Raw genomic sequence first — 57,671 nt, 5'->3', positions numbered from 1 at the left:
AGCGCCTCCCACACCTGTGTACTGGTCAGCTGATCGGGCAGGGTGCGCCACGGGGCCCGTACGAGCAGGGCGACGAGCGGCAGCAGCAGGAACGCCAGTCCGGCCAGCGCGGGCACCAGCAAGGGCAGCGGAACCCCCGGGCGTCGACGGACACGTCCGCGCCGCGGCCCGCCCGTGCGGGTGCCGGCCGCGGCCTCGGAGGTGTCGGTCCGTGTCACGGCTGGAGGAACCCGGCCCCGGTCAGGACCTGGCGGCCCTCGTCGGACTGCACCAGCGCGATGAACGCCTTGGCCGCCTCGGCGTTGGGAGCGTTCTTGAGCTGGACGATCGGGTAGTCGTTGACGGCCTTGGCCGACTCGGGGAACTCCACGCCCTCCACCTTGTCACCCGCCGCCTTCACATCGGTCTTGTAGACGACGGCGGCGTCCGCCTCCTTCAGCTCCACCTTGGTCAGGGCGCTCTTGACGTCCTGCTCGTACGAGACCGGCGTGAGCTTGAGACCGCTCGCGTCCAGAGCCTTCTGCGCGGCGGCACCGCACGGCACGGTCTTGGCGCACAGCACGACCTTCAGGCCGGACTTGGTGAGGTCCTTCAGCGAGGAGACCTTGTCCGGGTTGCCGGGCAGGGTGGCGATCTCCAGCTGGTTGCGCACGAACGTGGCGGGGGTGCCGACCGCGTCCTTCTTGCCCGTGACGATGGCCATCGTCTTGGGGCTCGCCGCGGCGAACACGTCGGCGGGGGCGCCGCCCGTGATGCTCGCGGCGAGGGTGTCGCTGCCGCCGAAGCTGAACGTGACCGTCGTGCCCGGGTGCTCCTTCTCGAACTGCTTGCCCAGGGCCGTGAAGCTCTCCTTGAGGGAGGCCGCGGCGAAGACGGTGACCGTGCCGGACAGCTTCGGCGACGAGCCGGACGGCGCGGCCGTCACCGAGCGGTCGGCGTCGGGCGAGGAACCCTTGTCGGACGACGAGGACGAGCAGGCGCTCAGGGCCAGCAGCAGGGCGGCCCCCGCACCGGTCACCTGGATCATCCGGCGGGTCCGGCGCGCGGAACGGGTCATCACGGGGTCCACTCCCTCGGTCGGGTCGGCAGGGATCCCGCGGACCCCTCCACTGCGACGATCATACTGACGCAGATGCAACCCGGAAGTCTCCTGTGCCATCGCATGAGCTGGGCGATCTCCCGATGGGGGCGGCATGTGCGTTTGTACGGTGCCGCCGTGCGGGTACCGGTCATCCGGGAGGTGGTGACCTGTGGGCCGATCCGTCACGGAACCGCTCGCCGACGCCGCGCCGCGGGCGGAACTCACGCTGAGCGGGGATCTCGCTCACCCCGCCCGGCTGTCCGTGTCCGACCTGGCGGCCTGGCCGCAGCACCGGGTGCGGGTCAGCTTCGAGTGCGCCACGAGCGGAGTGCGGCACCACCGGTTCGCGGGCCCCCTGCTGCACGATGTGCTCCGGACCGCGGGTCCCGTGTTCGATCCGGCACGGCGCAAGGACCGCCTGCGCTTCCTCATCGCCGTCACCGGCGCGGACGGACACCACGTCCTGCTGTCCTGGGCCGAGATCGACCCGGACTTCGGCCGTGCGCCCGTGCTGCTGGCCACCAGCATCGACGACACCCCGCTCGACGGCTGCGGACCCCAGCTCGTACTCCCGCAGGACCGCTGCGGGGCGAGATACGTCAGCGGCATCGGCACCATACGGGTGGACGGGCGGTACGGCCCATGGACGTGAGACGGACACGACCGGGGGCCGCACGCGAACGCCCGCACGCCGGGCCCGCGTTCACGTCCGGTCGATGTGCACGTTGGTCGACTTCACACGGGCGGTGGCCTCCATCCCGACCTCGAGGCCCAGCTCCTCAACGGCCTCCCGGGTCAGCAGGGACACCAGGCGGTGCGGACCGGCCTGGATCTCCACCTGGGCGGCCACGTCGCCGAGTTTCACGGCCGTGACGATGCCCGGGAACGCGTTGCGCACCGAGGTGTGCGAGGGGGCCTCCTCCTCGCCGTCGCCGCGCGCCAGCTCCACGGAGAACGCCGCCAGGTCCTTGCCGTCGATGACACGCCGGCCGTTCTCGTCCCGGCTGGTCGCCACCCGGCCCGCGTCCGCCCACCGCCGCGCGGTGTCCGGGCTCACTCCCAGAAGCCGGGCGGCCTGGCCGATTGTGTAGGACTGCATGGTCGTCACGATAGGCGTCCGTGCCACGCCGCTCGCACCGGCACCGGGGCGAATCCCGGGGCGATCGGCACACGCCGTACCGACGGAAACGGAAGTGACCGCACCGGTCGGCATGGCAGGATCGCTGGCCATGGGTGTGTCCTGGACGGTGCGAAGCGTGCGCGCGGCGGTGTTCGCCGTCGTGTGCGTGCTGCTCGCCGCCGGAGGGCACACCCTGGCCACCGGCTCGGCCCCCCCGTTGTGGGTGGACGCGGCCGCGTTCCTGCCCGTGTTCGCCGCAGGCGCGGCGCTCGCCGGGCGCGAGTGCGCGCTGCCCGGGATCGCCTTCACGATGCTCGTCGTGCAGGGCGGACTGCATCTCGCCTTCGACGCGGCCGGATCGGCATACGCGACGGGCACGGCGGGCATGGCGGGCATGGCGGGTATGGCCATGCGCATGCCGGGCATGCCTCCGGGCACGTATATGGCCGGCGACACACGTGCGATGACCTCGCATGCCCTCGGCGCTCACCTGATCGCCGCCCTCGCGGCCTCCTGGTGCCTGCGCCGAGGCGAGGCGGCCCTGTGGTCGCTGCTGCGCAAGGCCGCCGCCGTCGTCCCGGCTCTCACCGCCGGGTGGCGCGGATGGCGCACGGCGCCGCTGCCCTCGTACGCCAGACCGCCCCGGCCCCGCGCACACTGCCGCCGCTTCCTGCGGCAGACGCTGCTCCGCCACGCCCTGTACCGGCGCGGCCCGCCCCCGGGATCCCCGTACCCGACCTGACCCCCGACCCCTGACACGAGTACGGAGCATCCCCACCCATGACCTCGACGCGTACCACTCTGCGCCGCGCCGCAGCCGTGACCGCTCTCGCCGCCGCCGGCGTCCTCACCGCCGCGGGCGCGGCCTTCGCGCACGTCACCGTCCACCCCGGGAGCTACCCCAAGGGAGCCACGGACGGTGTGCTGACCTTCCGGGTCCCCAATGAGGAGGACACCGCGGCGACCACCAAGGTGCAGGTCTTCCTGCCCACCGACCACCCGGTCCTGGGAGTGCTGGTCACCCCGCAGGACGGCTGGACCGCGCAGGTGACCACCACCAAGCTCAAGACGCCCGTGAAGACGGACGACGGCACCATCACCGACGCGGTCTCCGAGATCACCTGGACCGGCGGGCGCATCCGGCACGGCCAGTACCAGGACTTCGACGTGGCCTTCGGGCAGCTGCCGGACGACACCGGCCAGTTGAGCTTCAAGACGCTGCAGACCTACTCCGACGGAAACGTCGTCCGCTGGATCGAGCAGCCCCAGAAGGCAGGGGACGAGCCCGAGAACCCCGCTCCCGTCCTCCAGCTGACCGCCAAGGGCACGGCGGAAGGCGGCGAGCCCGCGGCAGTGGCCCCCTCCTCCGCCCCCGCGGGCGACAAGGCGGGCACCACGACCGTGGAGTCCGCCTCCTCCGCCGACTCCACCGCCCGGGGCCTCGGCATCGCGGGCCTGGTCGTCGGCGTCCTGGGCCTGGCCGCGGCGGGCTTCGCCATCGCCCGGGGCCGCGCCCGCACGTCCGGCTCGGAGTGATCCGGCCCCGCCCCGCCGGTTGCGGCACCGGCGGGGCGGGAAGGCGGCAAACCGATGACGTGACGAGCGGTCACTTGGCGGGCGCCGGCCCGGGCTCCAGATGGATGTCCTGGCTGGACAGAGTCATCGGCGTGGCCGTGAAGGCCCGCAGCCGCATGCGGATGCCCTTCCTGGGCAGGACGAACCGGCCTCCCGGTGCCTCGATCCGGTACGTGGCCGTCGTATGACCGGCGACGGACGGGGGACCGCCGACCACGGTCCAGTAGCGGCTCATGCCCTGCCCGGTGGTCACCGTGAAGTGCGGTTCGAGCGGTGCGTCCCCGGTGTTGCTCACCTCGATCCTGAGCGTCCTGACCGTCAGGGACGTACGGGAGTCGGCGACCGCCCGCATGTGCAGCGGGGGCCTGCCGGTCACCGCGAGCGTCACGGCGATCAGCGAAGGCGCCACCAGTCCCGCGGCCAACGCCATACGGGCCACTCGTCTGCCGTGCAGCAGCCGGGGCTGCCAGGCGGTGGCGAACGCGGAGGGCGGCACGGTGACCGCGGCGGCCAGCCACAGCGGAGTCATCAGCAGGTAGTAGCCGTCCTGCGAGCGGGTCGCGAGAAAGAACGCGCACCACGGCAGAACGGTCGCGGCGGGCCCCAGCCGGCGTACGAACAGCACGAACACGGCGAGCAGGCCCGCCGCCAGAAGCATGCTCGCGTGCGAGTACCAGTCCAGGCGGTCGCTGCCGTCGGTGAAGTACAGGGAGATGCCCACGAGGCCCTGCCCGTGGATCACGGCGCCCTGAATGATCGGCAGCGCGATGCCCGACAGCCAGGTGGCCGGTTCGGTCACGATGTAGTAGGCGTTGATCAGCAGCCAGGTCCCGGCGGCCACGCCTACGATCCGCCCCACCGCGACCACGGCCCCGCGGGCCCCGAGGTCACCGCGCCGCACCGCATAGATCCCCGCGAGCAGGAACGGCATCAGGAACCAGGGCAACTGCTGGCTCGCGCAGGCCGCGCCCAGACACGCCGCCCGCACCCAGTCGGCCCTGCCACCCGTCCCCATGCGCGTCCAGCGCACCACCACCGGGACGAGGAAGGCCAGCGCGACGATCGCCGGATAGCCGAGCCGGGCGTAGTTCGGGATCATGCCGAAGCCCAGGCACACCATGGTGGCGGCCGAACGCCACTGCACCGGCAGCATCTTCCACATGACGACCGTGCCGACCGCCAGCGCGGTGGTGGTGACCAGGGTCTCCGGGAGCGCGCCGTGCCCGATCCACAGCAGCGGCGCGGTCAGCAGCATGGTCAGCGGCGGGTAGCCGTACGTGTAGTCGTAACCGCCGGTGACCGTGGGCGTGAAGGCGATACCGCCATGGAACAGCCAGGGCCACTCCTGCCCGTACACGGCGTGGCCGTGCAGCAGTTCACGGGCGGCCTGTGTGGTGAGGATCGACTCGTCACTGAAGCTGTGCGCCACGAAGACCGCGCAGAAGGCGAGCGTGACGGCCGTCACCAGGACGACCAGGTCGAGGCGCGCGAGCGAGCGGGCGCGCCGCACCACGAGGGTGAGGATGCCGGTGACCAGGATCGACGCGTAGCAGACGGAGATGAGCGCGGCGATCACCAGCCTGTGGCTGGCCGCCGTGGCCCACACCGAGCGCGTGCCGATGAACAGGCTGATGTCGGCGAGCAGCGTCAGGACGCGATGCCACTGCGCGGGGGGCTGCTCCGGCTCGTCACGTGTCGCCGGAGGGCGTGCCCACCGGATGCTTGTCGACGGCCTCAGTTCTGCCAAGTGCACGGCTCGGAACGTAAGTGCGCCCGATGAACGGCCGCCCTCCGGAGCTGAAGAGTCCGGTGTGAGACAAGTAAGAGGCAGTTGTGCGGACGTGCCCCGTGTGGTCGTACATGTTCTGTTCTAGTACACGTCACGCACATACCTCTTCTCCGTCGCCAGCTGTTTCACATACGAGGCTGCCTCCGGCTCGCTCAAACCCCCGTGGAGCGCGACGACGTCCCGCAGCGCCCGGTCCACGTCCTTGGCCATACGGGAGGCGTCCCCGCACACATAGAAGCAGGCGCCGTCCTGGAGCCAGTGCCACAGTTCGGGGCCGTGCTCGCGCATCCGGTCCTGGACGTAGACCTTGGCCCGCTGGTCGCGGGAGAAGGCGGTGTCGAGCCGGGTGAGGACGTCCTCCTGGCAAAGCTGTGCCAGCTCGTCCTCGTAGTAGAAGTCCGTGGCGCGGTGCTGCTCGCCGAAGAACAGCCAGTTCGGTGCCGTATGGCCGAGTGCGCGGCGCTCGTGCAGAAAGCCGAGGAACGGCGCGACGCCGGTGCCGGGTCCGACCATCACCATCGGGGTGGAGCCGTCCGCGGGCGGACGGAAGTGCGGAGAGCGCCGTACGGCGACGGGCACCGGGGTGTCCGGATCGGCGTAGGCGAGGAAGCCGCCGCAGACCCCCGACCTCGGCCGCCCCCGCAGGCCCTCGTACCGCACCACGGACACCGTCAGCGACACCCGGTCCGGGTCGGTGAGCGGACTCGACGAGATCGAGTACAGGCGCGGCCGCAGCCGTCTGAGCACCGCCGCCCATTCCCCGGCCGACGCCCGGACCTCGTACTCTGCCGCCACGTCCACGGCCTGCCGTCCGAAGCACCAGCGCGCCAGACCGTCCTTGTTGTCGGGCCGCAGCAACTGCCGCAGCTCCCGGTCGTCGCGAGTGCGCTCGGCGACGAAGCGCAGGAGATCCGGGGTGATCGCCGTGATGTCCAGATGCCGCAGCAGGGCCTCGGCGAAGGGGACCTCGCGGACCTTCGCCGTCTCCCCGCCGTCCCCGCCTGCCCCGGCTTCCGTGATCTCGACGGTGGCGGCGCGGTCGGTGCCCGTGGCCTCCAGCCACTCCTCCACCAGGGCGGGGGAGTTGACCGGCTGGACGGCGAGCGCGTCTCCGGTCTCATAGGTGAGTCCGGTGCCGCTGGTGTCGAAGGTGAAGCGGCGCACTTCCTTCCCCGCGCCGGGGCCGCTCAGCAGGTCGTTGCCGACGAGGCGGGCGGTGGCGGGGGCCGCCGGTTCACGCGTGTCCGGCGTGGGCGGAGTTCCGGATGCCGGTGCGGGCGAGCCGCCGAGCGCCGTCAGGACGCCCTCGAGCCAGGCACCCGCCGACGGCTCGTAGTCGGGTTCGCAGTCCGTGCGCGGCGCCAGGCGCACCCCGCCCAGTTCGTGCAGACGCGCGTCCAGACGGCGCCCGTGACCGCAGAAGTCGTCGTACGACGAGTCACCGAAGGCCAGTACGGCGTAGCGCACACCGTCGAGCCGTGGCGCCGACCCGCCGGAGAGCTCGCTCCAGAATCCGGAGCCGTTGTCCGGCGCGTCTCCGTCCCCGAACGTACTGGTGACGAACAGCAGGTCGGCGCCGTCCGGCAGCTTGCCCAAGTCCGCCTCGTCCATGCCGGTCAGCGTGGCGCGGTGCCCCGTCGCGCCGAGCCGCCGGGCGACGGTGCCCGCGTACTCCTCGGCGTTGCCCGTCTGCGAGGCCCACAGCACGAGGATCTCGCGGCCCGGCTGCTCCCGGGGCGCCCCGGCGACCCTGGAGTACATGCCGGCGAGGACGCCGTTGACCCACAGCGCGTGCTCGGGGCTGAACGGCGCGTCGGGCGGCAGTACGGGCACGCCGGGGGCGCCGGAGGCGAGGCCCGCGAGGAAGCCGGTCAGGTACTGCCGCTCCCGGGCGGACAGGACCGGCGGAGGGGCGGGGGCCAGGCCGAAGGGAGACGCGTCCGTGACGACCGGGACCGTGACAGCAGCCGTGGAGTCCGGGGTGACGTCCGCCGGCGCCGCCACCCTCGTCAGCGCCACCGCGCACACCTTGAACTCCGGCTGGAACGACACCGGGTCCACCGCGTCGCTGGTCACCGCGTTGACACTGAGGTATTCGCCGAACAGGTCGTTCCAGTGGAACGGCGCGAAACAGCTCCCCGGCCGCACCCGGTCCGTCACCACCGCGGGCAGCACGGCCCGCCCGCGCCGCGAGGCGACCTCCACCCGGTCGCCGTCCCCGACACCGAGTGCGGCGGCGTCCTCGGGATGCACCTCCACGAACGGCCCGGGAGCGAGCTTGTTCAGCTTGGCGACCTTCCCCGTCTTGGTCAGGGTGTGCCAGTGGTGCTGCACCCGCCCGGTGTTGAGCAGGAACGGGAAGTCGTCGTCGGGCAGTTCCGCGGGCGGGAGATGGGGCCGCGCATGGAACACGGCCCGGCCGCTCGGTGTGGGAAAGGACAGTCCGCCGTCCCTTTCTCCGTCTCCCTTCCCGTCCCCGTCGACGTACCGGACCGGGTTGCGTGCCGGGCCGTCCTCCCGTGCGGCAGGCCACTGCACGGGCCCGGACCGCAGCCGCTCGTAGGTGACACCCCGCAGGTCCCAGCCGGTCTTCGGGTTCCAAGCCCGCCTGAGCTCGTCGAAGACCTCCTCGGCGCTGTCGTACGAGAATCCCTCCGTGTACCCCATCTCCCGGGCGACGGCCGCGATCAGGCGCCAGTCCGCCGTCGCCCCGCCCGGCGGCTCCACCGCGGGCGCGGCCAGGGTGAGCCCCCGCTCGCTGTTGACAAGGACGCCCTCAGCCTCGGTCCACAGGGCGCCGGGCAGCACGACATCGGCGTAGGCGTTGGTCTCGGTCTCCGCGAAGACGTCCTGTGTGACGACGAACTCGGCGGCCTCCAGCCCTTCGATGACCGTCTTGCGGTTGGCCACCGACGCCACGGGGTTGGTGCACATGATCCAGCAGGCCTTGATCTCCCCGTCCGCCATCTTCCGGAACATCTCGACGGTTCCGCGCCCCACCCCGTCCGCACGGATCGTTCCGGGTGCCAGCCCCCACAGCTCCTCCGTGAACGAGCGCTCCTCGTCCACGAGCACGGAACGCTGCCCCGGAAGGCCGGGCCCCATGTAGCCCATTTCGCGCCCGCCCATGGCGTTGGGCTGGCCGGTGAGGGAGAGCGGCCCGCTGCCGCGGCGGCAGATGGCGCCGGTCGCCAGGTGCAGATTGACGAGCGCGTTGGTGTTCCAGGTGCCGTGCGTGGACTGGTTGAGCCCCATGGTCCAGCAGCTCGTCCACTCCTTCGCCTCGCCGATGAGCCGGGCCGCCTCCCGGATGTCCTCCTCGGCGAGTCCCGTGATCGCGGCGACGTCCGCCGGAGGGTAGTCGGCCAGGAAGGCGGGCATCGCCTCCCAGCCCTCGGTGTGCCGGGCGATGAAACCGGGGTCCGTGTGCCCGTTCTCATGGAGCAGGTGCAGCAGCCCGTTGAGCAGGGCGATATCGGTACCGGGGCGGATCTGCAGGAACAGGTCCGCCTTCGCCGCGGTCGCTGTGCGCCGTGGGTCCACGACGATCAGCCTGGCGCCCGCCTTGACCCGGTCCATCAGCCGCAGGAAGAGGATGGGATGGCAGTCGGCCATGTTGGAGCCGATGACCAGGAAGACGTCCGCCGCGTCCAGATCGTCGTACGACCCCGGAGGCCCGTCGGCCCCGAGCGACAGTTTGTAGCCCGCGCCCGCACTGGCCATGCACAGCCGTGAGTTCGACTCGATCTGATTCGTGCGCACGAATCCCTTGGCCAGCTTGTTCGCCAAGTACTGCGCTTCCAGCCCGAGTTGTCCCGAGACATAGAAGGCGACGGCGTCCGGGCCGTGCTGGTCGATGATCTGCCGCAGCCTGCGCGCGGTCTCGCGCACCGCCGCGTCGACGGGCGCCTGCCGCGGCTGTGCGCCGCGTTCGTCCCGGACGAGGGCCGTCGTCAGGCGCCCGGGTGCGGCCAGCATGTCGGCGGTCGTCGCGCCCTTGGTGCACAGCCTGCCACGGTTGGCGGGGTGCTCCTTGTCACCGGACGCCTTGAGCACCCGCCGACGCCCGTCCGGTCCGGCCGCGACGTCGAGCACCATCCCGCAGCCGACGCCGCAGTACGAGCAGACGGTCCGGATCCGCTGCGTTCCGTGGCTCGTGGTCATGCGGAAGACCGTACGAACGGGCCGTTTCACGGATGTCACGTGACGCGATCTTGAGGCGTTACACGCACTGCACACCGGGCACGCGGCGGGTGTGAGGCGGATGCGTGCCCCGAGCGAGGCGGGCACACGGCCGGAGTCGGACGATCGGTTCATCCCGTCGTCCGTGTCGCTGTTGGGCCGATCGGGTGACCATGCGTAAGAATTGGGCGGTGCAGAATTTGAGTGCGAGCCAGTGTGGGGAGGGCCGGTGAACAGCCACGATGTCACCGACGAACAGTGGGAAGGGCTCGCTCAGGTCGTTCCGTTGCGTGGCCGGGACGCCTGGCCGTCATCCGTCGGACACCGTTCGATCCCCGAGGCGCAGACCGAGGCGCGACGCCGCTTCGTGGTGCTGCGGGTCAATGTGTTCGCGGACGCCCGCGAGGTCGCCGAGACGCTGATGGCGGGGGTGCCCGTACTGCTCGACCTCACGGGCGCGGAGACCGAGGTCGCCAAGCGGGTGCTGGACTTCAGCACGGGTGTCGTCTTCGGCCTGTCCAGCGGTATGCACCGGGTCGACCGCAATGTGTTCCTGCTGACCCCGGCCGGCACCGAGGTACGGGGGCTGATGGAGGGCGCGGGAGTCACGGGTGTGTAGGGCCTCTCGTTCGGATCGGGCCGGGCTCGCGGGCTGATCCGGACGAAAGACGACCCCGTTGCCTGCGGTGGCACCAGCCATCCCGCCGTGCCCGCCCTCCCGGGGGCGGGCACGGTCTTTCGACCGCTTGTCGCCGCCGGGTGCGTCCCGTCGCCCGATCGTGGGAAGGCCGCGAGGGCAAAACGGTTCACCCCGGCACCGCGGGCCTACGGTCCCGGACATGACCGCCTTAACTACGTTGTCCCTACCGGGCCCGGCAGGCGTCACGGACTCGTGTCCGGCCCGGCCGCACATCACCGAACTGCGGCTCGCCGCGTTCGCCGGGCACCGGCGGGCCCTGTTCACACTGGGGCCGCTGACCCTCTTCACCGGGCCGAGCGGCTCGGGCAAGTCACAGGCGCTACGGGCGTACGAGGCGCTGTCGCGGCTCGGAGCCGGGGCGGAACTTCAGGAGGCCTTCCCGGACCCGGCGGCCTGCGCCCCCGAGCGGACACCCGCCGACCTTCAGGGGCGAAGAGGATTCCGGATCGGCTGCACGGCCGACGGTCCGCAGGGGCCCGTACGGCTCGACATCGCGATCCAGGCCGAACCCGAGCCGCGCATCGTGGGCGAGCGGTTGACGTCCGGCGGTGTCGTGCTGCTGGAGACGGCCCTTCGTGATCCGAGCCGCCGTTCGGTGCAGGCGGCCTGGCACACGGCGGGCTCCTCCCCGGTGACGAGGGGCCCCTTTCCGGACGACCGGCTGGGCACGCCCCTGCTGCCGCTGCGCGTCGCCGGCCGCACGGACGGGCAGCGCAGGGTGCTCGCCGCCGCCGAGCAGATGGCGCTCGCACTGCGCTCCGTCTTCCCCTGCGACCCGAGCCCGCGCTCGATGCGGACCCCCGTCCCTCCGGGCACGGGCCGTTTGCTGCCGGGCTGCGGAAACCTGGCCGAGGTGCTGCTGCGTACGCGTACGGAATGCGCCCGCAGGCACGCGCTGCTCACCGCGGCGGTCGGGGCCGGGTGCGCGGGGCGGGTCACCGATCTGCTGGTGGAGTCGGCCGGTGACGGAATGGTCCGCGCGCTGCTCGACCGGGGCGACGGAGTACGTACTCCGCTGGGGCTGCTCGGCGACGGTGAACTGCGGTATCTGGCGCTGGCTCTCGTGCTGCTGACAGGTCCCGGCGTCCTGGAGGTGGACGTGGTGGCGGAGGTGCCCGCGGCGCTGCAGACGCTCACGGTGGTGGCGGACGGCTTCGACCGCGGTATGGACCGGCGGCAGGCGCGGGAACTGCTGACGCTGGCGGCCGCGATGTGCGAGCGCGGCCACATCAGGCTCGTCGGTGCGGTGAGTGAGGAGTCCGGGGTGGCGGAGGTGGACGGGGTGACGGTGGTAGACCTGGGTCCGTGACAGAGGAACCCGGTAAACGTGAGGACCTGGCCCTGGCGCGGTTGCAGCGGCGGCTCGCGGAGTTCGCCGCGGCGCGCGCGTGGCAGCCGTTTCACACGCCGAAGAACCTGGTGGCCGCCCTGAGCGTGGAGGCGTCCGAACTGGTCGAGATCTTCCAGTGGCTGACACCGGAGGAGTCGGCGCGGGTGATGGACGACCCCGGTACGGCGCACCGGGTGACCGACGAGATCGCGGACGTGCTCGCGTATCTGCTGCAGCTGTGCGAGGTGCTCGGCGTCGACGCGCTCGCGGCGCTGGACGCGAAGATCGACCGCAACGAGGAGAGGTTCCCGGCGCCGGAAGGGGGGTCCCCGCCTCCTGGGGTGCCCTGATGCCCTGATGCCCTGATGCCCTGACACCCCTAGACGACGCCGATTATCACTCTCCGGAGTTGGAGAGTTGTCCCACCCCCGCATGTTGTCCACAGATTTCGGGCTACCTCTGGCTTTTCGTCCCTCATGCCTTCACTCTGGGTAGTGAACAACCGAGTTCGGGCAGACGTGCGGCAGCGCGTCGGGACAGAGCGGGGGCAGCCCATGGAAGCGGTGCGGCTCATCGTGACAAGCAGACGTGCCCTTGAGGAGAGCGAGGACGGACCGAGGGTCATGACGGAGGCGTGGCAGGCGTACGCCCTGGCGCAGGCGATCGGCAGCCGGCTGGCGGTGTCGGGCCCGCCCGAACTGCGCGGCGAGGCACTGGGGTTGACGGAGCTCGCGGGCCGGGGCTGCGGCGTCCTGGACACACCTTCCATAGACGTGGCGGACCTGCGCGCGGCCCAGCTCACGGACCTGGGCGATGCGCACAGGGCCCTCATCGATCTCGGCACGCTCCTCGTGGAACTGGGCATGGTGCTGGTCGCGGTCGCGAGCGCGGCGGACGACGAGGGCACGTACTGGCAGTGCATGGAAGCCATTGACGCGGCGGACGAGTCCGGGGACCGGGTCAGGGAGATGCTGCGAAGGCTGGCGGCGAGAGAAGGCGAGGTGCGGGAGCGCTACAAGGCGGCGGGCTGAGGCGCCCCGCTGTGCGGTGGGCGGGCGCCCACGCCGGAGGCCCGAATGCGGGGCGAGGGGTGCCGAGCGTGCAGGATGGGAGGTATGGATCTTCGCATCTTCACCGATGTCAGAGCTTGTTCATACACTCTTCCTCATGAGCCATTCGAGGAACGGCAAGCAGGCGAAGCCCGATGACGGAGACGCGGCGATCTACTGCCGGATCTCCCAAGCAGGCGACGAGGACCAGACAGGGGTGGACCGCCAGGAGCGGATCTGCCGGGAGACGGCGGAACGCCTCGGCGTGCACGTTGCTGACGTATTCGTGGACAACAACCGTTCGGCATGGCGCCGGAATCGCAAGCGTCCGGGGTGGGATGAGTTGCTGGAGACGATGGCGACGGGGAAATGCCGGCACGTTATCGTGTATCACCCGGACCGCTTAATGCGGCAGCCGAAGGACCTGGAACAGTTGCTCGCGGTTGCCGACGACCAGCACATTATGCTGCACGGGCAAGCCAACCGTAGGGATCTTTCCGACCCGGACGATCGATTCATTCTGCGCATCGAGGTCGCGCACGCTTGCCGTTCTTCGGACGATACGTCCCGCCGGATAGCCTCCGCATTGGAGGAAAAGGCTCGTGCGGGTGACCCGCATATGAGCAGGCGCCCTTATGGCTACACGTCGGACCGGCGCACAATCGTGGAAGAAGAAGCGGAGATCATCCGCGAGATTTTTCGCCGCTATCTGGACGGTGAATCGCCGGAAGCCCTGGCAAGGGATCTGCATGAGCGAGGGGTCACAACAGCCCAAGGGAAAACCTGGCAGGCCACCAACATCCGCAACCTTCTTTCGCAGCCTTTCCTGGCGGGCGTACAGGTCCACCGAGGTGAGCACGTCGGAACGGGGAACTGGCCGGCGATCATTGACCTTGGGCAATGGCAGGAAGTACAAGAAGTGCGTTCCTATCGAGCCGCTCAGCACACGGAGGGGAAGCGTCCTCAGCGTTACTACCTGCTCCGTGGGGTGGTCACCTGCACATGTGGGCAGCGCATGGCCGGGAGCAAGACCAAGTACAAGGCGAACTATCGTTGTACGCGAATGGCTTTCAACGGTGAGGGGAAGTGTCAGCGAGTGATCGCCGCTGACCCCCTTGAGGCGGCGGTTAAGGACGTCGCACTTGAAGTCCTGGAAAAGCTGGATGTCAACGGGCACCAGGCTGCCACCACTTCCCGGCCGCAAGCTGATGTCAAGGCTGACGAGGACGACGCCCGGCAGCTTCAGGAACTGAACGAGATGTGGCTTGCCAAGGAGATCCCGACCCCTGAATACCGGAAGATGCGCCGGGCAATCGAAGACCGGATGAAAGAGCGTCAGCGCCGGACCGTGCAACGACCCGTGGCCTTGCTGGAGGGAATCGCGGGACCTGACGCCCGTAAAGCGTGGGCAGAGCTTGAGATGAAAGAGAACTACGCACGCATGAACGCCATTTACCGCTTTCTGTTCTCGGCGGTAATAATACATCCGGCAAGGAAAATGGGGAGAGGGCTCGACCTAGACCGAATCGAGATCGAGCCCGCCCCCTTGTGGGACTAGCGTTCCGTTCTGGGACCGCGGAGCCGGGCAAGGCGCTCTGCGCTCTTCGGCCCCAAGCGGGTTGGGAATTTGACCGCCTGTCTCTTTACCCACCGGGCCCGCTCTTCCTCACGAGGATTCATAGGAGTTCGCCCCCGCACCGGTCCATTTCTTCTCGAACGATCTCGCGAAGAATGGCTATGTCACAGGCGATTCCAGCGGCGATGAGTGCTGCGCCGGGGGTGTGGCCGGAGCCGATGTAGCGCCATTGCCGTTCGGTGACCGCGTCGGGGATGTCGTCGTGGCCCATGTGGTGGGCGCGTTCGGCGCGGAGTGCTGCGTACGTCGTCGAGTAGGCACGGGACTTGGTCAGGATGTGGCCCCGGTAGCCGAGCGTATGAGCCCATGTGCGCAGGTGCAGCGGCTCGAACTCAAGGAGGCCGCCGAGGCGCCAGCAGGTACGCAGGAGTGTGCGGACATGTTCGCTGGCGGACGCTCTGTCGATGTCATCCCAGGCCGTGAGTCTGTAGTCGAGGCCGGCGCCCGTCTCGCTCGCACCTTTCGTGACGTACTTGGCCACGTACGCAGCGACGGCGTCATCGTCGGGTCCGTCGCCATTGGCGTGCAGGGGCCGGGCATCGACCTGGGCACCCCAGCGTAGGCTGAGTTCACCCACGGCCAGGCTGTACGGCGTGCGGACCAGGACCCGCCCGGCGGATGCGTGCACTGCGTCGATGAGCCGGTCTGTGGTGCCCCAAGCGGGAGGTTCGTCGTCGGGTCCGTTCGGGCCATCGAGGCGGACTACGGCGTGCACATGGACGGCCGCCCGCTTTTGATACTCGGCGATGCGGGCGAAAGATAGCCGAGCGTGCGCCGCGAACCGGGATTGCACGAGGCCCACCGAGAAGGCCAGGCGCCGCCGAATGTCGATAACGAACCGGTCCCACAGCTTGGACGCGTGCGCGTGCCACAGCACGTGGCCGGTGTAGTCGTAGCAGTCGGCGCACAGCGGTTGGCCGACGATCGGGGCATCCGGCGCGTGCACGGAGCCGCAGCCAAGCGGCCGACCATGCTCACACCGGCCGCCGTTGCGACGCGGTCGGCACAGCTCTCCGGCACGGTGGACTGGCCCGAAGGACGGAGCGGTCAGGGTGACGAAGAGCCGGGGGCGATGGCGGACCGTCGGCGGGACGTCCTTGCCACCCAGGAGGCCCGCGCGGATGAGCTGGTAGGTGTCTCCGGCGTGGAGGCGGGAGCAGGCCGGGCAGACGGTTGCGCGGCGGTTGCGGCAGCGGACGAGGAGGCGTTCGCCGGGTTCGGTGCGGGTGTCGTACCGGTGAAGGATCTCGCCGGTTGCGCCATCCAGGGTGGTGGTGGAGCCGGTGAGGTGGACGGGGTGGGCGCAGCCGCCGGTGGCGGTGATCTGCTCCAGCAGGCGGGGAAAGGCGGGGTCTTGGGCGAGGCGGATGGCGTCGCGGTCTGCTTCGGGGAGCTGGCGCAGGCGCGCCGCGCGGTTGAGGGCGGCGCGCCTGTCGGACGGGGTGTACTCGGTGTACGGGGTGATGGTGGTGACCTTCCGGGGTGGGCCGCCGAAGCGGCACGGATGGTGGTGGGTGGTGCGCCGTTGGCCATGTGGATCACTCCCTGGTGGGGTTGGTGGGGTGGGGGTTCAGCGGATGGTTCCGGTCCCTCGGCAGACGCGGCAGCGCCGCAGTCGTCCGGTCCAGGTCCGGCGGGCTCCGTCGCCCTTGCAGTGGGGGCACCTCACGCGAGGCATCGGCATGACGTGGTGTCCTTCCTGGTCAGAAGTGGTTGAAGCCGGTGAGGAACCAGGTGACGAAGCCGTTGATCGCGAGGCTGGCGGGTGTCTCGCCCAGGTACATGCCGAACAGGGCGATACAGACGGCTTCCCAGGCGCGCACGTCGCGGGAGCGGACGAGGAGGAAGGTGATGATGCCGAAGAGCACGACGAGCGAGACAGCTGTACCTGAACTGATCACTTGACGTCTCCTTCCAGCGCCGCCAGAGCACGGTCGATGACGGGCAGTGGCGGGGTCAGGGCGGCGTGCTTGCGGGCCGTGGCGACGGCTTCATCTGTGGGGGTGAGGTGGGAGCGGGCGCGGCTCCATCCACCGTCCGGGCCGGTGCAGACGGCCACGCCGCGTTCCTGGGCAGTGATCGACTGGGCGACGGCCACGGCGTCCTTGTTCATGTCGCCGAGCGTCATTTCGGCTGTGGCGGGGTCGTTGACCCGGTGGCAGATCCGGCCGCCGAGTTGCGCCCGCAGGGCGGTGACGCCGGGCCCGAGATCGGAGCCGACCCGCTGGCCGGCCACCACCAGATGGATACCGAGCGCCGCCCCGAGTTGCGCCAGGCGGAGCAGGAGCGTGGAACACTGCTCAGCTTCCGCCTTGCTCTCACGGGTGCCATCGGACAGGTAGAGCTCCGCGATTTCGTCCACGATCACGACGACGGGATCCGGGCGGAGCTTGTCGGGCAGTTCCCAGATCGAACGGACACCGGCCGACCGACAGGCGTCCATGCGGTCCTGCATGTCGACCACGAGCGCGGAGAGCACGGCGACCGCTTCCCTGCGGCAGGTCGCCAGCGCGCTCAGCCGATCGGCGAACAGGCCCAATTCCATGCCGCCCTTGCAGTCGATGCCAACCAGGGCGACGGGTTGCTGTGCGAGTTGGGTGATCAGCCGGGCAAGCAAGGTGGACTTGCCGGAGCGGGTGGCCCCGACGATCAGCCAGTGCGGCACGAGCCGCAGGTTCATCACCCAGGCGCCGCCGCTCTCCAGCACCCCGATCAGCGCCGACAACAACTCGGCGGGGGCCGAGGCTAAGCCGGGCCGCTCCAGCGGATCCGTGGCCGTCGCGGTCAGCAGCATGAGTCCGCGCTTGGGAGAGGTGACGCGGACGGCGTGGACTTTCCACGCGTGTACCAGCGCATCCGCTGCCTTCATGTACGTCGCCGGGGTCTGGCCCGCGTGCAGCCGCACCGTGACGGTCAAGCCCATACGGGTCGCCCTGGGTAGCGAGGTCCGCGGGGCCACCGGCCGTAGCGGGTCGCCCTTGACGACCAGGTCGCCGAGCAGCCCGCGCGGCGGGCGACGGGAGATGGCAAGGTCGTTAAGGATGGCCACCTTGCGCCAGGTCATCATGACCCGGAAGGCGGTTGCCGGGTAGCCGATCAGGTACCAGTGCCAGGCCGGGCGGTGCCTGCGCACCAGGTCCCCGATCACGAGCATCCAGGCCAGTACGGCCAGGCTGAGCGCGAGCAGGATCGCGTGCATCACGCGTCACCGCCCTTGGCGCGTGCCGAGTTCGGGGTGCCGCCGTGCACGGGCGTGATCGCGTCGGCGCGGAAGCTGACGCCGTGGCGGTCGCCCATCGACCACGTGAACGCCATCAGGCCGGTGACCTTGACGATCTGGCCTTCCTCGATGCCCGTGGGCTGTCCGCTCACGGCGATCTCGATGACGGAGATCCGCCGGCCGTCCTGCCGCACGGTGACGGCCACGGTCCATACCGGGTTGCCGTCCCGGTCCCTCTTCACCTCCTGCGTCTCGAAGTTGGTGATCTTCGCTTCGGGTGCGATGGCGCACGCAGTACGCCCAGCCGCGTCGTGTCCACGGGAATGGACTGCATTGCTTTGGCCTCCTTGGCCGGTCACGACGCCAGAGACATTCTGACGTCACTTGTCCTTACGAGTTACGACTATGGAGCTCTGTACGGAACGAGTGCAAGTACTTATGCTGACGAGTGATGTCGCGCGTGCGACGTGACTACGACCCGAACCCGGAGATGCCGAGATGTCGGAGATCCAGCGCCCCGGCGCCCTCTACCAGCAGGTAGCCGCAGCGCTCCGAGAAGCGATCCTGTCCGGCGAGTTCGCCCCCGACAGCCTGCTGCCATCGGAAGCCCGGCTCATGACCCGATACGGCGTCTCGCGACCGACCGTCCGCAACGCCATCGCGGCCCTGCGCGCCGAAGGGCTCATCGACGTCCGCCACGGCAAAGGCAGCTTCGTGCGCTCCAGCGGACAGCCCGTCCTCACCATCGAACGCCGCATCACCCGCACTACTAAGGGCGAATTCGAGATGCCCAACGGCGACGCCTGGCAGGAGCCGGAGGAGCCGAGCACCTACCGCACCCGCACCACCAAGGACACCGGCCGACTCCTCAAGCTCGCCGAGGAAGAAGCCCTGTTCGGCTGCGACCGGCTGCTCACCAACCCGAGCACCGGGACACGCGCCATGCACCGCACGCTGATCCCGTTCGAAGTCGCCGAAGCCCTCCCGCTCCTCAGCAAGGAACCGAGCACGCCCCCGGCAGCGATCTACCAGGCACTCGCCCAGGCCGGACACAGCCTGTCGTGGACCGAGACGGTACGCGCGCACATGCCCCTGCCCGACGAGCGCACCACACTTCAGCTCCCGGACGCGACCCCGGTCCTGCACGTCACCCGCACCGCGCACGGCAGCGACGGCCGCCCCCTGCTCCTCGAAGAACTCCGCGTCGGCGCGGACCGTGCCGAACTCGCCTACCGGATCACCGCCGACAAGCAGCCCGCGCGACGCTCCCGCGCCTGAGCAGCAATAGGCATCGGTCGAAACAGTCTTCACTTCCTCAAGGGCGCGCCTGCGGCGCGCCGGGACGCCCGGCCGCCCCGGCCGGGCGTGCGGCGTGACCGCCGGTCCCGTCCGGACGCCCGGCACCCCCGCCCGCAGCACGAAAGGAGTCGAGGCGTCGACCAACCATCGGCGCCAAATGTCGAGCCGTACCGGCCGCAACGATCAAGAACACGGAAGCGTGGTTGCTGCCGGTGGGTGGCTGAGCGAGACACACGCGTGCCACCTCGTTCGCCACACGGCATCGTCGTGGCTGACTGTCTGTGGCCGAGGCATCAAGCAGGGGAGTCGCCGACCTCACGCAGACTTCACCAGCAGAAGCACCTCTCACGCTGCACCGCCGTCACTGTCTGCGCGTGCCTCCAAGAGCTCAGCGAGCCGCTCCACGACGGCCGGCCAGCCCGTCAGCCGCACCACCCCGCGCCCGTCCTCGTTCGTGGTCGCGACGGCCCGCACAGCGGACAGCTCCAAGCCCGCGTCCAGAAGTGCGCGGTTCAGCCGGTCGGCAGCCTCACGCGCCTCACGCCAACCGGAGATGTAGTCCACCCCGGACACCCAGAGACCGGAGTCCGCCCCCGGCAGATCGAGACCATCGTTCAGCCAGCCCTCACCCGAGCCAGTCACCTTGCCCACCTCTGCCCTGATCTAGGTAACGGATCATCAACTTCCTTGGACCAGGGCCAAAACGCAGCACGGCGGCCCCGGTACCATCAGGCACCGGGAACCGCCGTGTTCCCAGCCGGGCCACCCTTCGCTTTCCAGGGCTGACGGGGTGGCCCGGCCTATATGGGGATGTGAAGCGCGGACTCCCGCTCGGGAGGGGAGCCCCCGGGCCGTCCGAGAGACCGCGCCCCTTCGGCCGGACTGGTCAGGCTCCGGCCAGTGACCGGGCCGCCGCCCCGCTCCCGATCGCGAGGGAACAGAGCACGGGTGGCGACCCGGCGCCTATCAGGCCGACGACTCGAACCAGTCGGCCCAGACGCGATCAAGGTCAAACCGGCACCACACTGACTTGCCAGCACCCTTGAGCCCCGGGGACCACCACACCGCATCAGCTAGGCGCTGAACGATCATCAGCCCCCGTCCTCGAGCCGGTACGAGCGCTTCAACGAAGTCGCCAGCCAGATCCGGCGAGAGAAGCTCACCCGCCGGGAGGTCGGGAGGATTCGAGTCCTCGTCGAAAACACCGATCCCCAGCAACCCCGGCCAGTTGATCAGCCAGACGTCGATGCGCCTCTTCGCGCCGGGCATCGATAGGTATTCATCCGGAACGGCGTGGTGGACGACGTTGCCAGCCAGTTCCGATACGACGAGCTTCGCGTCATCGACCACGTACGCCAGGCTCCAGGTCTTGAGGTAGGAGCCGACTATGTCCCGCGCGGCCTTCACGCAGTCCGGGTCCTCTGCGTAGACCGTCAACGCCCGGAAGTGGCCGCCAGAGGGGTCATGCCACGAGCGGTGCGGAGCGCCCACCGTCGGGGCGTTCGCTGTGTGTTTGCTCTGCCGCGCTTCCACCGCGTTCCCTCCCGTGCACTGGCGAGCCCCATGGCTCGCCGAACTGTGGTGACCAGTGAACGGCGCGGCAGGTTTGGCCGGGAGCGTTCATTGAGGGGTTCACGTGAACACCGGCAAACGCGAAGGGGGTTCACCAATGAACCCCCCACGCGACACTGCTGTGACACCATGAGTACTCGCCGTAATTCTCGGGTTGGCAGGGGAGCATGAGCCGAGAACCGAACGCTCAGTTGATCGCAGTCATGGACGAAGCGAAGGTCTCCAACAAGGGGCTGGCCAAGCGGATCAAGGACGCTGCCGCCCAGCGAGGCATCAGTCTCGGCACTACACACATCGCTGTGCAGCGCTGGCGAGACGGCGTCGGCATCAAACCGGAGACGGCAGCGATCATGGCCGACGTTCTCAGTGCCAAGCTGGGCCGCCACATCGCACCGGGCGACCTCGGTTTCTTCGACCACGCTCAGCCGACCGCCCCCGAGCCGATCGGGTACCCGAGCACGGTCCCCGACGTTCTGGCGGTGCTTGACGGCCTTGCTCAGGAGCATGCCGACACGCCCGTCTCGGACCGATTGATCATTGCGGAGGCCGACCTAAGCTCAGCCGTCCTGTCATGGATGATCGACCGGCCCGACGGGGTCCAGGCCGACAGGCCCGCACATCAACGAGTCGGCATGCGCGACGTACGCGCGATCCGGGATGCCGCCTCCATGTTCATGCAGCTCGACTTCAAGTACGGCGGAGGCCACGGCCACAAGGCATTACGCCACTACTTCCGTCACGAGGTCCTTCCCCTGCTGAACGCCAGCTACAGCGAAAAGGTCGGCACAGCGCTCTACGGGGCCGCCGCCGAGGTCTCCCAGTTGCTCGCGTGGACCGCATACGACGTCGGTAACCACCGACTTGCCCACCGCTACCTCACGTCCACACTACGGCTGTCCAAGGTCATCGACGACCGGATGTTCGGGGCGCGCATCCTGGGCAACCTCAGTCACCAGGCCAACTACCTGGGCAAGCACACTCAAGCCATCCAGCTTGCCCGCGCAGCCGTTGAGGGTGCCAAAGGCCGAGCCACCCCACGAGCCATGGCGAACTACTGGGCGATGGAGGCCCGCGCACTCTCCAACGCCGGCGACCGGGCCAGAGCAGCCGAGGCGATGAACCAAGCAGAACGACACTTCGAGCGGGCCGAAAGCGCCGATGACCCGGCATGGTTGAGCTACTTCGACGACGCAGAACTCTTGGGCGAGTTCTGCCACTGCTTCCGGGACCTGAAGATGCGACGGGAAGCCGTCGAGCACGCACAGCGGGCCGTCGACAGTACCGATCCGCAGTACGCCCGCACATTGGGCTTCTGCCGGATGGTGCTCGCTCAGAGCCAGCTACTGAACGGCGAGCTGGAAGCCGCCATCACCACCGCGAACCTTGCCGTAGACGGCGGCGATTCCCTCCAGTCCTCCCGCTTCCAGCGCTACGTCACCGACTTCCAAGCCGAGGTGAGCTCGCACGCCACTCACCCCGCCGTCGTCGCCTTCAACGAGCAGCTGAGCGAAGCTCTCGCCCGCTTGGACGACGAGGACGAGGACGAGGACGAGGACGAGTAGCGGCTACCAGGGACGCCAATCCCGCGGTGCATCGTCGTTGCGCAAGCCAGCGATGCGCCGACGGTACTCGGTTGCCGTCTCCTCGCTCTCTTGCACGTTCTGCATGAGCCACGTCGTCATGCCGAACTCTTGGAGCCGGCGGAGCGTGTCGTAGCCGTGCCAGTCGTACAGGTCCCGCCCATACGACCGCACGAAGTCCGCATACTGCTCATCGGTCTGCCACCCAAGGCTGTGATGCTCGACCGCCGTGACCATCAGGTCCCACTCCGGGTGATCGAAGCAGAAGGCCTCGAAGTCGATCAGGAGCACCTCATCCCGATCGTTCACCATGAGGTTCTGCACGTGAGCATCACCGTGCACCGGCCCCTTCGGAGTCTCGAACCTCAACTCCTCGAACTGACCGCGCAGCTCCTGCCACCGCTTGCGGAGGAACACCCGGTCATCGTCTGGGATCGATGCCTTACTGATCCTCAGCTCTTGCTTGTCGAACGGATCGAACGCAGGCAGCTCAAGACCTGCGGGCACCGTCATGGAGTGCAGGTCCCTCAGGATGCCGCCCAGTTCACCGTACGTAGCCTTACGGTCGCCCTCCACAATGAGACGCCAGAACGTCACCGGGTGGCCGTCGATCAGAAAGGGCTGTTCCAGGCCGTCAACGAGTCGGGACGCCGGGAACCCCTCTGCGGCTAGCCACCTGGCAACGGCAACCTCGACACGAGCCTTCGGCAACCACGGTTCGCCCCGAGCCACTCGAATGATCACCGGCGCCGTGGCCAGTCGGAACAGCGCGTTTTCTCCCAGCCGGATCAGCTCAGCGCCTCTGTCATCGAGTCCCGCAGCCCGGCACGCGGCACTCATCACCCGCGTAGCCCTGGCCGACGTGAACCCCTCTTCCGATCGAGCAGCGTCAACCGCCATGCCCGTACCAGCTCCCCTAGTAGCGCGCAATCAACCAGTGCGAGCCTCGGGTGACCAACCCAACGCGCACCGGACACACGAGCACGACGGTACCCAGGAACAGACGGTCTCAGCGAGGGCGGGAGCTCTCAGCTTGGGTTTTCTGGCTGCAGTTGCTGCGCTGACCTGCGGCGAGGTATTGGAGCCCTGGCGGTACCTGTGCTCGGTCCCCGCCGTTCCCCGTAGTTCCCCGCACGATCTGGCGCGCAAATGGCACGGCCAGTTCGCTGGGAAGAATCTTGGGCGGAAGCTCGGTCTTGGGTCTGAGTCTCGGCCGACGACAGTCAGCCACGACAGCAGAGCGTTGAGCTCGTTCCCGGACCTCGAGACGAGGAGTTCGGAGTTCAGCGCACGGAACAGAAAAACCGGGGCGCCATTCCGAATGCAATATCGGAAAAGTGGGACGTTCGTACCATCCGCCTTTCTGCAGGCGGCGCTTTACCTGGTGAAGTCGGAGTCCTGGGCAGACGACTCCGGATATCATCCACTGCTTTCTCGGATGCCTTAAAGTACCTGTCAACCAGGGATCCGCCGAACGCGAACGCAGAGACCGAAGCGCCTTGGACGAGCGATATTCGCACACCGCCCGAAGGGCTCACTTCCGCCTTCCTCACGGCCGAGCGAGGGATCCGAGTCGACCCCACCAGATTCTCCACGACGAGAAAATCCGGCAGCAAAACTATCCGACTCGTTCCGATCCTCCTCAAGAGACAGGTAACAAGCAGGAGGACAGACCCAAAAAACCAGATGTCCCTGTAATTGCTCCGCCCCATGGAAGACATCACGGCGAAAGGATATGGAACCCACGCCAGGAGCGCGCCGATCCATGTGAGGAAGGGCCAAGAACTTGCGCGTCCCACAAGCAGCGCAACCGTTTTGATCACCAAATCGTTGATCATCCTCTGCTCATGCGGGAGAACCTTATCACCGTGCTGCGCCGAAACTTCGTCCGCAGTCTGCCCACTTAGTGAAGGGCCAAGCGTCACATCGCAGAGCCTGCCTTCATCGACATTATGGACGAGGACCGGCGTGCTACCAGCGAGTACATAGTACGTGTGCCTAGCGGCCCCACTCTACCCGCCTCTTTTGAGGTCAGCTGCCTCTATAGGCTTTGGGGGCCCACGGATTCTGCCGCACGGCTACTGACAGAGATGTAGGCTATCCCGCATTATCGGTCGGACGTCCCTCGCAGGAGCAGAAACGGCCCGCCGGGCATCCGACGGGCCGTTTACGACGCGTGGGATAATCCGCGCTCAGGCTGGGTCTTCGTAGAAGTATGCCTCCTCGGCGACCCTCTCTGCCTCATCTATTCCAATGGCGACCTCGAGTGCGTCGAAAACCTTCTCGCGCAGCCGCGCAAGTCGCTGCATCACTTGCCGGTCAGCCATGTAGTCAGCCAGGATTTCCGGACGGTACTCGCCAGTGCCCAGTCGCGAGAAAATTCTGTCAAAACAGACCACGTATTCATTTAGATCCTTAGCCGCTTCGATCGCATCGGCCAATGGAATTTTCACCGAGGGAGCTTCCATCATCGCCTCACAGTGACATTTGAAACCTCAAGGTCGCCCTCTGCTACCCATTCCGTAAATCCGTACTTGGCATTGTATCGCGACGCCACTCGATCCGCCGGAACATCAAACTCGAGCACCTTGTTTCCTCGACCTCGACCGATGCCCAGAGTGCTTTCCGCATCCCTTGGGCTCATCGGCTTCCCCTTGGCCGGCATCAGAAAAACCTTATTCTGATCACTAGCCTTGATTACTCCGCTCTCGGAAATTCCGCTTGCACCCTTCGAATTTGTATAGTGGCGCATACGGATGGTATTCGAAGCGGATGCACCGTCTGCACCGGACGGGCAATTATGCACGAGGACCGGCGTCGCTCCCGCGAGCACATAGTACGTGTGGAGTTGCTGGACGGTGAGGTTGTACATGTCCGCGGCGCCGGGGCGAATGCGGATGGTGAGGATTCGGGCGTGGTGGTTGGTGGCGGTTTCGAGGTTGTGGCCGGGCTTGAGGTGTCCGGCGCGTATCCAGGTGTGGGTGGTGTCGTCCCAGAAGGGGTGCTTGGAGGTGGTGTGGAGGACGTCGGTGTGGTGGGGGCCGGTTTGAACGGTGACGTCGACCAGGTCGTTGTCGTGGTTGATCCACAGGTGCTGGACGGTTCGGGGGCCTTGGTGTTTGCCGGTGTTCGGGTCACCGGCTTCGACCTTGTCGCCGGGTTTGATCTTGGCGATGGGTTTGGTCTTACCCTGTGACATCAGCACGCGGGTGGCGGGGCTGAAGCTGAGTTTGCAGCCCTCGCTGAGGAGGTCTTCGCCTCCGGTGGCCAGGTCGGTTGCTCCGTTCTCGGCGCCGTCTTCGAGTGCGCGGGCTCCGAGGAGTTCGACTTCGTCTTCGCCGCCCGTGGCGACGGTGAGGAGGACTATGCCGGCTGCCTTGGTGCAGCCTCCCCAGGTCGGGTCTCCTATGCAGTCGACGACGTCGGAGGCGCCTGACGCGTGGTAGACGAACTTTCCTGCGTCTCCGAGGAAGTCCATGGTGCTGTGCCACCAGGAGTGACCCTTGTCGTGGGGTGCCTGTGGCTTGGGGATGGGGTCGGAGAGGTGGTCGTCAGGAATCCGGGGGGCTACATCGCCGGGCCAGTAGCTGCCGCGTTGGCTGCCGTAGTCGGAGGGCTGCCAGCCGTAGTCCGTCCACGGCATACAGTCGCCTTCACATTGGTCCTCGCTGGGGATGCTTTCGTGGACTTCATCGATGGTGCCGCCGTTGGCCGTGCAGTTCGAGTAGTGGGCGCAGTTGTCGGGCCTGAGGCCTGACGGGTCGCTCTGGTTGATGGGGTTGTTGCCGGCGTAGCTGTAGCCGTTGAGTTCCTGGGGGCTGGTGGCTTCGAAGAGGGGGTCGAGGCTGATGAAGCGTGCGGTGGTGGGGTCGTATTGGCGGGCGCCGACGATCGTCAGGCCCGTGCTGGCCTCTGTGGCGGCATTGAGGAAGCCGCGGGTATCGGTCCAGGTGACGGTGGTGCCGCGGGGTGCGCCGTAGGGGGTGAACTCGCGCCAGGTGGGGGTCTGTGCGGTGGAGTCGAGGGCGATGCCGTTGGTGCCGTGTTGGTCGGGGATGTCGAAGGTGTAGGTGCTGGTGGAGCCGCTGGCGGTGGAGGCGGTGCGTTCGGCGGTGCCGCCGCCGGGGAGGGGGTAGTAGCGGACGCTGTTGACGGTAGCGCTGGTGGTGCTGAGGGTGAGCTGTTCGCCGGGCAGGTAGAGGGTGGTGCTGGAGGGGCTCTTCTGGAGGAGGAGGTTGCCGTCGGCGTCGTAGAGGTATTTGCTGTCGCCCTTGCTGCCGCCGGTGATGGCGGTCAGCTGGCCGGCGTCGTTCCAGTTCAGGCTCTGGGTGCCGTCGGCGGGGGTGGTGCGGGTGATCGTGTTGCCGGTGCTGTCGTAGGTGGCACTCGTGGACGAGGTGCTGCCGCCGGTGGTGCTGGTGGAGGTCAGCGTGTGGGGCTGGTTCTTGTTGTTCTCGTCGTAGCCGTAGCTGGTGGTGGTGTCGGTGCCGCCGGTGGTGGAGTGGTCGGTCACGCTCTGGCGGTTGCCGAGCGCGTCAAGGCTCCACTGGGTCCAGTAGGTGCCCTTCGCGTCGAGGGTGTCACCGATGGTGGAGTGGGCGCTGGTGGTGGGGGTGGCGGTGCAGGAGTCGGTGGCGGTCCAGGCCTGGGTGAGCCGGTCGAGTTTGTCGTACTGGTAGCACTGGGTTTCGGTGGAGGTGGTGGAGCCGAGCCGGGTGGAGGTCTGCTTGGTGATGTTGCCGGCCGGGTCGTAGGTGTAGGCCTGTTCGTCGACGTTGGTGGGGGTGGCCGTGGACCGTGTCACGAGCTGGTCGGTGAGGTTGCTGGTGTGGGGGTCGTAGGTGTTGGTGATGTACGCCTCGTTGGAGCCCATGCCGATGGTCTCCTGCTGGACCCGGCCGTAGGCGTCGTAGGCCGTGGTTTGTGCGTAGCCGGACGTACTGCCCAGGCCATCGGGGAGGTCGAGGGCACCGGAGTACGTGTGGGAGACGAGTTCGCTAGACAGACCGCCAGCGGAGGGGTACACGTCACGGAACGGCAGGCCGGTCGTGGTGGTGTAGGTGTGGGTGAAGGTGTAGCTGGTGCCGAGTGTGCCCTCGCTGGAGGGGATGGTGACTGTCTGGCCCAGTGATTCGCCGAAGACGTTGAAGCCCTTGGACTTGGTGTTGTAGGCGGCGCCGCTCCAGTAGGCGGTCTCGTTGGTGAGATGGCCGATGGGGTAGGTCATGCCGGAGACGGCGTTGTCGGAGTTGTCGTACACCCAGGAGGCGAGTTCGTTCGACGAGGACTGTGCCGTGGCGGCGGCATCGTATTCGCCCGTCTTCCGGTTGAGGGCGTCGTAGGTGAAGCTGATCGTCTTGTTGCGGGAGTCGGTGGACTGGGTGACGTTGCCGTTGTTGTCGTACAGCATGCTGGACTTGCCGGCGTCCGGGTCGCTTTTCGCGGTGACGTGGCCCAGCAGGTCGTAGGTGCTGCTCCAGGTGCTGCCGCCGGCGGTGACGGTGTTCTGGTTGCCGTGGCCGTCGAAACCGTAGGCGGTGGGCTGAGTGGTGCCGCCCTTGACGTACCAGAGGCCGGTGAACGTGTTCGACGGCGTCGTCAGCGTGGGCGCGCTCGTGTATTCGTCGAGTTCGGAGGTGCGGCCGAGGGGGTCGGTGACGGTCGCCTTGGTCACGCCGCCGGTCGGGGGGATGACGGTGGTGCGGTCGCCGTTGTAGACGGTGGTGGTCCGGGAGACCTCCACATTGTCCTTCTCCGACTGGTCGATCACCGGGCGGCCCAGACCGTCGTAGGTGAAGTAGTCCTGGTCGGGGACCTCATCCTTGAGGTCGGCGGCGGAAACCAGGGTGGTGTTCGGGGTGGTGGCCGAGTCCCACCACCCGTTGTAGGTCGCCGACTTCCAGCCCCGTGAGTCGTAGAAGGTGTCGGCGACCAGCCTGCCGCCCTGCGGGGTCGGGGTCTGGGTCTGCCGCACCCGCAGCAGCGCGTCGTAGAGGGTGGTGGAGGTCTGGTAGCCGGATTCGTCGTTCAGCTTGTTCGTCGTGACAGCCGTGACACCTGTGTTGGACACCGTGTAGGCGTAGGTGTAGTTCGCCGAACTGGTTGTGGCGCGGGAGTTCAGCCACACGCCGGTGAGCCGGCCCAGGGTGTCGTACTGCGAGGTGGTGACCACCCCGTTGGGGTCCTTGGCGGTCAGCGTCAGGCCGCGAGCAGGGTCCAGGGTCGTGGTGGTCGCCTGGTTCAGGGCGTTGGTGACGGTGGTGCCGGTCGTCGAGCCGTAGGCGTCGTCGGTGTAGGCGGTGGTGGTCGCCTTTCCGTTCGCGTCGTACGCGGTGGTCACCCGGCCACGGGAGTCAAACACCTGCGCCGCACTGGTCTGCCAGGTGAACGCACCACCGGAGTACCCCGACGCCTTCTGGACGACAGCCGGGTCGCCCTTGGTCGGGGCGCTGGTCTGCGGGAACGTCGGGGAGGCGGTCTGCGGCCAGGTCGTGGCCATGGTCTTGTCGTCGTAGAACGTACGGGTGGCGGACACCACCTGGTCCGGGCGGGTCACCGTCAGTGGGGCGGTCAGCGTGTTCACCGAGCCGGGCACGCTGCTGGTGCTGCCCTCACTGAACCCGCCGCACGCCACCGAGTCCGTCTCGGCACTCGCCGCCAGCCCGATGAGGTTCGCGCTGGTGTTGGCCGGGGCGTAGCTGGTGGTGGTGCACCGGTTGTAGGCCGCATCCGCTGGCACGGTGTGCGTGTACTGGACGGTCTGAAGGCCGAAGTTGGTGTCCGTGGTGGTGGCGTCGTAGGCGGTGTCGGTCTCGTTGATCCGCCACGTGGTGGTCCCGCCGTCGGTCAGCGCCTGCCGCGACCACGACTCCACCGGCTCCACCATGTTCGCCGTCAGATCAGGCAGGCCCGAACGCGAACGCGTGGCAGTGGCCGGGGACACCCAGTACGAGCTGATGGTGGAGTGGTCCACCGGACCGCCGTTGCCGAGGTAGGAGGTGGACTCCAGAGCATTCCCGCTCAGCTGGTCCAGGTCCTCGTGACTGCCGCCCTGGGAATCGGTCAGCTGCACCGCGGTGGTGTTGTTGTCATCCGACATGCCCTGGTAGTACGTGGTCTCGTCCAGGTTCTGCTTGTCATTGACGCCGTCACCCTTCAGGGTCTTGACGTCACCGTATCCGCGCCACTGTCCATAGGTGCGGTACTTCTTCTTGACGACCTCGTTGTCGTCGTAGTGCCAGGCCGGCTTGGCATACGTGTAGGAGGTGGCCATCGCCACGGCACCGCCGGTCGGGTCGGTCTGCGTGACCTTGCTAACCGTGTACTTGTTGAACCAGTCCAGGATCTGCGCGCTGTAGCCCGCCGGTGTCCAGTACACCGGATAACAGGAGGACGTGTTGGACGACGGCGTGATGGTCACGGGCGCCGAGCACGCGGCGGTCTGGCCGTACTGCACGCCGATCACCGAACCGGTCTCCGTGGTGATCGAGGAGATACGAAACCGGTACAGCGGCGGCAGACCGTCCGTCACCGTGTCCACACGGTTCTGCAGATCCACCGCCCCGAACGACACACTCGGAAGACTCTTGGAAGACGTGTCCCCGCCTGCGCCGGTGTCCTGACCGGTGCGAACGATGCCGGACAGCCACAGCGTCGCATCCCCGTCACCGGACGTCGGCATGGTCTGCGTCAGCGCCCAGGAGTCCACCTTCGCATACGCGGAGGAGGAGGCCGCGTACTGCTCGGTGGTGACAGAGGTCAGCCGGACCGTGGAGAAGAACGACGGACTGTGGGAAGCGCACGTCGCGCCGGACGCACACACCAGGTCATAGGGCACGTCAGGCCAGTTCGCCTTGGTGGACGAGCTCAGTGGCGAGCAGGTGCCGGACACGCACCTGTCACCGGTCGCGAACAGGACCTTGTCGGGCACGGTGCCGTAGGCGCCGCCGTCGGTGTAGCCGTAGTCGATGTGGTCCAGGTGCGAGTCCCGCACGTAGGACACGTTGTGGGCGCCGTTGTCCTCGCCGTAGTAGTTCGTGTCCTGCTTGTAGTAGTAGGACATCGCGTCACCGTGCACGTCGGTGACGTAGTCGAGGTTCCAGCGGTAGGCCATGGCGCACACCGAGGAGGTGAACCCGGAGGAGCTGTAGCACGGGTCACCGGAGTGGGCCGAGTACACCGGCATCGAGTCGACCGAGTTGGTGGTGGCCTTGCCCGACGACCAGCCCGGCAGCTCGTTGCGGCCGAAGAAGTACACCTTCCCGTTACGGTCGGTCACCGTCCAGTAGTCGGTGTTGTAGGTGCCGGAGCCGTTGTTGGAGCTGGTGACGTGCTTGACCACCGCACCGTCATCGTTCTGCGGCTTCCACACACTCTTCGAGGAGTCCCACACCAGCGACGTCGTCGACCCGCCGAGCGACAGCGTCAGAACCGGGCCGTCGTAGCACTCGTCCGAGGTGGAAACCGGCGAAGCGGTGCCCTCGGGACTGTCCGAACAGGAGACGAAGGACTGCTCGATGTACGACTGCGGCGTGCCCCACCCGTCCCCGACCCAGGAAGACTGGGCCTGGGTCGCGGCCGTCTGGCCGTCCACCGACCCAGAGTCGTAACCGAGAGAGAGATCAGGCGTCAGCGAGGAAGCCGACGAGGGCACGCTCATCGGGTAGGAGTAGGTGAACGAGCCGGACGAACCACCCCCCGACCAGGACCCGGACGGCCTCAACGTGGTCGCCGCGTACGTACCCGACGACCCACCACCGTCCCCATCGTCCGAGCCGGACACAGCCGCCAGCACCATCGCAGACGGAGTGGCAAGAGTTGCCGACGTAGCCGCGCTCTTCCCGCTCGCCGAACGCGATGCACTCGATCCGGCGGCCGTCTTCGCACCTGCCTGGGTCTTCGAACTGGCTGGGCCGCTCAGCTTCAGGGATGCCGAGAGCGACTTGGCTGCCGGGTCGTTCTTCGAGTCCAACGGGGTCTGGGTGCGGCATGCGGCACGCTGCGGCGTGGTCAGGGCGCACGCGGGAAGCTTCACCAGATGCAGCCGGGAGCCGAAGTTGCCGCCGTAAGCCTGCGCGAAGCCGGAGTAGTCCACACTCAGCCGCGCCTCGCCCTGGCCCGTGGTTGAAGGGGCAACGGTGAACAGCACACCGTTGACGCCCGCATTCGCCGCCGCGGCAGTGGAGGCGACCTTCACATCCGCCGAAGCGGGACCGGTGTACGCGCCGTGCTTGGGGGCGATCGCGTGGAGCGACACGGGTATCCGAGCCGGACTCGAGGCCGTCTTCACACCGCTTCGCGCCGACGCGCCGGTGACGGCGACGGTCGCCGATGCGGCCTGCGGGAGAGAGGTCGCGGTGGCCTTGTAGTGCCGAGTGGCCTCGTTGCGCGGCTTGGCAAACCGCGTCGGCACGGACCTGACGCCCTTCACCGACGGCGTGGGCCGCAAATGCGGAGCCGAAGTGTGGTGTTTGAAGTGCACAACGTCTGCACTGGCCGTACCTGCAGACGCAAACAACGCCCCCACCACGAGGAAAGCAGTCAGCTTGGATCTGCCCAGACGGCCACTAAATCGCCCCCCACCCCGCATGAACACCCGTACGACCTTCCGTCAGAAAAATGCGCTAAGCGCCAATTCACAGCAAACGCACAACATGATCACTTTGCGAATGATCGATGAGAGATTTTCACGAGCTGATCACGATTCGGGGAAAGAAGCGGCAATGGCATCGCAAAGCATGCCGACAAATCGGATTTTAGACGCCGAATGAACCTATGCCGTAGATCACTTGAACTGCATTGGATGTGAAGGTCCCTTACATTGACCCCTTGGTCCGGAAAGTCTCCCGGGTATCGCAGAAGGGTCCTACCTCTCGTGTCCTCATCACGTGCAAGACGGGCGATATGTCGCGCCGTCAGCGCGCCCGCCGCAGCGATCACACTGATCGCAGCTGCCAACACACTGGCTACCGCGCCCGCATACGCCGCCGCTCACCCGTCGGCAAGCTCCGCATCCCACAAGGCCAGCTCGGCGCCCGGGCATGGATCGAACGGTTCCCGTAAAGCGGGGTCTGCGGTGTCATTCGGGCTGACGGCCGAACAGGCATCGGCTCGGGCGCGCAAGACAGGCAAGGATGTCGGGGCGACGGCCGCAACAACGGAGTCCAGCACTCTGACGGCGCATCCGAACGGCACGCTCACCCTCACTCAGTCCCTGGCCCCGGTGCGCAAGCGGGTAGGGGATGTATGGAAGAAGCTGGACCCAACGCTGCACAAGGACGCGGATGGCAGCGTCTCAACCTCTCTCACCGGCAGTGATCTGGCGCTCTCCGGCGGCGGTACGGGGCCCCTGGCCACCATGGACAGTTACGGCCGAAGCCTGGCCGTCAGCCTGCCCATGCGCCTTCCCGCTCCGGCCCTGTCCGGGGCGACAGCCACCTACAGTGAGGTACTGAAGGGCGTCGACCTCAAAGTCACTGCGGACGCACAGGGTGGTTTCTCCGAGGTTCTGGTCGTCAAGAACGCCCAGGCGGCGGCCAACCCGGCCCTGAAGAAGTTCACCCTGGCCACCCATGCCGACGGACTGGGGCTCTCCTCCGACCGCGCCGGCAACATCACCGCAGCCGACCGCGCCGGGCACCCGGTCTTCACCGCTCCCGCACCGCAGATGTGGGACTCAGCGTCCTCCTCCCAACTCTCGGCCGCTTCTGTGGTCCAGGACCCGATCACCGGACGGCGCGTTGACCGTGTCAGCGGCCTGCCCGTCGCCTCCTCCGTCCAGGGCCCCGGAAAGGCCGCGCACCACGCAGCCATCACGGCGAAGGCCACAGGCAAGGGCATCGACCTGACCCCTTCAGCGTCTCTGCTGACCAGCCCGAAGACGGTTTACCCGCTCTACATCGACCCGAGCTTCACCGCCCCGTCCGCCGGCAGCAAACTGCAGGCGTGGACGCAAACCAACTCCTATTACCACGGCTCGAGTTACTGGAAGTCGTCCGATCTGCTGCGGGTGGGTGACCAGGACTGGGACTCGCCCGTCTTCACCGCACGCTCCTTCGTGCAGGTCGGTGTGCCCTCCCAGATCTACGGCTCCACCGTGCTGACCTCGCAGCTCAACTTCACCGAGGAATGGTCGCCGTCCTGCACCGCCAAGCCGGTGCAGCTGTGGAAGACGGGCACCATCTCGTCCTCCACCACCTGGGACAACCCGCCCAGCATGATCAGCGAGGTCGACTCGCAGAGCCATGCATACGGCTGGAGTTCGTCCTGCCCCGCCGCCAATATCGGTTTCGACATCGGCGACGTCATGCAGAGTGCCGCGAACAGCAAGACGGGAAACCTCACCTTCGGGCTCAAGGCCGGAGACGAGTCGGACAAGTACGGGTGGAAGGAGTTCGCCGACACCATCACCGTGTCGACGACCTACGACCACAAGCCCGACACCCCCACCCATCTGACCACCTCGCCGTCGACCTCCTGCCAGGACGACATGGTCGTGGGTGACGGCAACGTCACCCTTTACGCGGGCACCTCCGACTCCGACGGCGGCACGCTCGGCACGAGCTTCAAGCTGACGACCCATGGCAGCGGCACCGTCGTCGACCAGTCCGACTCCAACTCCCTGACCGGGCAGTCCGGTTCAACTGCGGTCTACGTCATCCCCAAGGCGGACCTGGAGGGCGCGGCGGGCGGCAAGGTCACCGAGTTCGACTGGAACGTGGCGGTTAGCGACTTCAAGTACTTCGGCGGTACGTCGACCACGTGCCATTTCTCTTTCGACCCCACCCGCACGGGTCCCCCGGTCATCGCCCAGCCCACCAGCAGCACCGTCGGCCAGCCGCTCAGCGTCTCCATCGCCCCACCGGGCAAGGGCACTACGCCCTCCAGCTACGAGTACCAGCTCAACGGTGGCGCCCCGGTGAACGTCACCGCCGACTCCTCCGGTGACGCGACCATCACCGTCACGCCCACCCGGCACACCAACGTCCTTTCGGTATCCAGCCTCTCCGCCGGCTCCAACTACGGCGACACAGCCGCCGTCCACTTCGACTCCGCCAACCCTGCGAGCGCGCAGGCCGACGGCGACCTGACCGGTGACAGCATTCCCGACCTGCTGACCGTCGGCGGCAAGAACGGGCTCTCCTCCGGCTTGTGGCTGGCCAACGGCGCATCCGCCACCGGCAACGCCACGCCGAGCGGGCATGTGGTGTCTTCACCGGTCGACATCGGTGTGAATGGCAGCGGGCTGACTTCCAATGGCTCGCCGTCCGACTTCGATGGAGCCATCGCGTTCACCGGTGCCTTCACGGACAGCGGGTTCCAGGACGTCCTGGTCTACTACCCGAGCGGCAGCAACGCCGGCACCGGAGCGGTCCTCAGCGGGAACGGCGACGGCTCGGCCCTGAACACTCGCTACAACGAAGACGTTAAGAACATCACGTCTGGCAGCTTTCAGGACATCTACGGCGACGACAGCACGCCCGTCCAGCTCGCGAACGCCGGAACGGCCTCCGACAGCGGCAGCCCCTACCCCGACCTGATCGGCGTCTCCGGCAACGCGACCAACGGCTACGCGCTCAACCTCTACCAGGCGCAGGCGACCATTCGCACCTGGATCGCCTTCCCGCTCACCGTCAACGCCAACACCCCTGACGGCACGGCCGACTGGAACAACTGGACCCTGTCCACCATGCAGCTGCCCGCCAGTGGTGGGGGCAGCAGCACGGCGATGTTCCTGTGGAACAAGTCCACCGGCCAGCTCCACCTGTGGGAGAACCTCGCCGCCGACCCCTACGGCGGCACCCTGACCTACACCGACTACCCCATCGCCACCGGCTTCCACACCGGCCAGGACCTCACCCTGCAGGCAGCCGACATCAACGGCGACGGCACCCCCGACCTGTGGACCACCGGCACCAGCGCCACCACCACCGCCAACCTCTTCACCAGCCTGTCCACCACCAGCACCGCGGCTCTCAGCCAGAACACCGACATCCTCAGCACTCCTAGCCACACCTGGGCGCTCAACGACGCCCAGAGCGGCTCCATCACCACTGCCACCGACTCCTCCGGCGCCCTCAACGCCACAGGCTCCGGCGATGCCGACTGGACAGCCGGTGATCTCTTCTCTCCTGCCGCGAATTTCCAAGGCACCGGCAGCCTCGCCACCACCAGCCAGACCGTCTCCACCAACAGCGACTTCACCGTCTCCGCCTGGGTAAAGCCCACAGCCCTCGGCGGCTATGTCCTGGGCCAGAAGGGAACTCACACCAGCGGCTTCGCCCTCTTCAGTGACGCGGCCACCAAATCGTGGCGCTTCGAGATGCCCACCGCCGACACCAACAGCCCGACCGAGGACACCGCCGATGCGGCCACGATCCCCGCTCAAGTCGGCGCCTGGGTACGCCTGACTGCCACCTACCAAGTCTCCACCGGCCGCATGACCCTCTACCTCAACGACGTCGCCGCGGCCCAGGCCACCCACACCACCAAGTGGAACGCCATCGGCCCCCTGACCATGGGCGCCTACCTCTACAACGGCACTCTCACCGGCCACTTCTCCGGCGACGTCTCCGACGTCGAGACCTACCCTCAGGCGCTTAACGCGAAGCAGGTGGCCGTCCTGGCCGGCAACCCCGGCCCCACCAGCTACGCCCACATCAACGACGGCCACGACTTCAACAACGACTCCAACGCCGACGTCATCGCCCAATGGGCCAACGGCAGCCTGCACCTGTACACCGGCGCGCCAGGCTCACAGCTGGTCTCCGGCGGCCAGCTCTGGGACAGCAGCTGGGCCACGATGCGCCTGATGGCAGCTGGCAACTTCACCGACTCACAGGACGACAACGCCGACGTCGTCGCCATCTGGAGCGACGGAACCGCCCACCTCTACACCAGCGACGGCAACGGCCACCTCACCAACGCCGGACAACTCACCGGCGGCGCCACCTGGGGCACCATCGTCCAGATCGCCACGGGCGACTTCAACGGCGACGGGCACACCGACCTTCTCACCATCTGGGGCGACGGATCCGTGCACGTCTACCCCGGCGACGGCAAGGGCAACATCGGCAGTGCCTCCGCGAACATCTGGCCCGACAAATCCTGGAGCTCCATGAAGCTCCTGGGGGCCGGCGACTACAACAACGACGGGCACTGCGACCTGCTCGCCGAGTGGTCCGACGGCAGCCTTCACCTCTACACGGGCGACGGAAACTCACACCTCACCCAAAGCACCCAGATGTACGGCGGAAACACCTGGACCACCGTCAAGGGCATCATTCCCGGCGACTTCAACCACGACGGGCTCACCGACCTCGTCGCCGTCTGGGGCGACGGAACCGTGCACCTCTACACCGGCGACGGAAACGGCCACCTCGCCGCAGGCTCCACCATGTGGCCGGACAACACCTGGAACACCATGGGCCTGATCGCCTGACAGCGCACAGCCCCTCAGTGAAAGCCCTGCCGGTGGACCAACCGACCACCGGCAGGGCCCCCTTCCCGAAGAGCACAGGCTCGAACGAACTCCCCACAGACGCCGGCAATCCGGACGCAGCCCCGCCTCGTCCAAGATCCCACCGATGGACACCACGCAGCGTGCCGTACACCCCCGGGCCAGTCCCGCCGACGGCATCGCCCCATGAGCCATCGGCACCAGGGCCCCGTACCACCCACGCATCTGTCGGCCGTGGTCCCGGGCCATCGCACCCGCACGGCGTCTTCCCCACCGAACACCGCCTGACGCGACACCAACCGCGTTCCGGCAGAATCGAGACACACGCACATGAGAACCCGCTGGCGTTCCTGCGCCATCGTTGCCGGCAGTATCGGAGCACTCGCCTGCCTCCTGCCCGCGCCCCTCGCCACCGCGGACACCTTGCCGCCCAAGATCTCAGCCGGAGTGGCCGGCCCCGGCTCCACCCCGGCTGCCAGCCTCTACGGTGCACCCGGAGACATCTACCTCCGCGTGTTCCATCCCCCGACGCAGGCCGCCTACATCCGGCTGGTCATCCAGCCCTCAACCGGCCAGAGCGGAGGCCTGGCGCTGCAGATATCCGATGCGGCGGGCAACGTCCTGGCCACCAAACCGGGTCCGAGCGCGGGTTCTGAGGAGATCGACCTACCCACCACGGCCGACGGCACCGCGGCCGGGCCCCTGCAAGCCGGCACCACAGACCTCAAGGTCGCCGTCACAGCCCCCATGGCTCCCGCGTTCCAGGTCAGCGCCTCCATCATCGACACCACCACCGGCCAGGACCTCGCCGACTCCAACACCTCCGCCCTGCGGGTCTCCGAACCCCTGCTGCAAACATCCGCCGGGAAAGGCGACTCCTACCCCTACTGGGGCCCGAACAACCCCGTGACCATCGTCGGCGGCACCGAACTCCCCGTACGCACCAAGCTGCTCATCGACAGCCAGGGCATGCAGAGCCCCATCACCGGCGGTCACCTCACCCTCACCGTGCCCGCCAGCCAGCTCACCGCCGCCGGTTTCACCGCACGCCAGCTCGCCGCCACCGCACACTTCACCCTCGGCGACACCACGACCGCCATTCCCTGGACCCTCGGAGCCGACGGCTCACTGAGCGTCCGCTTCCCCGACTTCGACCTGCCCGCCGGCAACAGCAACAACCTCGACCCCACCTGGCAGCAGATCTTCGACCTAGTCGCCGCCCTCGGCGTCCACCCCGGCACCGTCACCGGCACCCTGCGCCTTCAGGACTCCGCAGGGCGGCTGTTCACCACCAGCCAGGTGGCGATCCGCTTCACGAACCCCGACCCCCACGACCTGGACCTCGACGGCAAGCCCGACCTGCTCGCCCGTGACAGTCACGGCACCCTCTGGCTCTACCCCGCCACCGGCCACCCCACCGCCCCGCTCGGACAGCGCGTCAACACCGACCAGTACCTGGGCTGGTCCCAGGACAACGCCCTCGTCGTCCCCGGCGTCATCGGCCCCTGGAACACCGCTGGCCTCCTGGTCCGCAACACGAGCACCGGCCGTATGGACCTGTACCAAACCAGCGGAGCCGGCCTGGTCGGGCCCACCCACCTCGCCGGCACCTGGAACGGCTACTCCCTGCTGATCGGCGCCGGCGACCTCACCGGCGACCACTACGGCGACCTCCTCGCCCGGGACAAGACCGGCATCCTGTGGCTCTACCCAGGCACCGGAACCAGCACCGCTCTAGGCGCCCGGATCAAGATCGGCTCCGGCTGGAACATGTACGACAGCCTCGTCGCCGCCGGCGACCTGACCGGCGACGGCAAGACCGACCTCCTCGCCCGCGACACCACCGGCGTCCTTTGGCTCTACCCCGGCACCGGCACGACTTCACGTGTCTACGGCGCCCGGATCAGGATCGGCAGCAGCTGGGGCATGTACAACACCCTCGTCGGCATCGGGGACCTCAACGGCGACGGCAGGCCGGACCTCCTCGCCCGCGACAAGACCGGCATCCTGTGGCTCTACCCCGGCACCGGCCAGACCACCCGCACCTTCGGCGCACGGACCAAGATCGGCACCGGCTGGGGCATGTACAACACCCTCCTGTAACAGTCCCGGCGCATCCCCTAACCCCGCTTGTCCCTTTCCAGTCCCTCTCCGTGTCGGCACACTCACCGAGCGCGCGCCCCTTGACGACCGGGTGGAGCGCGCCACGACGCAACTGGGCGGCATGGGCGTGTACTCAAGGGACAGCAACAGCCCCCTCCCGATCAGAGAGGGGGCTGTTGCTGGGCGACAACTCAGGGTGGCAGGGGTTCAGACCCACTCCACCTCGGAGACGATCTGAGGCGAGCCTCCAGAATCCGGCAACGGCGTGCGGGGCTCCGCCTGCGTCGCTGGCGGACGGGGACGCACAACGCCGACCGCAGCCAGCGCAGCCGCCACCTCGTCCTCACTCACCCCCGCCAGCGCCTCCATAACCCGATCGAGTGCCTCGCTCACGTCAGTGTGCGTGACCACTCGAAGCAGGCGCCTGACCAGCGTTCTTGACCGTCAACGGCAGCAACTTCTTGCCGGTCGGGCCTACTTGTACCCAAGTATCCATCTGCGGGCACACCGCGCAGTAGACGTAGCGCATGCTGGGGTGGGCGCACACCCGTCGATCGCAAGGCGATGAACCGTCAACTGCCGGGCTCAGAAGCCGAACGCACCCGGTCGCGTAGTGCAGCTCTCGGGGCAGATCGCCATCTCGATGTTGCCGTAGACCGTACCGAGGGCGCCCGGCGAAGGGCGCCGGGATGTACGGGATGACATCACCCAACTGCCTGACCGGCGAGACTATTGCTGTACGAACGAGATTTGACTGAGGAAGGCATCGACCAACTGGCCCGTGCCTACCCGTACGCCAACGCTGACCATCTCCACGAGCGCACCCGCAGCGGCCTGAACTACGTCACCAAGCAGCTCGAAGGCCGAATGACCCTCCGCCAGCACCGCGAACTACTGGTCGACACCGGATGGCTGTTCCTGCTCAACGCGTGCGTCCAGTACGACCGGGGCCAACGCGAGGCCGCCAACCTCAGCAAGGCAGCCGCTCTCCGCATCGGCGACGAGGCCGGACACGGCGAGATCAAGGCATGGGCATGGGAGATCGAGGCATGGTTCGCCCTCACGCAAAGCCGCTGGCAAGACATGCTCATCGCGGTCGAGGCCGGGCACATGGCCGACCGGACGCACTCCGTCGGCGTGCAGCTCTATGCCCACAAGGCCTGCGCCGCCGCCCGCATGGGTGATGACCGACTCGTCCGCGAGTCCCTCGACGCCGGGCGCGCCCGCCTGGACCGGCTCCCTCGGCCCGATCACCCCGAGCATCACTTCATCATCGACCCGGACAAGTGGGACTTCTACGAAATGGACGCCTACCGTCTCCTCGGAGACGACGAACGTGCCGCCGCCCACGCCCGCTCAGTGATCCGCATCAGCACCGGCCCCGACGGCACCGAGATCTCACCCACGCGAGCCGCCGAGGCCCGCCTCACACTCGGAGTAGCAGCCGCCCGCACAGGCAACATCGAAGAAGCCATCGGCATGGGCAGCCCGGCCTTGGACGCCGACCGCAAGTCCCTCCCGTCCCTGCTTTTAGTCGCCGACGAACTGGACAAGGAACTGCGGTCTCGATACCCCCCGCGAAGCCGCCACCCGTGACTTCCACGAGCGGGTCGTGACCATCAAACGAGGCACTACCAAGCAGGAGCTCCCGTTCTAAAAGCGATCCATGCCCAACCTCAAATTACGCTCAGGGATTGATCGACTACTTGTCGTGCACACGCCTGCGACATATTCTCTGAGTAGTCGACCGCCGGGGGGGCGGTCCTGCAGAAGGGTGTCCCATGGGCATCTATGCACGTAAGACTATTATGTCCTCCTCTGCGGCTTTGCTGCTCTGTATGGCTGCGGCCGGGACATCTGTGGCAGAAACCGGGGAAACGGCGCCACTCGCCATTCAGACCGCAACCCCGACGGATTCACCGACTCCCGAGGCTCCCAATCCCGTGGACACCAACGACGGTCCGGCCGACGACGTAGTTGAGACGCCGATTACGGAAGCTCCGCACAATACCCCTAGTCGATGCGATAATCCATACGAGACCTGGTACACCATCACTGGAAAGTCCGCCTACTTCGTACCATCTTGGTGGAACGGTACAGAATACAAGGACGGTCCGGGGGGAAGCATGACCGTCAGCGTCACTAAAGCCGGTACCATCTCGGCCAGCGTAACAGGAAGTGCCGAATTCTCGGCTGGCGCGATCATCGCGAAGGCGAAGACCAGCGTGAGCGCTACCATCGGAGCTAGTTTCGCTATTACGGTTGGCCATCAATATTCCCACGATATCGCCAGGTCGAAATACGGACACCTCCAGTACGGATCATGGGGTTATAAGGTGTCGTGGGCGAAGTACCACACCAGCGGGGATGGCTGCAGGGCAGTGAAGGCTGCGACTGGAACGGCCACACTCCCCACAAAGTCCGTTGGCTGGAAGTACTGGGAAACTTCATCATGACCATCGTACGAGATCTACCGACACGCCGAGCCTGGCTTACCGGGTCCGCTCTGGCCGCGAGTCTCTTCCTCGCAGCCTGCACGTCTTCTGAGACGTCGCACCAGTCCGCCACTCCCAACTCCACGGCACCCACCTCCTCCCCCGGCGGTGCAAAGCCATCCGCACAAGCATCAGAGCGGAAGCTCACCGCTCAAGTGAACGCGGCCATGGACGCCACCAGCGCTGGCGATAAGCAGAACTCTGTCGCATCTGGGGTGGAGCGAGTCCAGGACGGACTGCATACGCAGCCCGGACTGATCAAAGGGAAAGAATACCGACTAGCAGTCGTATGCGCGGGAAGCGGAGACGTGGAAGTTTCTTTCACGCCTGCCGAAGCTACGAAGCCAAAGATTGTTCCCTGCGATCAGTCCGTGGCATTTGTGCGCTTCTCGGGATCTCCCGATCTACTCGTTGATGTAGCCGGGAAGCCCGGAGCAACGGGGATGATCGCCTGGAGAGTAAGCAAAGCCTGATCACCGGCGGGTCGTTGGCCTTGTGGCGCTTGGCGTTCTCGCCGTCGCCGTGACCCTGCATGCGGCCGCCCTCAGGCCAGCTGCGGTACGAGCCACTACAGTGGTGGCCTTACTCTCCCACCTCATGACGGGCGACTGACTCCGGGGCGCCGACAGGCAGGGTCATACACGAGGCTTGAGTGCCGCAGGCTCCAACCAACCTCCGCTGACTCTCACCTCTTCCCACGCGCCTTGAGATCACCGAACACCTTTGAGCCCCTTCTAGTTAGGAGGGGCTCAAAGGTCACCTGCGACGTCACTGCGAGTTCACTGAGGCATGACCGAGCTGGACCGGTCCTGTTGTCAGGCCGCTTCCGGATCAGGTTGGCCCGAGTCTGTCCCCTGCTCGGGAAACAGTTTGTGAGCGCGGCTTGACGTGGATCAAGCCGTCGTGCGTGTCACGGGCGGTGGGCGCCGTTCGACGAGTGCGTCATCCTATGAGCGCAGGTGGGCCGTCAGTTCGTCGGCTCCGGGGTAGTCCCGCTCCTGGGGCAGCAGTTCGGCCGCAGAGTGCAGGTCGCCGCCACTGACGAGCGCGTGGATCTCGCGGGCAAGTGGGGTCACGTCGTTGATGGAGACCGTCCACTCGTCGGCGTAGCGACGTACGGCCTCACCGGAGAGCCCGAGTTGCAACGAGCGGTAGGGCAGGGGCTGAAGGTGCAGATCGCGCTCAGGGTCCCACTGGACGCGGGCCGGGGCGCGCTTCAACTGGCGATGCCAGGTGCTGCGATCGGGATGCAGACCACGTACGTAGCTCGACAGACACGCGCTGCGCAGCGCCCACTCGAAGCCGTCCCGAGTGATCTCGACGGCAAGGACGGTGTCCTGTCCTGGCTTCGTGCCCCAGCCGCAGCGGTACATCATCCATAGGAACGAGGGCTTGATCCATGTCATCCGATCCCGCTTCCACGCGGCGGGGAAATGGCCCTGGTGAACTGCGGGCAGGCCGATGTTCAAGGAGTACGCCTGGTAGACAGTGACCGTGGATGCCGTGTGGTGCGCGCGGATCCTGCGTTGCGGTTCTTCCATGGCGTAGAGGGTGAGGCAGATCGATTCAGGTCGGCCATTGATTTTCGAACCTCACGGGGCTGGTGCCCTCGTTCCTCGGCGGGCGTGATACCGGTTGGGCACGAGCACCCCGGTTCGTCTCGGATGGGTCCAGCCCCCTGCCCAGCCGAGTTATGAGTGCATGAGCAGTGCTTGACTGATCTCATCAGGAGGAGTCGCTAACCTCACGGTGGCCGTGGTGATCGCAGCACCTGTCGTGCCGGCGGTGCTTGATCGTGGTGGGGTCGGTGGCGGTGTGGGTGGTGGTATCGCCGCCTCCGGTGACGGTGGCTGTGTTGGTGACGTGGGCAGGGGCGTTGCAGGAGACGCGCACCTTCAGGGTGATGGGTGGGTAGCTGCTCCCTGCGGGGAGGACGTCGCTGCGGGTGCAGGTGAGGGTGGATCGGATGCAGGTCCATCCCGTGCCGCGGATGCTGTCGGCCCTGAGCCCTGCGGGGAACGGGGCCGACCGTCGGTGATGTCGTCTTCGCCACGCGTGTGTGTCTGACGGTGGACGAGGACTCTGCACGGTTTCTATGCACATCAAGGCCATAGACGGAGGCGGCCGCCCAGCTGTGACGTAAGACGTGGTCATTTTCCGGCCAGCCGTGCCCCGGGGCGGCATAAGGGCTCCGCGACCAGGCAAGATCGCGACTATCGTGCGCGGGTTGCTTCTGTTACGGATGGAGATGGCAGGGGCACCACAATCGAGTGGCTAAGGTGCTGCTGAGGGGTTGACTGCACGGAGGGGGAGGACTTGGTGGCCGACAACACGGAGGACCCGCAGGCCACTGCCGCTGCGCTGGTATCGGCAGCTGGCGCGCTTGCCGCGTCCGGCATCGGGCTGATCGCAGGTGTCGGTCCCGCCATGGCCCAGCAGCTGCGGGTCGAGGGCGAGACGCTGACGACCTTCAAGAGCCGGGTGAACGATCTCCTGACCCGGTTGGAGAAATCCAAGGCCGCGCCGCACAGGATCGCGGACGGTGCCATGCCGACGGGGCGGTTGGGCGACTTCGACGAAGCCCACGCACTTCACGGCGCCTACACGCAAGTGCATTCCCAGCTGGAGAACCTGTCCAAGATGCTGGCACTGCAGATCGAGGGGCTGATGGTCACGGTCGACGCGTCGAAGGCCAACTACCACAATCTCGACGACGACGTTCGCGATCGCCTGCACCGCATCCGTGTCGAGGCCAACAAGCTGGCTGTCGATCAGGGTCGGTTGGGAGCAGAGGGACACGCCGGCGGCGGGGCAGACGGAGCCGGCAACGGCGGGCACGGGGCAGCGCCGGACTCGCAGGCAGGGGGCCTGTGACGTTCGTGGTGATGAGACGGTGCGACGGGATGGTCTGGACAGGGAAGGCGGCGTGGCTCCATGTCTGATTTTGCCAGCAGCATGTGGGAGACGATCAAGCAGGAGCGGTTCCTGGTCCAAGACCCCGAACAGCTGTGGGCCATGGTCGATTCGGCCGACGGGCCGACGGCTAGCGGGCTCGGCGAGCTGCTGACGGAGGCCGCCAAGACGATCCAGGAGATCGGCGGCGACCTGCTGACCCACAGCTTGGCGGTCGAGTGGGAAGGAGCGGGCGGGGAGGCGTTCCGGGCTTGGTGCTACCAAGCGGCGCTGACCACACTGAGCCTGGGCGATTACAGCGAGAACGCGGGCAAGTGGCTGGGCCACGCGGCGGACACGCTGCACGAGGTCAAGCCGCAGATTGAGACGCTGCGAAACCAAAGTGTCAGCGCGCGCTCGGTGCTTGACGCCCATGCGGCGAAGGCGACGAATGTCGGCGACCACGACGGCGGTCCGTCGGACTCCACGGTGACGAAGGCCAAGGCGCAGTGCGCCAACTCCCGCACCGAGGCCGGCGGCCTCATGATGAAGCTTGCCCAGTCGTACACGGCTTCGACGGAGCAGATCACCGCGCTGGAGGCGCCGAGTTTTCCGGAGTTGCCCAAGCAATTCGTGCCGACCACGTTCTACGGCACCACAGCCGTCGACATTCCCTCCGGTCACGGGACCGCAACCCAGGGTGTGGCCACGCCCCAGGATGGCCAAGGCGTGGCCGCGCCAGAGAGACCATCTGGGCACAAAGCGACGGTGGGAGCGAGCACAGCTGGCACGAGCGCGGCACCACAACCGCCTGTGCGACACCATGCGAGGGACGTGCGGGACGTGCCTGACGCGCTGCCGCGCCACGTGCCAGACCCAACGAACACCGTGATCGACAGCGCAAAAACTCTGCCGTCCCGTCCGGTAATTCCGTCTTCGCCTTCGACGCCGCTCATCGGACCAAGCGGACCTGACGGCCGGGCACCGTCAGTAACCGGTCCGCTCCCGCCTTCGTTCGGGGCAGGAACGACGCTGCCGCCTGGTGTCCGGGGAGGTGGTGAACGTCCCGTCTACGGGGGCAAGAGCCCACTGGCCACGCCGTCCGGACCGGACACGTCCACAGGTCCGCGTATTCCGGGACGCGGACTCTCCGGCCCCTTTGGCCCTGGTGTGACCGGTGGTCAGCCCGGTGCTGGGCGCGGGCCGATTGGCTCCCCTTCGGCCAGAGGGGTCAACGGCATAACTGGCGGTCGCGCTGTCTCGCCGTCCGCGGGACGGCCTACTGGTGCGATTCCGCGGGGCACCGTCGTCGGCGGGGAGCAACCTCCCAGGGGCCGTGGTGGCGTGCCGGGTCGCCCTTCTGCAGGTGCCATGCCGGCCCGTGGCAACAGCCCGACGGTGGAGGGTGAGGGTGCGGCGAGGGGGCGAATGCCTGCCCCGTCCAACGGCATCGTCGGGGGACAGCCAAGGCCATCCCGAGACCGCGGACGGGCAGGATTCACCTCGCGAAGTGTCCGGCCCGCGAGCGAGGCTGCCGCAGACGAGCAAATGCCACGACGCGGCGGACCATCCCTGGGTGCCTTCAAACCTGCCACGAACCGCGATGACCGATCCGCTCGCGACCGGCGCTCTGACAGCCGCGCGACCGACCGGGCCGAGGGCAGGGATGACCAGGCAGAGGAGAGGGAGAGCCGACCGGCCCCGCCGCCCCTGCCCAAAGGGCCTGACGGAGACATAGGACGAGAAGGATGACCATGCGCAGCAGCAGCAGCAAGCAGGCCAGGCGGCACAGACGAGCCGTGTCCGCAGCCCTCGGCGTTCTGTTTGCGAGCTTGGCCGTCACTGCCGCGCACGCCGATACCGTCCGCGAGCGGCAGTGGTACCTCGATGCCATGCACGCCGAGCAAATGTGGAAGACCAGCACGGGCAAGGGCATCACGGTAGCCGTGATCGATAGCGGCGTGCAGGCCGACATTCCCGACCTGCGCGGCCAGGTTGTGGCGGGCAAGGACTTCTCCAAGCGGGCCGGCGACGAACGCACGGACTACGACGGCCACGGCACTGGCATGGCTGTCCTCATTGCGGGCACTGGCGGAAGAGGTGCCACCACGGGCTCGTACGGTCTGGCCCCCGGCGCGAAGATCATGCCAATCCGCATCCCAGGCTTCATTGAGCGCAACCGCACTGACGGCAATCAGGACGATTTCCCCACGAGCGTCGCGAAGGCCATCCGGTTTGCGGCCGATTCGGACGCCCAGATCATCAACATCTCGCAGGGGAGCACCGAAAACTCTCGCGAGCTGACGGAGGCCGTCGCCTATGCCTTGTCCAAGGGCAAGTTAATCCTCGCAGCCGTGGGCAATGACGGCGACACCGTCAATGAAGTCAATTATCCGGCGGCCACTCCAGGAGTGGTGGGTGTCGGGGCGATCGACAGAAACGTCAAGGCGACGAAGGAGTCCGAGCACGGCTCCCAAGTGGACATGGTGGCGCCGGGCGAGGACATCATTTCCGCCTGCCTCGAAAGCAAGAGCGGCGTCTGCGACTCGCACGGTACCAGCGACGCTAGCGCCCTCGCCTCCGCCTCCGCAGCCCTGATCTGGTCCGAGCACCCGAACTGGACCAACAACCAGGTCCTGCGGATCATGCTCAATACCGCCAGCAAGCCAACAAGTGGCAAGGAGCGCACCGACTACATCGGCTACGGCGCCGTCCGCCCCCGTATCGCGCTGACCAATCCCGGTGACCCCGGTCCCGCGGGCATGTACCCGCTGCCCGACTTTAAACAAGCGGCGTCCCAGGGACCCGACGGGGCTGGAGCCGCATCGACGAAGCATGAGAATGCGGCGTCGGCTACAGGGTCCGGATCTGTCGGAGGCAGCTCGACCACAACCTGGGTTCTCGCTGGCTCCGGGGTCGTCGTTCTCACTGGCGCGGTACTTGCCGCAGGGGCGATACGCGGGCGACGACGCGCTGCAGCGGCTGCCCACACGCAAGTGCCTGTTCCGCCAGGGCCTGGACAGGCGGCCTGGCCTCATGGAGACCGTGACTTTGGAGGAAGGCCCTGAGATGGCATGGGACGAGTGGGAGCAGCTGAAGGCAGACGCGCTGGCCCGCAGGCAGGAAGGCATGCGGCTGGACAGTGCTGCCGACGCAGGGGGCGGAGGTGGTACCGGAGCTGCGCCGGACCTGCAGATGAACCACGCGGGCAACAAGGCCGCGGTCAAGGCGCTGCGGGAGGAAATTCGGCCTGACACGGACAAGGCCGGCAGCCACGCCGACAACTCCTCGTCCACAGCGGCCCAGAAGTTCAGTGGTTGGGCCACCGGATCAGCCCTCAAGGCCGCGCACTCGGAGTGGGAGCTGCAGGTCAAGAACCTGAAAGGGCGTCTGGGGGAAGACCAGAACGCCCTGGAGAAGACCCACCAGGACTTCCGACATACCGACCTCGGCGTCAAGAGCCGGATAGCGCAGATAGACATGGGATCCAATCTCGGAGAGGAGTACTAGGAGATGGGAACGGGCAATCCCACCTATCAGGACGTGGTCACAATCGACCTCGATGCGCTGATCACGGCCGCCAAGGACTGGGACGACATGGCCCACACCTTCGACGACCTGGGACGCCTGTACGGCGCAAAGGTGGAGTCCATAGCGAACGACGGCTCCTGGGCTGGCGTCAGCCGCGGTGTCGCTTATACGCGGTTCACCAGCACACGTAAACAGTTCACCGATGCCCACACGGAAGCCCAGGCAATCGCCTCCCTTCTCCGGACCGCCCACGAGCGCTTCTCCCAGCGGATCGGCCACGTGAAGAACCTGGTCGAGCAGGCAGAGAAGGACGAGATGACTGTCAACGGCATCGGCGAAGCGGTCTATGACTTCAGGAAACTCACCCCGATGCGCCACGACCCGGACTACCCGAAGTACGTGACGCAGGTGAAAGACGCCGAGGCCGCCTGGACCAAGAAGATCAAGGATGCCGTGCGGGCGGTCGACGACGAAGACCAGGTCGTAAGTCGCGCACTTCGCGAAGCAGCCGGCGTCGGCAGCTTCCTCGAGCAGATGTTGGAAACCCTGGGGCAGGGTCAAAACTTCAACGGGGCAGCAGTCGGCGACCTAACCACTTATGAGAAGGAAGTCAAGAAGGAGGAAGCTGAGCAGAGGGCAGAAGCCGAGCGGAAGAAGAAGCACGACGGAACCGTGAAGGCTATATACCATGGCATCGCCAAGGGGCTTTCGATCTTTAACGGGGAGCCCGGTCCTGATCTGGGCAGTAAGTTCATTGGAACGCTGATCGACGGCGTCGCCGGGGCCACCGGCTACAACAAAACGCAGGGAATCACCATCGGCGTGGGTGCTGGCTGGGGAGGCGGAGGAATCGGATACTCGATCACATTGGCGGAGACACAAACGCCAGATGGGAAAACCCAGATCGGGATCTTGACGTCGAAGTCCGTACACTCCTCTGGTGTCGATTTCGGCCTTTCCGCAACGGCCGGTAAATTCTACAGTAACGCCGATGACATTGGTCAGCTCGAAGGCAAGGGATGGGATAAGGGCGGATCCGCCAAGTTCGGTCTCGGCCTGTACGGGAACCATCAGACGGAGATCGGAACAACCAACTCGAAGGGTGAAGGCGTCAACGTCATCGAGTATGGTCTGGGGGCCGGTCTGGGTGCCGAGATTGGTGGCGGGTACAGTGACGCCAAGTCGCGTTGGCAAACAGAAATCGGATCGGACAAGAAGTGAATGGCTTGGACCCAGGACCGCTGCTCTTCTTCGTCTTCGGCTGGTTCTTCGCACTGAACATCAAAGGGATCGCAGACCGGACATATCGACACGCATCCCGTTTTGTGCCGATGATCGGCGGCTCGGTCACGCTTCGAATCATGGGCTGGATCTGGATCTTCGTGGGCGGCACGCTGGTCGCTTTGGACTTCTTGGGTTGAGTCGATCTCTGGAACGGCGCAGTCCTGTGCATCAGGTGCAGTTGCGTGCTGGCTCTCTGACCCGATGAGAAAGCGCTCCCTATCGGGACGTGGTCACACCATCAAGCTCGGCACGTTGATGACAGCCGATTTGGGCGCCAGGCAGATCCAATCAAGCCGCTCTGCCCCCGCACACCTACGAGCCCTCCTCCCATCAGGAAAAGGGCTCGGGCCAGAACAGTCACGCAAGCCAGCAGGTCCCTCAGACCCACTCCACCTCGGAAACGATGTACGGAGTGCTTGCAGGGTCCGACAACGGCGTCCGAGTGGGCACCAGCGGCGCCGACGGGCGAAGGACCGAAGCGCCAGCCGCAATCAGTACCGCGGCCACCTCGTCCTCGCTCACCCTCGCCAGCGCGTCTATCACCCGATCGAGTGCCTCGCCCACGTCAGTGCGTGTGACCACTGGAGGCGGGCGCCTGACCAGCGTTCTTGACCGTCAGCGGCAGCAACTTCTTGCCGGTCGGGCCTACTTGTACCCAAGTATCCATCTGCGGGGACACCCCGAAGTCGACGTAGGGCATGCCAGGGTGAGCGCGCACCCATCGATCGCGAGGCGGTGGACCGTCGACTGCCATGCTCGGAAACCGAGCGCACCCGGTCGCGTGGACGGCGCAGCCCTCGGGAAGATCGCCCTCTCGATGTTGCCGTAGACCGTACCGAGGGCGCCCGACGAAGGGCGCCGGGATGTACGGGATGACATCACCCAACTGCACGACCAGCGAGGCTATTACGGTATGAACGGGGTTTGACCGAGGTCACTCGCACGGCCAGGTACTCGTCGGCTCGGACGTTCAGGTGTGCGTGAGTTGGAGCACGGCGATGCCGACCACCACGGTGACGCTCGCGGCCAGCCGCCGGCCGCCCAGTCGCTCACGGAAGAGCACGGTACCGAGCAGGGCGGCGATGACAATGCTGGTCTCGCGGAGTGCGGCGATGGACGCCAGGTCGCCGTGATCCTGCGCCCAAACCACCAGTGCGTACGCGGTCAGTGAGAGCAGCCCACCGGTCAGGCCGCGGATCGTGGCGTCGCGAAGCCGGGATGGCAGTCCGCGCCCGCCCAGCGCGAAGGCACCGGCGCAGAAGAGCATGCCCTGTAGGAGGAAACTCCAGGCTATGTAGCCGAATACGCTGTCTGAGCGCCGTACGCCCGTACCGTCGACGATTGTGTATGAAGCGATCATGACGCCGGTACCGAGGGCAGCCATCAGTGCTGGCAACTGGGTGCGGTCCGGCAAGCCGTCCGCCAGAGCGAGGGCAATCAGCCCGGCGGAAATGACCAGGACGCCGGTGAGTTCGGGGGCTGACAGCTCCTGGCCGAGAACGCTCACCGAGACGACGGCGACCAGCATGGGTGCGACACCGCGCGCCACCGGGTACATCTGGCCGAAGTCACCGAGCCTGTACGCCTGCAGCAGCAGCGTCTGATAGACGACCTGGAGCACGGCCGAGGCCGCGATAAACGCCCAGGCGGCAGAGTCGGGGAACGGGGTGAAACAGACCCAGATCGCGCTGACGCCGACGAAGGCGAGGTTGATCAGGGTGAAGCCGGCGAGCTTGTTCGGCATCGCGTGCGCCAGCGCGTTCCACACGGCGTGCAGCACCGCTGCGGCCAGCACCACTACAGGCACTGCAGTGCCTGCTTGCATGAACACATCCATGAGCGTCGAACCGTTCCAGAAGCCAGAGAGACAGAGAATTGCATTCCGTATTATGCTGGATCCATGGAACAAAATTCCCCGATCGAGAGCACTTCCACAGACGCACGGGCCGTTGACGTGCAGAATCTCGCTGCCCACGTACGCGCCCGGCTGCCGCAACTGCGCGACGCGGAGGCCAGGGTCGCTCAGGTCCTGCTCGATCAGGGCCCCGAACTGGTCCGGCTGAGCGTCAGTGACGTCGCCGCGATGGCGCGCACGGCTCCCTCCTCCGTGATCCGCGCCTGTCAGCGGCTGGGCTTCCGCGGCTATCAGGAGGTGAAGATCACGGCAGCCCGGGAGGCGCCCCGGCCCACCACACCGGAAGGCGCCGATCCGACCTCCCGCGCGTTGGCCGACACCGTGCAAGCGGCCCGCGAGGCCCTGGACGGACTGTCCACGACCGTCTCTCCCTACCACCTGCGCACCGCCGCCGAGGCGTTGCACAGCGCGAGCCGGATCCTGGTCATCGGTGCGGGCCTGTCCACCGCCGTGGCCACCGACGCGGCCTACCGCCTCAGGGCCCTGGGCTGCGCCGTCGACGCCCCCACCGACCCACTCACCGCCGAGGTAGCCGCCTCGTCGCTTCCGGCGGACGCCGTCTGCCTCGCCGTCAGCCACACCGGCGCCACCCGCACCACCGTGGACGCCGCCCGACGGGCCCACGCCCGCAGAGCCACGGTCATCTCGCTCACCAGCTATGCCCGTTCACCGCTGACCGAGACCAGCCAGTGCACGCTGCTTGCCGGCGGCCAAGACCTCACCCTCGGCCTCGAAGCCGTCGCAGGCCGCCTCGCCCACCTCGTCGTCGTCGACGCACTGGCCCTCACCCTGCTGGCCCTCCGCGGTTCGCACGCGCAGCAGGCGCTGGCCCGCTCCGCAGAGGTCACCGCGGCTCACGCGTACTGACCTTGCGCATCCGCCACGCTGATGCGCCGGTGCCTCAGCATCCCTGAATAGCGAAGTTATTACTGCATGAACAGCATTTGACTGAGCCCCAGCAGGGGGCGACCTATGACACCCTCCTCGCGGTGGCCAAGGCCACCGAGGATCTCGGCTTCGACGCCTTCTTCCGCTCCGACCACTATCTGAAGATGGGCGACGTGGACGGCCTGCCCGGCCCCACGGACGCCTGGATCACCCTCGCCGGTCTCGCCCGTGAGACCAAGCGCATCCGCCTCGGCACGCTGATGACCGCCGCCACCTTCCGGCTCCCCGGTGTGCTCGCCGTCCAGGTCGCGCAGGTCGACCAGATGTCGGGCGGGCGCGTGGAGCTGGGCCTGGGCGCGGGCTGGTTCGAGAAGGAGCACAAGGCGTACGGCATCCCGTTCCCGAAGGACAAGTTCGCCCGCCTCGAGGAGCAGCTGGAGATCGTCACCGGGCTGTGGGCGACCGAGCCCGGCAAGACCTTCGGCTTCCACGGCGAGCACTACGAACTGATCGACTCGCCCGCCCTGCCCAAGCCGGCCCAGGGCAGGATCCCTGTCGTCATCGGCGGCCATGGCGCGACCCGCACCCCACGGCTGGCCGCACGGTATGCCGACGAGTTCAACATCCCGTTCGCGTCGATCGAGGACAGCACGCGCCAGTTCGACAGGGTCCGCGCCGCCGCCGAGGAGGCCGGACGCGCCGCCGACGGCCTGACGTACTCCAACGCGCTCGTGGTCTGTGTCGGCAAGGACGACGAGGAGGTGGCCCGGCGTGCCGCCGCGATCGGCCGCGAGGTCGACGAGCTGAAGGCCAACGGGCTGGCGGGTACGCCGGGTGAGGTGGTCGACAAGATCGGCCGCTACGCGAGGACCGGGTCCAGCAGGATCTATCTCCAGATCCTGGACCTGGACGACCTGGACCACCTTGAGCTGATCTCGTCGCGGGTCCAGTCCCAGCTGGGGTGACCGCGTCGGGCCGCCTGAAGGAACCGCATACTGTGATCGGGTGGGGGTGAACCGCACCCGACTTCACTGGACCTCGGGGGGAGGCCCATGGCGCACTACCACCGCATAGCCGGTCATGAACTGGGGCGGCTCGCGGCGCTCAGTGACGGGATCTTCGCCGTGGCGATGACGCTGCTCGTTCTCGACCTCAAGGTTCCCGCCCAGGACGCGTGGGGTGAACGTGCGCTGTGGGAACGGGGAGCGGTCGGGCAGGAGGAGCGGGTCTGGCGTGTACTCACCGGCGTGGGCCCGGAGTTCGCCGTGTGTTTTCTCGGCTTCCTCACGCTGGGGATGTTCTGGCTCGGGCAGCAGACGCAGCTCTCCCGCATCGGGCGCGGCGACCGCACGTTCGCCTGGATTCACATCATGTTCCTGTTCGGGATCTCGGTGATGCCGTTCGCCACCGGCCTGATGGCGGCGTTCACCTCGTCCCGGCTGGCCCTGCTGGTGTACTGGGCGGATCTGCTGTTCCTCGGACTCATGCAGCTCGCCGGGCTGCGGTACGCGGAGCGCGCCGGGCTGCTGAGGGAGGAGACGACCGCCGAGGACCTGACGGCGATCCGCCGCAGGATCGGCGTCGTCCAGGCCCTGTACGCGGGCGCGGTACTGCTCGCCGTGTTCAGCACCTATCTGTCCATAGGGGTGATCATCCTGCTCCAGGTCAACTCTGCCCTCTCACCGCCCATCAAACCGCTGAACCGGTTCTGACCCGGGCACCGGCAGGGAAACCCCGTGGCCGAGTGGGCGGACGCACAGGGATACTCGTGACTGTGTTCCTGACGATCTCCACCACCGGCGACGAGAAGAACCCGGCCACCGACCTGGGCTTCCTGTTGCACAAGCATCCCGACAACCCGCAGTCCTTCTCGACGTCGTACGGGACGGCGCATGTCGTCTACCCCGAGGCGGACGACGATCGCTGCACCGTCGCGATGCTGCTGGAGGTCGACGCTCAGGCGCTGGTGCGCAAGAGTAGGGGCAAGGGCCGCGGGGGCGCGCCCGACGCTGCGCTGGCGCAGTACGTCAACGACCGTCCCTACGCGGCGTCCTCCCTGGTCGCCGTCGCGCTCGGCAATGTGTTCTCCAGCGCGATGCGAGGGGTGTGCAAGTCCCGGCCCGAGCGTGCCGCGCAGCCGCTGCCGCTGCGGGTCGAGATACCCTCGCTGCCCGCCCGCGGGGGCCCCGGTCTCGTACGACGCCTCTTCGAGCCGCTCGGCTGGACCGTCACCGTCGAGCCGGTCCCGCTGGATGCCGAGTTCCCGCAGTGGGGCGACTCGCGGTACGTCGGACTCGTACTGGAGTCCGAGACTCTGACGCTGTCCGAGGCGCTGCGCCACCTCTATGTGCTGCTCCCCGTCCTCGACGACGCCAAGCACTACTGGGTCTCCTCCGACGAGGTCGACAAGCTGCTGCGGGCCGGTGAGGGCTGGCTTCCCAGCCATCCGGAGCAGAAGCTGATCACCAGCCGCTACCTCTCCCGCCGCTGGTCGCTGACCCGCCAGGCGATGGAACGCCTCGAACTGGTGAGGCTCGCCGAAGCGGACGACAGCGAGGTCGGCGAGATCGACAACGCGGTCGAGGAGGAGCAGGAGACGGAGGAGAAGCCGACGCCGCTCGCCGTGCAGCGCAAGGACGCGATCGTCGCCGCGCTCAACGAGTCCGGCGCTGCCCGTGTCCTCGACCTCGGCTGCGGTCAGGGCCAGTTGGTGCAGGCGCTGCTCAAGGACCCGCGGTTCACGGAGATCGTCGGCGTCGATGTCTCGATGCGGGCGCTCACCATCGCCTCCCGGAGGCTGAAGCTGGACCGCATGGGGGAGCGGCAGGCATCGCGCGTGACCCTTCTGCAGGGCTCGCTCGCCTACACCGACGGCCGGCTCAAGGGATACGACGCCGCCGTGCTCAGCGAGGTCATCGAGCATGTCGACCTGCCGCGACTGCCCGCCGTGGAGTACGCGGTGTTCGGCTCGGCGCGCCCGAGGACGGTCCTCGTGACGACGCCGAACGTCGAGTACAACGTCCGCTGGGAGACCCTTCCGGCCGGGCACACCCGCCATGGAGACCACCGCTTCGAGTGGACGCGCGAGGAGTTCCGCTCCTGGGCCGGCCGTGTGGCCGAACTCCACGGCTACACCGTCCGTTTCACCCCGGTGGGCCCTGACGACCCCGAGGTGGGCCCGCCCACGCAGATGGCCACGTTCGAACTGGCCATGGACGCCCGCACCACGAAGGCCACCCACACCATGAAGGAGGCGAAGGCCGCATGACCGAGACCCACACCCGGACCGGGACCGAGGGACGCACCCTGCCCGTCACCGACCTCTCCCTCGTGGTGCTGGTCGGCGCCTCGGGTTCGGGCAAGTCCACTTTCGCCCGAAGGCACTTCAAGCCCACGGAGATCATCTCCTCGGACTTCTGCCGCGGCCTGGTGTCCGACGACGAGAACGACCAGAGCGCCACCCCGGACGCCTTCGACGTCCTGCACTACATCGCGGGCAAGCGTCTGGCGGCGGGCCGCCGTACCGTCGTCGACGCGACCAGCGTGCAGCAGGACTCCCGCCGCCAGCTGATCGAGCTCGCCAAGCGGTACGACGTGCTGCCGATCGCCATCGTGCTCGACGTGCCGGAGGAGGTGTGCGCCGAACGCAACGCGGCACGCGCCGACCGGGTCGGTATGCCACGCCGGGTGATCCAGCGCCATACGCGTGAACTGCGCCGTTCCCTCAAGCACTTGGAGCGTGAGGGTTTCCGCAAGGTGCACATCCTGCGGGGCGTGGAGGAGGTCGAGAACGCGACGGTCGTCACCGAGAAGCGCTTCAACGACCTGACCCACCTCACCGGACCGTTCGACATCATCGGCGACATCCACGGCTGCTCGTCCGAACTGGAGGCGCTGCTGGGCAGGCTGGGGTACACCGACGGGGTGCACCCCGAGGGCCGTACCGCCGTCTTCGTCGGCGACCTGGTGGACCGCGGGCCCGACAGCCCGGGCGTGCTGCGCAGGGTGATGTCCATGGTGGAGTCGGGCAACGCGCTGTGCGTGCCGGGCAACCACGAGAACAAGTACGGGCGCTATCTGCATGGCCGTCAGGTCCAGCACACGTACGGACTGGCCGAGACCATCGCGCAGATGGAGGGCGAGAGCGAGGAGTTCAAGCAGCGCGTAAGGGAGTTCATCGACGGCCTGGTCAGCCACTACGTCCTCGACGGCGGCCGGCTGGTCGTGTGCCACGCAGGGCTGCCCGAGAAGTACCACGGCCGTACCTCCGGCCGGGTCCGCTCGCACGCGTTGTACGGCGACACGACCGGGGAGACCGACGAGTTCGGCCTGCCCGTGCGCTACCCGTGGGCGGAGGACTACCGGGGCCGGGCGGCCGTGGTCTACGGCCACACGCCGGTGCCCCGCGCCACCTGGCTCAACAACACCATCTGCCTGGACACCGGCGCCGTGTTCGGCGGCAGGCTGACGGCGCTGCGCTGGCCGGAGCGCGAACTTGTCGACGTACCGGCCGAGCGCGTCTGGTACGAGCCGGCCCGGCCGCTGTCCACCGAGGCACCCGGCGGCCACGACGGCCGCCCGCTGGACCTCGCGGACGTGTCCGGCCGCAGGGTGGTCGAGACACGGCACGCGGGCAGGGTCTCCGTGCGCGAGGAGAACGCGGCGGCGGCCCTGGAGGTCATGAGCCGCTTCGCGGTGGACCCGCGCCTGCTGCCCTATCTGCCGCCGACCATGGCACCCACGGCCACCTCGCGTATCGAGGGCTACCTGGAGCACCCGGCCGAGGCGTTCGCGCAGTACGCGCAGGAGGGGGTCGCGCGGGTCGTGTGCGAGGAGAAGCACATGGGCTCGCGGGCGGTGGCGCTGGTGTGCCGGGACGCGGAGGCGGCGCAGGAGCGGTTCGGTGTGACCGGTCCGACCGGCTCGGTGTACACGCGTACAGGCCGCCCGTTCTTCGACGACGGGACGGTGACCGAGGAGATCCTCGGCCGGCTGCGGGCCGCGATCGGCGCCGCGGGTCTGTGGGAGCGGCTGGAGACCGACTGGCTTTTGCTGGACGCGGAGCTGATGCCGTGGTCGCTGAAGGCGTCCGGGCTGCTGCGCAGCCAGTACGCGGCGGTCGGCGCGGCCTCGGGAGCGGTGTTCCCGGGGGCGCTCGCCGCGCTGGAGGCCACGGCGGCGCGAGGCGTGGATGTCGGCGGACTGCTGGCGCGCCAGCGTGAACGGGCGGCGGACGCCGCCGCGTTCACGGCGGCCTACCGCCGGTACTGCTGGACAACGGACGGCCTGGACGGAGTCCGTCTCGCGCCCTTCCAGATCCTGGCCGCACAGGGCCGCAGCCTGGCCGCCCTGCCGCACGACGAGCAGCTCGCGCTGATCGACCGGATGGTCGAACACGACTCGAGCGGACTGCTGCAGACGACGCGCCGCCTTTTCGTGGAAACCGGGGACCCGGAGTCGGTGCGCGCCGGTGTGGACTGGTGGCTGGAGATGACGGGGCGCGGCGGCGAAGGCATGGTCGTCAAGCCGGTGGACGCGGTGGTGCGCAACGGTGAGGGCCGTCTGGTCCAGCCGGGCATCAAGTGCCGTGGGCGCGAGTACCTCCGGATCATCTACGGTCCGGAGTACACCCGCCCGGAGAACCTCGCGCGGCTGCGCCAGAGGTTCCTGAACCACAAGCGCTCGCTCGCGCTGCGGGAGTACGCGCTCGGCCTCGAGGCCCTGGACCGGCTGGCGGAGGGCGAGCCGTTGTGGCGGGTGCACGAGGCGGTGTTCGGGGTGCTGGCCCTGGAGTCGGAGCCGGTGGACCCCCGCCTGTGAGAGGTGCCGTACGGCCGGGGGCTCGCGGGGGCTTCACAGGGCACTGCCTGCCCGAAGCCCCGTTATGTTCTTCGCGGTCCTGCAATGGGGCCGCTGGCCTTCGGGCCCGGCATGACTTTTGCCCCCTGTCGATCGGATGACCTGGGGGGTGG

The 57,671-nt window shown here is 67.5% G+C and carries 40 protein-coding genes and 1 pseudogene (1 of these 41 running past the window's edge); 24 read left to right on the top strand and 17 right to left on the bottom strand.

Features of this window, described 5'->3' with window-relative positions; translation table 11 throughout:
- On the bottom strand, nt 1-218 hold the beginning of the coding sequence (modB, locus tag ABZ845_RS26130) for a molybdate ABC transporter permease subunit (protein WP_360983790.1). It extends 637 nt beyond the left edge of the window; only the first 218 of its 855 coding nucleotides appear in the window; its start codon is at nt 216-218; the stop codon falls past the left edge of the window.
- Nucleotides 215-1,057 carry a molybdate ABC transporter substrate-binding protein gene (modA, locus tag ABZ845_RS26125; protein ID WP_360983787.1) on the bottom strand — a complete coding sequence of 281 codons (843 nt, stop codon included), beginning with the start codon at nt 1,055-1,057 and terminating at the stop codon, nt 215-217. Before modA ends, modB begins: the two co-directional genes overlap by 4 nt.
- Before the next feature lie 193 nt (nt 1,058-1,250).
- On the opposite strand from modA, the gene ABZ845_RS26120 reads away from it, so the two are divergent.
- Nucleotides 1,251-1,733 carry a molybdopterin-dependent oxidoreductase gene (locus ABZ845_RS26120; RefSeq protein WP_360983784.1) on the top strand — a complete coding sequence of 161 codons (483 nt, stop codon included), beginning with the start codon at nt 1,251-1,253 and terminating at the stop codon, nt 1,731-1,733.
- Nucleotides 1,734-1,784: 51 nt separating this feature from the next.
- On the opposite strand, the gene ABZ845_RS26115 is transcribed toward ABZ845_RS26120, so the two are convergent.
- Entirely contained in the window at nt 1,785-2,180 is a 396-nt protein-coding gene (locus tag ABZ845_RS26115) for a helix-turn-helix transcriptional regulator (RefSeq protein ID WP_360983781.1), read from the bottom strand.
- Nucleotides 2,181-2,274: 94 nt separating this feature from the next.
- Here ABZ845_RS26115 and ABZ845_RS26110 point away from each other — a divergent pair, with 94 nt between their 5' ends.
- The gene (locus tag ABZ845_RS26110) at nt 2,275-2,943 is read left to right on the top strand and encodes a hypothetical protein (RefSeq protein WP_360983778.1); all 669 of its coding nucleotides are present in this window, start codon (nt 2,275-2,277) and stop codon (nt 2,941-2,943) included.
- Nucleotides 2,944-2,981: 38 nt separating this feature from the next.
- On the top strand, nt 2,982-3,737 hold the full coding sequence (locus ABZ845_RS26105; protein ID WP_360983775.1) for a YcnI family protein: 756 nt from the start codon (nt 2,982-2,984) through the stop codon (nt 3,735-3,737).
- Between the two features lie 70 nt (nt 3,738-3,807).
- Here the strand turns inward: ABZ845_RS26105 and ABZ845_RS26100 are convergent, their stop codons facing one another.
- Both ABZ845_RS26100 and ABZ845_RS26095 read right to left on the bottom strand, forming a co-directional pair.
- A complete protein-coding gene (locus tag ABZ845_RS26100; RefSeq protein WP_360983869.1) occupies nt 3,808-5,496 on the bottom strand; it encodes a hypothetical protein in 1,689 nt (562 codons plus the stop codon).
- A gap of 150 nt (nt 5,497-5,646) precedes the next feature.
- Entirely contained in the window at nt 5,647-9,729 is a 4,083-nt protein-coding gene (locus tag ABZ845_RS26095; protein ID WP_360983772.1) for a bifunctional nitrate reductase/sulfite reductase flavoprotein subunit alpha, read from the bottom strand.
- 247 nt (nt 9,730-9,976) lie between these two features.
- Here ABZ845_RS26095 and ABZ845_RS26090 point away from each other — a divergent pair, with 247 nt between their 5' ends.
- From ABZ845_RS26090 to ABZ845_RS26070, 5 genes are all read left to right on the top strand, one after another.
- On the top strand, nt 9,977-10,366 hold the full coding sequence (locus ABZ845_RS26090; protein ID WP_360983769.1) for a cell division protein SepF: 390 nt from the start codon (nt 9,977-9,979) through the stop codon (nt 10,364-10,366).
- A gap of 220 nt (nt 10,367-10,586) precedes the next feature.
- Nucleotides 10,587-11,756 carry an ATP-binding protein gene (locus ABZ845_RS26085; protein ID WP_360983766.1) on the top strand — a complete coding sequence of 390 codons (1,170 nt, stop codon included), beginning with the start codon at nt 10,587-10,589 and terminating at the stop codon, nt 11,754-11,756.
- On the top strand, nt 11,753-12,127 hold the full coding sequence (locus tag ABZ845_RS26080) for a nucleotide pyrophosphohydrolase (RefSeq protein ID WP_360983764.1): 375 nt from the start codon (nt 11,753-11,755) through the stop codon (nt 12,125-12,127). The genes ABZ845_RS26085 and ABZ845_RS26080 overlap by 4 nt, the downstream gene beginning before the upstream one ends.
- Nucleotides 12,128-12,331: 204 nt before the next feature.
- Complete coding sequence (locus tag ABZ845_RS26075) at nt 12,332-12,808, top strand: DUF6099 family protein (RefSeq protein ID WP_360983761.1); 477 nt, start codon at nt 12,332-12,334, stop codon at nt 12,806-12,808.
- A gap of 136 nt (nt 12,809-12,944) precedes the next feature.
- Nucleotides 12,945-14,384 carry a recombinase family protein gene (locus tag ABZ845_RS26070; RefSeq protein ID WP_360983758.1) on the top strand — a complete coding sequence of 480 codons (1,440 nt, stop codon included), beginning with the start codon at nt 12,945-12,947 and terminating at the stop codon, nt 14,382-14,384.
- 118 nt (nt 14,385-14,502) lie between these two features.
- On the opposite strand, the gene ABZ845_RS26065 is transcribed toward ABZ845_RS26070, so the two are convergent.
- From ABZ845_RS26065 to ABZ845_RS26050, 4 genes and pseudogenes are all read right to left on the bottom strand, one after another.
- Nucleotides 14,503-15,795 carry a replication initiator gene (locus ABZ845_RS26065; RefSeq protein WP_360983866.1) on the bottom strand — a complete coding sequence of 431 codons (1,293 nt, stop codon included), beginning with the start codon at nt 15,793-15,795 and terminating at the stop codon, nt 14,503-14,505.
- A 370-nt stretch (nt 15,796-16,165) separates the two neighbouring features.
- Nucleotides 16,166-16,363 (bottom strand): hypothetical protein, encoded by a 198-nt coding sequence (locus ABZ845_RS26060; RefSeq protein ID WP_360983755.1) that lies wholly within the window; start codon nt 16,361-16,363, stop codon nt 16,166-16,168.
- Nucleotides 16,360-17,661, bottom strand: a complete 1,302-nt coding sequence (locus ABZ845_RS26055) for an FtsK/SpoIIIE domain-containing protein (RefSeq protein WP_360983863.1) — start codon at nt 17,659-17,661, stop codon at nt 16,360-16,362. The genes ABZ845_RS26060 and ABZ845_RS26055 overlap by 4 nt, the downstream gene beginning before the upstream one ends.
- Nucleotides 17,661-18,016: pseudogene (locus tag ABZ845_RS26050) on the bottom strand (hypothetical protein). The gene ABZ845_RS26055 and the pseudogene ABZ845_RS26050 overlap by 1 nt, the downstream one beginning before the upstream one ends.
- Before the next feature lie 164 nt (nt 18,017-18,180).
- Here ABZ845_RS26050 and ABZ845_RS26045 point away from each other — a divergent pair.
- Complete coding sequence (locus ABZ845_RS26045; RefSeq protein WP_360983752.1) at nt 18,181-18,960, top strand: GntR family transcriptional regulator; 780 nt, start codon at nt 18,181-18,183, stop codon at nt 18,958-18,960.
- Between the two features lie 366 nt (nt 18,961-19,326).
- Here ABZ845_RS26045 and ABZ845_RS26040 read toward each other — a convergent pair whose 3' ends face one another.
- Together ABZ845_RS26040 and ABZ845_RS26035 are read right to left on the bottom strand one after the other, a co-directional pair.
- Nucleotides 19,327-19,623, bottom strand: coding sequence for a hypothetical protein (locus tag ABZ845_RS26040; protein ID WP_360983749.1), 297 nt, complete (start codon nt 19,621-19,623; stop codon nt 19,327-19,329).
- 324 nt (nt 19,624-19,947) lie between these two features.
- The gene (locus ABZ845_RS26035; RefSeq protein ID WP_360983746.1) at nt 19,948-20,514 is read right to left on the bottom strand and encodes an ATP-binding protein; all 567 of its coding nucleotides are present in this window, start codon (nt 20,512-20,514) and stop codon (nt 19,948-19,950) included.
- A 206-nt stretch (nt 20,515-20,720) separates the two neighbouring features.
- Between ABZ845_RS26035 and ABZ845_RS26030 the strand changes: the two genes are divergently transcribed.
- On the top strand, nt 20,721-22,115 hold the full coding sequence (locus tag ABZ845_RS26030) for a sporulation protein (RefSeq protein ID WP_360983743.1): 1,395 nt from the start codon (nt 20,721-20,723) through the stop codon (nt 22,113-22,115).
- A gap of 3 nt (nt 22,116-22,118) precedes the next feature.
- Here ABZ845_RS26030 and ABZ845_RS26025 read toward each other — a convergent pair whose 3' ends face one another.
- The 3 genes from ABZ845_RS26025 to ABZ845_RS26015 form a co-directional block, all read right to left on the bottom strand.
- A complete protein-coding gene (locus ABZ845_RS26025) occupies nt 22,119-23,033 on the bottom strand; it encodes an aminoglycoside phosphotransferase family protein (protein ID WP_360983740.1) in 915 nt (304 codons plus the stop codon).
- A 1,292-nt stretch (nt 23,034-24,325) separates the two neighbouring features.
- Complete coding sequence (locus tag ABZ845_RS26020; RefSeq protein WP_360983738.1) at nt 24,326-24,604, bottom strand: hypothetical protein; 279 nt, start codon at nt 24,602-24,604, stop codon at nt 24,326-24,328.
- Nucleotides 24,601-31,545 carry a polymorphic toxin-type HINT domain-containing protein gene (locus ABZ845_RS26015; protein WP_360983735.1) on the bottom strand — a complete coding sequence of 2,315 codons (6,945 nt, stop codon included), beginning with the start codon at nt 31,543-31,545 and terminating at the stop codon, nt 24,601-24,603. Before ABZ845_RS26015 ends, ABZ845_RS26020 begins: the two co-directional genes overlap by 4 nt.
- A gap of 663 nt (nt 31,546-32,208) precedes the next feature.
- On the opposite strand from ABZ845_RS26015, the gene ABZ845_RS26010 reads away from it, so the two are divergent.
- From ABZ845_RS26010 to ABZ845_RS25995, 4 genes are all read left to right on the top strand, one after another.
- Nucleotides 32,209-36,573: an FG-GAP-like repeat-containing protein gene (locus ABZ845_RS26010; protein ID WP_360983732.1), complete on the top strand. Its 4,365-nt coding sequence runs from the start codon at nt 32,209-32,211 to the stop codon at nt 36,571-36,573.
- Nucleotides 36,574-36,921: 348 nt separating this feature from the next.
- Nucleotides 36,922-38,694, top strand: coding sequence for a VCBS repeat-containing protein (locus tag ABZ845_RS26005; protein ID WP_360983729.1), 1,773 nt, complete (start codon nt 36,922-36,924; stop codon nt 38,692-38,694).
- Between the two features lie 750 nt (nt 38,695-39,444).
- A complete protein-coding gene (locus ABZ845_RS26000; protein ID WP_360983726.1) occupies nt 39,445-40,290 on the top strand; it encodes a hypothetical protein in 846 nt (281 codons plus the stop codon).
- Nucleotides 40,291-40,475: 185 nt separating this feature from the next.
- Nucleotides 40,476-41,150 (top strand): hypothetical protein, encoded by a 675-nt coding sequence (locus tag ABZ845_RS25995; RefSeq protein WP_360983723.1) that lies wholly within the window; start codon nt 40,476-40,478, stop codon nt 41,148-41,150.
- Between the two features lie 986 nt (nt 41,151-42,136).
- On the opposite strand, the gene ABZ845_RS25990 is transcribed toward ABZ845_RS25995, so the two are convergent.
- On the bottom strand, nt 42,137-42,730 hold the full coding sequence (locus tag ABZ845_RS25990) for a DUF4291 domain-containing protein (protein WP_360983720.1): 594 nt from the start codon (nt 42,728-42,730) through the stop codon (nt 42,137-42,139).
- Nucleotides 42,731-43,508: 778 nt separating this feature from the next.
- On the opposite strand from ABZ845_RS25990, the gene ABZ845_RS25985 reads away from it, so the two are divergent.
- On the top strand, nt 43,509-44,063 hold the full coding sequence (locus ABZ845_RS25985) for a hypothetical protein (protein WP_360983717.1): 555 nt from the start codon (nt 43,509-43,511) through the stop codon (nt 44,061-44,063).
- Between the two features lie 332 nt (nt 44,064-44,395).
- On the opposite strand, the gene ABZ845_RS25980 is transcribed toward ABZ845_RS25985, so the two are convergent.
- Complete coding sequence (locus ABZ845_RS25980) at nt 44,396-44,725, bottom strand: hypothetical protein (protein ID WP_360983714.1); 330 nt, start codon at nt 44,723-44,725, stop codon at nt 44,396-44,398.
- A gap of 1,110 nt (nt 44,726-45,835) precedes the next feature.
- Here ABZ845_RS25980 and mycP point away from each other — a divergent pair.
- From mycP to ABZ845_RS25960, 4 genes are read left to right on the top strand one after another with little or no spacing between them, the layout of a single operon-like run.
- Nucleotides 45,836-47,149, top strand: coding sequence for a type VII secretion-associated serine protease mycosin (gene mycP / locus ABZ845_RS25975; protein WP_360983710.1), 1,314 nt, complete (start codon nt 45,836-45,838; stop codon nt 47,147-47,149).
- Nucleotides 47,118-47,591, top strand: coding sequence for a hypothetical protein (locus ABZ845_RS25970; RefSeq protein WP_360983707.1), 474 nt, complete (start codon nt 47,118-47,120; stop codon nt 47,589-47,591). Before mycP ends, ABZ845_RS25970 begins: the two co-directional genes overlap by 32 nt.
- Nucleotides 47,592-47,594: 3 nt before the next feature.
- Nucleotides 47,595-48,833: a hypothetical protein gene (locus tag ABZ845_RS25965; RefSeq protein ID WP_360983705.1), complete on the top strand. Its 1,239-nt coding sequence runs from the start codon at nt 47,595-47,597 to the stop codon at nt 48,831-48,833.
- A 5-nt stretch (nt 48,834-48,838) separates the two neighbouring features.
- Nucleotides 48,839-49,033 carry a hypothetical protein gene (locus ABZ845_RS25960; protein WP_360983702.1) on the top strand — a complete coding sequence of 65 codons (195 nt, stop codon included), beginning with the start codon at nt 48,839-48,841 and terminating at the stop codon, nt 49,031-49,033.
- 833 nt (nt 49,034-49,866) lie between these two features.
- Here the strand turns inward: ABZ845_RS25960 and ABZ845_RS25955 are convergent.
- Nucleotides 49,867-50,733, bottom strand: a complete 867-nt coding sequence (locus ABZ845_RS25955) for a DMT family transporter (protein WP_360983699.1) — start codon at nt 50,731-50,733, stop codon at nt 49,867-49,869.
- Nucleotides 50,734-50,796: 63 nt separating this feature from the next.
- Between ABZ845_RS25955 and ABZ845_RS25950 the strand changes: the two genes are divergently transcribed.
- From ABZ845_RS25950 to ABZ845_RS25930, 5 genes are all read left to right on the top strand, one after another.
- Nucleotides 50,797-51,678, top strand: a complete 882-nt coding sequence (locus tag ABZ845_RS25950; RefSeq protein WP_360983696.1) for a MurR/RpiR family transcriptional regulator — start codon at nt 50,797-50,799, stop codon at nt 51,676-51,678.
- Between the two features lie 77 nt (nt 51,679-51,755).
- Nucleotides 51,756-52,664: an LLM class F420-dependent oxidoreductase gene (locus tag ABZ845_RS25945; protein ID WP_360983693.1), complete on the top strand. Its 909-nt coding sequence runs from the start codon at nt 51,756-51,758 to the stop codon at nt 52,662-52,664.
- Nucleotides 52,665-52,751: 87 nt separating this feature from the next.
- Complete coding sequence (locus tag ABZ845_RS25940; RefSeq protein ID WP_360983690.1) at nt 52,752-53,411, top strand: TMEM175 family protein; 660 nt, start codon at nt 52,752-52,754, stop codon at nt 53,409-53,411.
- A gap of 62 nt (nt 53,412-53,473) precedes the next feature.
- Complete coding sequence (locus ABZ845_RS25935) at nt 53,474-54,967, top strand: 3' terminal RNA ribose 2'-O-methyltransferase Hen1 (RefSeq protein WP_360983860.1); 1,494 nt, start codon at nt 53,474-53,476, stop codon at nt 54,965-54,967.
- Nucleotides 54,964-57,519, top strand: coding sequence for a polynucleotide kinase-phosphatase (locus ABZ845_RS25930; protein ID WP_360983687.1), 2,556 nt, complete (start codon nt 54,964-54,966; stop codon nt 57,517-57,519). The genes ABZ845_RS25935 and ABZ845_RS25930 overlap by 4 nt, the downstream gene beginning before the upstream one ends.
- Nucleotides 57,520-57,671 lie beyond the last annotated feature (152 nt).

Source organism: Streptomyces sp. NPDC047022 (assembly GCF_040644155.1).
GTDB lineage: Bacteria > Actinomycetota > Actinomycetes > Streptomycetales > Streptomycetaceae > Streptomyces.
This window is presented reverse-complemented; position numbering and strand designations above follow the sequence as displayed.

Coding starts and splice junctions, on each gene's coding strand:
- ABZ845_RS26020 (WP_360983738.1), bottom strand. CDS start 24,604: ATGATGGAAGCTCCCTCGGTGAAAATTCCATTGGCCGATGCGATCGAA.
- ABZ845_RS25930 (WP_360983687.1), top strand. CDS start 54,964: ATGACCGAGACCCACACCCGGACCGGGACCGAGGGACGCACCCTGCCC.
- ABZ845_RS26105 (WP_360983775.1), top strand. CDS start 2,982: ATGACCTCGACGCGTACCACTCTGCGCCGCGCCGCAGCCGTGACCGCT.
- ABZ845_RS26045 (WP_360983752.1), top strand. CDS start 18,181: ATGTCGGAGATCCAGCGCCCCGGCGCCCTCTACCAGCAGGTAGCCGCA.
- ABZ845_RS26055 (WP_360983863.1), bottom strand. CDS start 17,661: ATGCACGCGATCCTGCTCGCGCTCAGCCTGGCCGTACTGGCCTGGATG.
- ABZ845_RS25965 (WP_360983705.1), top strand. CDS start 47,595: ATGGGAACGGGCAATCCCACCTATCAGGACGTGGTCACAATCGACCTC.
- ABZ845_RS26005 (WP_360983729.1), top strand. CDS start 36,922: ATGAGAACCCGCTGGCGTTCCTGCGCCATCGTTGCCGGCAGTATCGGA.
- modA (WP_360983787.1), bottom strand. CDS start 1,057: ATGACCCGTTCCGCGCGCCGGACCCGCCGGATGATCCAGGTGACCGGT.
- ABZ845_RS25950 (WP_360983696.1), top strand. CDS start 50,797: ATGGAACAAAATTCCCCGATCGAGAGCACTTCCACAGACGCACGGGCC.
- ABZ845_RS26085 (WP_360983766.1), top strand. CDS start 10,587: ATGACCGCCTTAACTACGTTGTCCCTACCGGGCCCGGCAGGCGTCACG.
- ABZ845_RS26030 (WP_360983743.1), top strand. CDS start 20,721: ATGAGCCGAGAACCGAACGCTCAGTTGATCGCAGTCATGGACGAAGCG.
- ABZ845_RS25940 (WP_360983690.1), top strand. CDS start 52,752: ATGGCGCACTACCACCGCATAGCCGGTCATGAACTGGGGCGGCTCGCG.
- ABZ845_RS25955 (WP_360983699.1), bottom strand. CDS start 50,733: ATGGATGTGTTCATGCAAGCAGGCACTGCAGTGCCTGTAGTGGTGCTG.
- ABZ845_RS26095 (WP_360983772.1), bottom strand. CDS start 9,729: ATGACCACGAGCCACGGAACGCAGCGGATCCGGACCGTCTGCTCGTAC.
- ABZ845_RS26075 (WP_360983761.1), top strand. CDS start 12,332: ATGGAAGCGGTGCGGCTCATCGTGACAAGCAGACGTGCCCTTGAGGAG.
- ABZ845_RS25970 (WP_360983707.1), top strand. CDS start 47,118: ATGGAGACCGTGACTTTGGAGGAAGGCCCTGAGATGGCATGGGACGAG.
- ABZ845_RS26115 (WP_360983781.1), bottom strand. CDS start 2,180: ATGCAGTCCTACACAATCGGCCAGGCCGCCCGGCTTCTGGGAGTGAGC.
- mycP (WP_360983710.1), top strand. CDS start 45,836: ATGCGCAGCAGCAGCAGCAAGCAGGCCAGGCGGCACAGACGAGCCGTG.
- ABZ845_RS25990 (WP_360983720.1), bottom strand. CDS start 42,730: ATGGAAGAACCGCAACGCAGGATCCGCGCGCACCACACGGCATCCACG.
- ABZ845_RS25995 (WP_360983723.1), top strand. CDS start 40,476: ATGGGCATCTATGCACGTAAGACTATTATGTCCTCCTCTGCGGCTTTG.
- ABZ845_RS26025 (WP_360983740.1), bottom strand. CDS start 23,033: ATGGCGGTTGACGCTGCTCGATCGGAAGAGGGGTTCACGTCGGCCAGG.
- ABZ845_RS26070 (WP_360983758.1), top strand. CDS start 12,945: ATGAGCCATTCGAGGAACGGCAAGCAGGCGAAGCCCGATGACGGAGAC.